Genomic DNA, 42,797 nt, shown 5'->3' with positions numbered 1-42,797 from the left:
TCGGAGGCCAACCACCCATCACCCGACTGACCAACCTCCCCGAACACCACAACTAAAACTGGGAGGGGTCCTGGTCAGGGGACTTCGTGTCGCTGGGTGCTGGCGGCCTGGTTTCGGATGGTTCCCAGGCGGTCGTAGCCGCGCTGGCCCGGGCAGGCCGTGTAGGCCGCGTCCCGGTGCCCGAAGATCGTGGGCAGCGTGACCGCCGTGCCCGCCGGGTACTTCGACCCCTTGGGCGCTTCGGAGGTCAGGCGGGTCGTGCCGTCGGCAGGGACGCCCGATGCCTTCAGCTTCCGGGCGACCACGTCGGCGACCGCGTTGACCGTCTTCGAGGACGGCGTCGCGCCGTCGTAGTTGCCCATCATCGAGATGCCGAAGGTGTTGCGGTTGAACCCGAGCACGTGACCACCGATCACGTCGCCCGCGAGACCTCCCGTGCGCCCCTCGAAGACGGTGCCGCACTTGTCGACGAGCGCGTGGTAGCCGATGTCGCCCCAGCCCAGCTCGACCGCGTGGTACTGGTAGATGCCGCGCACGATCTTGGCCGACTGTTCGCAGGTGTAGTTGTTGGTGCCGGCGGTGTGGTGCACGACGGCGGCCTTGGTGCTGGTCCGCTCGATCGGCCAGGTCATCTTCGACTCGTCGGCGCCCCACTGCGCCCGGCTGACCACCGGTGGCGTTCCCGCGCGCGGCTCGGCGGCCTGCGGCGGGGTCGTCCCCTCGCCGGGGTCGATGCCGACGAACCGCAGTCGGCCGGTGGCGTCCTGGCCCTCCGCGCTCGCGCGGACCTGCACGTCGTTGCTGCGGCCGGTCCACATCGGTTCGCTGCCGCCGCCTTCGGACTCCAACGACGTCCACGGACCCCAGCCCTCGGCCGCGCGCGTGCGCACCTCGACGCGGTCGGGGGCCGGTCCGTCCCAGGTGAACCCGATCAGCTCGAAGGCCTTGTCGCTGCGGACCTCGCGCACCCCGGACCGGTCGGCGGACACGTCGCGCAACGGGATGTGGATGCTCTGCGTCCCGGACGGTTCGGGGTTCGGCCCAGCGATGCCGGAAGGCCCTGAGATCGGGAGAAGGGACGTGGCCAGCAGTGCGGCGGCCGCCAACCGCGGTCGGTGGGACCGAGAACGCATGGGCAATACCTCGCTTCGGCTGAGGGCGGGTGTCCTTTGTCGACACCCGCTTCGCGACGAAGAACGAGTATGGGTCCAGAGCCGATCACTCGCCGTCTGGAATTCCGCTATGCCGCGAATCCGCGGAATGGAATCAGCGTCCCGGAATCAGGGAGCCGCTCGGGAAGTCCGGGGAATTCACCGGGCTCCTGCCGAATCGCGCGTAGGCAACCGCGGCGGACACCAGGAATCCGATCCCGATCAACGTGTAGGCGTTGCCCACGACCTGCTGCGAGAAGGTCCAGTCCAGTTCGCGATCCCCGGTGTTGGGCAAGTACCACTGCGGTCCGGTCAGCACCGTGATCGCGGAGATCACCACCGCGATCATCATTCCGTACCAGCGGTTGCGCAGGGCCATCATGAACATCAGCGCGATCGCCGGACCCGCCCACACCCAGTGGTGCGACCAGGAGATCGGCGAGACCAGCAGGATCCACACCGCGTTGAGCACCAGGGCGAGCGTCAGATCGGCGGTGCTCAGCGCGTAGCGGATGCCCATCACGACCAGCGCGAGCAGCAGCAGCGAGCCGACGATCCACAGCGAGTTCAGCGCGAAGCCGGTCAGCTCCTGCTTGGCCAGCAGGCTGCGCAGCGTCAGGTTGCCCGCGTAGACGGTGCCGAACGAGTCGCCGGTGGAGAGCATCTTGTCCAGCCACCAGTCAGCGGAGTCGCGCGGCGCTGCCAGCAGTCCGAGCAGCACGGTGGCGGCGAAGGTGGCCGCGGTGACGGCCATGGACCGGTAGTCCCTGCGCAGCAGGAAGAACAGCAGGAAGCCCAGCGGCGTCAGCTTGATCGCGGCGGCGATGCCGACCAGCATCCCGCGCGGCCACCGGGTGCGCGGGAGCAGGCAGTCGGCGGCGACCAGCCCCATCAGCACCAGGTTGATCTGGCCGTAGTTGATGGTGTCGCGCGCGGGCTCGATCAGCGTCATCCAGGGCAGCAGCAGCGCGGTGGCGACGGCGACCTTGCCCGCGTGCGGTGCGAAGTGGCGCGAGGAGCGGGCCAGCGAGTACGCGGTCAGCAGGATCGCCAGGTGCGAGCACAGCGCGACCACGACCACGGCGGAGGTCTCGGACATCCAGGTCAGCGGCACGAACAGCAGCGCGGCGAACGGCGGGTAGATGAACGGCAACGTCGCGGAGTCCGGGCTCTCCGGGGTCAGGTCGTCGCCGTAGACCTGGTAACCGTTGAGCCACGCGCGCGCACCAAGCCGGTAAATCTCGGTGTCCATGTAGCCGCGGGTGTCGATCCAGTGCACGAACCAGACCGCCAAGACCTCCAGCAGAATTGCCGCGACCAGTAAGTGACGCCCGTCACGGGCGCGCGTCGACCCCACAGCTCACCACCCAGCGTTGCGCGCCCGTCCCGGAGTCTCGGACCTGCGTGAAAGGGTTTCACCGGCGCGTCGGTACGGCGTGATGGTAGCCGTCGTACGACGCGCCGGGAGCGTCGCCTAACGGGTATTAACAGCCACGAATAGTCGCGGCCGGTGTCGCGGCCATCACCCCGAACGGGTGACGAACTGCCTGGACAGCGAGGAGGAGTCCGGCTTCGGCAGCGATATCGACACTCTTCGTGGTCATATGTAGCCAATAACGTCAACGCGGTTTCGGGGTGTCCTCGCGCTCCAGCTACCCTCGACGACTGTGAGCTTCGCAGGCTATGACCTGATCGTTGTTGGTTCCGGATTCTTCGGCCTCACGATCGCAGAGCGCGCCGCCACCCAGCTGGACAAGCGGGTGCTGGTGCTGGACCGACGTGACCACATCGGGGGCAACGCCTACTCGGAGGCGGAGCCTGAAACCGGTATCGAGGTGCACCGCTACGGTGCGCACCTTTTCCACACCTCGAACAAACGCGTGTGGGATTACGTAAACCAGTTCACCGAATTCACCAACTATCAGCACCGGGTGTTCACCAAACACCAGGGGCAGATTTACTCGTTCCCGATGAACTTGGGCCTGTTGTCCCAGTTCTTCGGTCGTGCGTTCACCCCGGACGAGGCGAAGGCGCTGGTTGCCGAGCACGCGTCCGAGATCGACACCGCGGACGCGCAGAACCTCGAGGAGAAGGCGATCTCGCTGATCGGCCGCCCGCTGTACGAGGCATTCGTGCGCGGTTACACGGCCAAGCAGTGGCAGACCGACCCCAAGGAACTGCCCGCGGCGATCATCAGCCGGCTGCCGGTTCGCTACAACCTCAACAACCGCTACTTCAGCGACGACTACGAGGGCCTGCCCGTCGAGGGCTACACCGCGTGGTTGGAGAAGATGGCGGAGCACCCGAACATCGAGGTTCGGCTCGCGACCGACTTCTTCGACGTGCGTGGGGAGCTGCCCACCGACGTCCCGGTCGTCTACACCGGGCCGCTGGACCAGTACTTCGAGTACGCCGAGGGCGAGCTCGGCTGGCGCACGCTGGACTTCGAGACCGAGGTCGTGGCCACCGGTGACTTCCAGGGCACGTCGGTGATGAACTACGCCGACGAAGAGGTGCCCTACACCCGGATCCACGAGTTCCGGCACTTCCACCCCGAGCGGGACTACTACCCGTCGGACAAGACCGTGGTGGTGCGGGAGTACTCGCGGTCCGCGGAGAGCGGGGACGAGCCCTACTACCCGATCAACACCTCGGAGGACCGGCGCAAGCTGGAGGCCTACCGCGAACTGGCCAAGAAGGAGGCCAAGGAGCGCAAGGTCATCTTCGGCGGTCGGTTGGGCACCTACAAGTACCTGGACATGCACATGGCCATCGGCTCGGCGCTGAGCATGTTCGACAACAAGATCGCTCCATACTTCACCGAGGGTCGTTCGCTGGACGGCTCGCTGGAGGACTGACGTGACCGACCGGACCCCCCGAGAGCCCAACGCCGCTGGTGAGAGCAAGCTCAGCGACGTCACTTCGGTGCGCGCAGGGACCTCGGACGTGGCGCCTGAGCAGGTGCTGCAGCGGATCGTGTTCCCGCGTGGCCAGGACCCGCTGGACGTGCGTCCGCTCTACATCGACGAGCCGGAAGCGCTGGCCAGCACGGCGACGGTCGTCTCCCGGCGCAACCTGCGCCTGCCCGCGCACAGCAAGATCTCGCTCGCGTCCTACTTCAACGCCTTCCCGGCCAGCTACTGGAAGCGTTGGACCAAGATCGAAGAGGTCGTGCTGCGGCTGCAGGTCAAGGGGTCCGGTCGGCTCGACGTCTACCGCTCGAAGGTCAACGGCGACAGCGTTCACCTGCAGGGCTCCCCGGTCTCCACCGACGACTGGACGTCGCTGGAGTTCAAGGTCTCGCTGCAGCCCTTCGAGGACGGCGGCTGGATCTGGTTCGACCTGTTCACCAACGACGCCGAGCTGGAGATCAGCGACGGCGCCTGGACCACCGAACAGCCGATGCCCAAGCAGCAGGTCGTCGTCGGCACCACCACCATCCGGCCCTCGGAGTGCATCGAGGCGCTGAAGACCCTCGGGGAAGACCCGCAGGTCATGGCCGTGGTGGAGCGGGTCATCGTGGCCGACCAAGGGCCGCAGAAGATCCACGAGGTCGAGGGCTTCGACGAGGCCGCCAAGGCCATCGGCGACAAGCTGCACGTCATCGAGCAGGACAACCTCGGTGGCTCCGGTGGCTTCGGCCGGGTCATGTACGAGGGCATCCACAACTCGACCGCCGCCCAGGTGATGGTCATCGACGATGACATCGCCCTGGAGCCGGACGGCGTGCTGCGGGCCAACGCCTTCGCCCGCGCCGCGACCCAGCCGGTCATCGTCGGCGGCCAGATGCTCAACCTGCAGGCCCGTTCGCGGCTGCACACCATGGGCGAGGTCGTCGACCTGGGCCAGGGCATCTGGCGCGCGGCGCCGGGCGCGGTCACCGACCACGACTTCGCCAAGAAGCCGCTGCGCAAGACCAAGAAGCTGCACCAGCGCATCCACTCGACCTACAACGGCTGGTGGATGTGCCTGTTCCCGCGCGAGATCATCGAGCGCACCGGGCTGCCGCTGCCGCTGTTCATCAAGCACGACGACTCGGAGTACTCGCTGCGCGCGGGCGGCCACGGCTACCCGACGGTGACGCTGCCGGGTGCCGCGATCTGGCACATGCCGTGGACCGACAAGAACGACGCCACGGACTGGACCGCCTACTTCCACACCCGCAACCGGCTGATCCTGGCCGCGCTGCACAGCCCGGAAGAGGTCAAGAACAACATCGTCAAGCAGGGCCTCAAGCTCACGCTGCGGCACCTGCTGTCGATGGAGTACTCCACGGTGGCGGTGCAGCAGAAGGCCATCGAGGACTTCATGAAGGGCCCGTCGGGCCTGTTCGACAGCCTGCGCTCGGCGCTGCCCGAGGTCCGCGAGCTGCGCAAGGACTACGCGGACGCCACGACGCTGCCGTCTGCGCGGGAGTTCCCGCCGCCGACCGCGGACCCGATCATGGCCGAGGGCATGCTCAACCCGCCGGTGAACCCGGCGGTGATCGCGGCGCGCGCGTCCAAGGCGCTGCTGCACAACCTCAAGGAGCCGTCGCACGAGGCGTCGGACCGCCCGCAGCTCAACGTCCCGGCCGCCGCGGCTCGCTGGTTCCTGCTGGGCAACCTGGACAGCGCCACGGTGTCCAACGCCGACGGGAGCGGTGTGGCGTTCCGCCGCCGCGACCCGGAGACGTTCCGGCGGCTGGGCCTGGAGGCGCTTGCCAACTACAAGCGGCTCGGCCAGGAGTGGGCGAGGCTCCGCGAGGAGTACCGCGCCGCGCTGCCGGAGCTGACCAGCGCGGAGTCCTGGAAGCAAGTCTTTGATCCCCGATGACACCGACTTTCCCGGAGACGAAGTGGCAGAGCTGACTACGCTGATCGCCCCCGAGGACGTGACCGACCTCAAGCACGACGAGGAGGTCACGGCCGAGACCATCGCGCTGCGCAAGGTGCAGGGCGCGTTGGCCAAGCCCGCGGTCGTCAAGACGGCGCACGCGATGTCGCTGTTCGGTGAGCACGCCGCAGGGTGGCTGGCCATCGGCGCCGTCGGTGCGCTGGTCGACCGCAAGCGCCGCGGCGAGTGGGTCACCGCCGCTGCCGGGGTCGCCGCTGCGCACGCGGCGTCGATCGCGGTCAAGCGGGTGGTCCGCCGCCCGCGTCCGAAGGACCCCGAGATCCAGGTGCTGGTCGGTACGCCGAGCCAGCTGAGCTTCCCGTCCTCGCACGCGACGTCCACGACGGCCGCCGCGGTGCTCTACGGCGGGTTGACCGGCAAGAAGCTGACCCCGGCACTGGTGCCGCCCATGATGGTCAGCCGTCTTGTCCTGGGGGTTCATTACCCGAGCGATGTGGTCGCCGGTTCGGCGCTCGGCGGTGCCGTTGCGCTGGTCACCCGGCGGTTCATGAGACGGCGGAGGAACCGTGCCTGACAACAAGCAAGCTTCGGCCGACGTGGCCGAGGCCGCCGAGGCGGTCGAGGCGAAGAAGGCCCCTGAGGACACCGACGCCTCGAAGAAGGCCGAGGTGGAGGCCGACGCGGAAGGAACCATCGGCGCCGAGTTCGGCGACGAGGTGCTGGAGGCGGAGCCGGAGAAGACCGACGACGAGAAGGACAAGTCGTCGGACGCCTACCACGCGAAGGTGACCTCGAAGGCGGGGACGCCTGCCGGTCTGATGACCGGTCTGGTCAAGGAGCTTCGCCCCAAGCAGTGGGTGAAGAACGTCCTGGTGCTGGCCGTGCCGTTCGCGGCGGGCGAGATCCTGGACCCTGCCATCCTGCTCGACGCGGTGATCGCGTTCGTGGTGTTCTCGATGGCCGCTTCGGGCATCTACTTCGTCAACGACGCGATCGACGTCGAGGCGGACCGGCAGCACCCGACCAAGCGCAACCGCCCGATCGCGGCCGGCCTGATCCCGGTGCCGATCGCCTACGTGGTGTGCGTGCTGCTGCTGGGCGGCTCACTGCTGATCTCGGGTCTGACGAGCATGCAGCTGCTGGCGGTGATGGCTCTCTACATCGCGGTGCAGCTGGGCTACTGCTTCGGCCTGAAGCACCAGCCGGTGATCGACCTGTGCATCGTGGCCTCCGGGTTCCTGCTGCGCGCCATCGCCGGTGGTGCGGCGGCGAACCTGGTGATCACCCAGTGGTTCTACCTGATCGTGGCGTTCGGTTCGCTGTTCATGGTGGCGGGTAAGCGCTACGCCGAGGTGAAGCTGGCGGCCGAGACCGGTGCGAAGATCCGCAAGTCGCTGAAGGCGTACTCGCCGTCGTACCTGCGGTTCGTGTGGGCCATCGCGGCAGCGATCACGATCATGACCTACTCGCTGTGGGCCTACGACATCCGCGAGTTCGAGATGTCGCGCTGGGGCCTGATCTCCATCGTGCCGATGGTGATCGCGATCCTGCGGTACGCCGTGGACATCGACAAGGGTGTCGCCGGTGAGCCGGAGGAAGTGGTCCTCAAGGACAAGGTCCTGATGGTGCTCGGCGTGATCCTCGCCGGCTGCCTCTTCCTGGCGTTCTACCTGTAGGAAAGCGCATTCGTCGAAGTCCCCGGTCACTGCGGTGGCCGGGGACTTCGACGTTCGGCACGCTTTGTTCACGGTCGATCACCGGCGCGTTCATCCGGGCCGGTGAGAGTGGTCGTCGTTCCCGAATCCGATGGAGGACCGACCCGATGGACAAGTCCGATTCGCTGTTCTCCCGCCGCGGCGTGCTGATCGGTGGCGCTGCCGGTGCGGCCGCGCTGACCGTCGCCGCCGCCCCTTCCGCGCTGTCGCTGCCCGGCGCGGGCGCACCCCGGCGAGGGGAGGTGTTCACCCTCGGCGTGGCCTCCGGTGATCCGCTCCCGGACGGTTTCGTGCTGTGGACGCGCCTGGCCGTCGACCCGCTCGCCGAGGATGGTGCGGGCGGTATGCCGGCCAAGACCGTCCCGGTGCAGTGGGAGGTCGCCGAGGACGAGAGGTTCACCCGCGTCGTGCGGCGCGGTGAGGCGCAGGCGGCGCCCGAGATGGGCCACAGCGTGCACGTCGAGCTGGAGGGCCTGCGTCCCGGGCGCGACTACTTCTACCGGTTCCGCGCGGAGGGCTCGGTCTCACCCGCCGGGCGCACCCGGACGGCGCCGCTGCCGGGCACGATGGGCGAGCTGTCGATGGCCTTCGCCTCCTGCGCCCAGTACGAGCACGGCTACTTCACGGCCTACCGGCACCTCGGCGACGAGCGTCCGGACCTGGTCCTGCACCTGGGCGACTACCAGTACGAGTACCAGGCGGGCGACTACGAGATCCCGGGCGGCAACGTCCGCGACCACGCCGGGCCGGAGACCGAGACGCTGGCCAACTACCGGCAGCGGCACGCCCAGTACAAGTCCGACGCCGACTTGCAGCACGCGCACGCCGCGGCACCGTGGGTGGTGGTCTGGGACGACCACGAGGTGGACAACAACTGGGCGGACGAGGTCTACGAGCACCCGGACGAGCCGCAGCCGCACTTCCGGGAGCGCCGCGCGGCCGCCTTCAAGGCCTACTACGAGAACATGCCGCTCCGCCGATCCCAGCTGCCTCGGGGCATCGATCTGCGGCTGTTCCGGCGGGTCGAGTGGGGGTCGCTGGCGACCTTCCACATGCTCGACACCCGCCAGTACCGCGACGACCAGGTCGGCAACGACGAGTTCCCGACCCAGGACCCGGCCCGGCTGGACCCGCGGCGCAGCCTCACCGGTGCCGAGCAGGAGCGCTGGCTGCTGCAGGGCCTGCGCTCCTCGCGGGCGCGCTGGGACGTGCTGGGGCAGCAGGTCATGTTCGCCGAGATCGACTACCAGAACGGGCAGGAGAGGGCCTTCAACCCGGACGCCTGGGACGGCTACGTCGGCTCGCGGCAGCGGGTCATCCAGGGCTGGAAGCAGGCGCGCACCCGCAACCCGGTCGTGCTGACCGGTGACGTGCACACGCACTGGGCGAACGAGATCCGCGACGGCGAGGACGTCGTGGCCACCGAGTTCACCGCCACGTCCATCACCAGCGGCGGCGACGGCTCGGCCGAGCTGACGGAGGAGGAGAAGGCCTACCTGGCCGAGAACCCCCACGTCCGGCTCTACAACAACCAGCGCGGCTACATCTCCACCAAGATCACCGAAACGGAGATGAAGGCGACCTACAAGGTCCTGCCCCACGTCTCCGAGCCCGGAGCCCCGGTGCACGACCTGGCCACCTTGACCATCCACGACGGCGCCCCGGGCCTCGACGAGGCCTGATCCGGGCCGCTACCTCGAAGTTCGAGTGCCGGGGTTCGGTCTCGTACGGGGTGGGGGAAGTTTTCATGAAAACTTCCCCCCACCCCCACACCACGAAAACGAGAGTCACCGGGCAGTGGACCGAGCCGCCGGGCACCGACCAGCAGCAGGGCAGACCGAGCCGCAGGGCAGGCCGAGCCGCAGGGTGGGTTGAGGTTCAGCGGAGGCCCAGGGATTCGGTGATCTGGTGGGCCATGGCGATGGCGTAGGACTGGCCGCGGTCCTGGGGGTAGATCTGGGACATCGTGGCCAGGGTGACGCCGGGCATGTGGGTCTTGTGCGGCGGGATCAGCGAGCGGTACGTCGGGGTGACGATGGGCTGCGCGAAACCGGCCTTGGAGAAGTGCCAGTTCTTGATCCAGGACTCGTCGAACTCCGGGTTGAGCCGCTTGAGCCACGGGATGTAGTTCTGCAGCAGCTCTGCCGGGTCGGTGGTGAACCGCCAGTCGTCGCGCGGGACGTAGTTGCCTACGTAGACGACGTGGTTCCCGTCGTACTCCTGCCGGTCGACCATGTTCGTGTGCTCGACGACCGCCAGGAACGGGAACTCCGGGTCGTTGATGTTGAGCCAGTAGTGCGGGATGACGCTGCGGTCCACCTCGAGGATGAAGCAGGTGGCGCCCAGGTACTGGTTGCGCCAGAGCACGTCGTCGGACTCGATGTCGGCGGCCTTGGCGAAGACGGGCTGCGGGACCGTGACGATGAGGTGGTCGAACTCGTAGCTGCTGCCGTCCGAGGCTCCCACCAGCACCGATTCCGAGGGCTGGGTGATGGACGAGACCGGCTTGCTGAACTCGATCTTCCCGCCGCGCTCGGTGACCGCCTCGGTCAGCGCGCGGTAGACCTGGTCGAAACCGCCGTGGACGTAACCGAGTTCGAAGGTGCGGCAGTGGATCCTGGCCCACAGCCACGCCATCGAGATCTCCTCGGCGTGCTCGCCGAACTTGCCCTGCAGCAGCGGTTCCCAGATCGTCGAGGTGACCTTCTCGCCCGCCCAGCGCCGCATCCAGTCCAGCGCGCGGACCCCGTTGAACCGGGAGCCGTCGCGGATCACCTTCAGCGCCGCGGCCGATGCGCCGAACCGCAACCGGTCGAGCATCGAGAACTCGGGGAACTTCAGCATCTCCAGCGGGGTGCCGAAGTCGTGCAGCTCGCCCTTGAAGTACACACCGGTGGTCGGCTTGTGGAACCGCAGCTTGTCGCTGAGCCCGAGGTCGTCGATCAGCTCGATCATCGCCTCGTCGCTGCGGAAGCTGTGGTGGTAGAAGCGCTCCAGCGGGGTGCCGCCGACCTCGATGGACGCCGCGAGCCCGCCGAGTTCGGCGGAGGCTTCCAGCACCGTCACGTCGTGTTCGGCGCGCACCGCGTCGAAGGCCGCGGTCAGCCCGGTGGCGCCGGCGCCGACGATCCCCACTCTCATCCGAAACTCCACCTCTTGTTGATCGTGTACTGGAACAGCAGGACCACCGGGAGGCTGGCGAGCTTGACCAGGTTCGCATCGATCCCGATCCACGTGGAGAACACCGCCAGCAGCAGGAACGTCAGCACGATCCCGGCGATGCCCACAGCGTAGAACCGCAGGAACCGCACCACGATCCGGTCCGTCTTGCGGAAGTTGAACAGCGAGTTGAGCACGAAGTTGTTGGTGATCCCCGCCGTCGTGCTCAGCACGTTGGCCAGCTGGTGGTGCATCCCGAAGTAGTTGAACAGCACCAGGAACAGCAGGTAGTCCAGCAGCACGCCGCTGCCGCCGATCACCGTGTAGAGCAGCAGTTCTCGGCTGATCAGCCGAGGACGCGGCTCAATCTTCGTCATGCCGGATCACATCCCGGACGATGTAGAGGGGTCGTTGTTGCACTTCGCTGTAGATGCGGCCGATGTAGCTGCCGATGACTCCCAGCGACAGCATCTGCAGACCGCCGAGGAACAGCATCACGACCATCAGCATCGTCCACCCCGAGACGGTGACTTCGGGGAAGAAGAGCCGCAGCGTTACCGAGTAGATGATCCCCAGAAACGCCAGGGCGAGGGCCGCGAACCCCATCCGGGTGATCAGCTTGAGCGGCGCGGTGGAGAACCCGGTGACGCCGTCGGCGGCCAGCCGGAGCATCTTGCGCATCGGGTACTTGGTCTCGCCCGCGACCCGCTCGTCCCGGTCGAAGAGCAGTTCCTGCTGGTTGAAGCCCATCGAGGCGACCATGCCGCGGATGAACCGGCTGCGTTCCCGGAAGCTGCGCAGCTCCTCGGCGGCACGCCGGTTGAGCAGCCGGAAATCGCCCGTGTCGACCGGGATGTCGACGTCGGAGCAGCTGCGCAGCACCCGGTAGTAGAAGTGCGCGGTGGCGCGCTTGAACGGGGTGTCGCGCCGGGTCCGCCGCCGGGCCTGCACGACCTCCGCGCCGGCCAGCCAGGCGTCGATCATCTCCAGGCTCACCCGCGGCGGGTCCTGCAGATCGGTGTCCATCACGATCACGGCTTGGCCCGCCGCGTAGTCCAGGCCCGCGGTGATGGCGATCTGGTGGCCGAAGTTGCGCGCGAAGTCGATCACCCGCACGCGCGGGTCGTTCTTCGCCATGTCGTGCAGGATGCGCAGCGAGCCGTCGGCGGAGCCGTCGTTGACGTAGATGAACTCGAAGTCGAACTCGGGCCGCTGGGCGACAGCGGAGGTCAGCTCGGTGTGGAAGTGCTTGATCCCCTCGGCCTCGTTGTAGACCGGCAGCACGTAGGAGATCAGCTGCGGTGCCTCGGCATCGGAGGTTCGTGCCTGCTGCGGTACCGGTATCCCGACCTCGTGGCGCATCGTGTCGGCCATGGTCACTCCCCTCGCCAACCCCACCGTTGAGCTTCAACGCGGTGGACGTCGAATCGGTTGCCCGGGTAGGGGTATTGCACCTCGATGAGGTGGCCCCACTCGGAATATTCGGGTGTCTTCTCGTAACCGTTGAGCCTCGTCGGGATCTCCTCCTGAGCACCGACGTCGCGCACCCCGGCGAACGCGCCGCCGATGCCGCGCTCGAACGCGGCGGTGCCGCCGAAACCCATCGAGCCGGGCGGGGTGATCAGGTAGGCGGGCGCTTCGACGAGTCCGCCGCCGACCTTCGGGAGATCCCGCAGGCACGGCATGTTCCAGGTCATCGACCAGTCGACGTAGGTCGGCGCCCGGTCCTGCATGTACTCGGTGAGCGGGATGACCTGCCGCAGCCGCGGGCCGCTGACCGCGAGCCAGCCGGCCGGGTCGGTCGTGCCGTCGGTCGCGGTGATGCGGACCTGCTCGGCGCCAGCGGGGATCTGGGCGGGGGACAGGTGCATGTCCCGCCAGCCCGGGTGGTCCTGCGGCTCGTCCTCGATGACGTGGTCGGTCGGGTAGGTCTCGCGCTCGTCGGCGTCCATCCAGGTGTCGTCGAGGACGACCTCCCGGGTGCCGCCGGGGCCGGAGAACTCCAGCGCGACCCGGTTCCCGTCGCCGCTGCGCCCGGCCACGCCGAAGGCGAGCTCCTGGTCGGGGGCGAGCGCGGGCAGCGGGAACCAGCCGGTGGTCAGCGTCCCGGTGTTGATCTGCCCACCGGTCAGGCTTCCCCACACGGGGACGTTCTCGGGTGGGGTGAAACCCGGTGCGAACCCGGTGCCTTCGGTGAACCCGGCCATCTCGGCGCCGTCGCCGCCGCGCAGCGGTGCGAGGTCCGGGGTGACCACGATCTTGTCGGCGATGCCGCAGCTCCCGCCGCGCGCTGCGGCGATGCCCTGCCCGCCGATGGAGTAGGCGTCGCCCTGCCGGATCGGAGCGACCGCGAAGGAACCCAGCACGATCGTCACCGCCACCCCCATCGCCGTGACGCAGACCAGCATCGGCGCGCGGATCAGCGCGCGTCGCACCCGGTCGTCGCCCTTCCCGACCAGCGCGGACGCGGCCACCAGAAGCCCGGCGACGAGCAGCCAGCACAGCGGGTTGTGCAGCGGCCGGACCGGGCCTTCGCCCCAGGGCACCCCGTACTGGGAGTGCAGGAACCAGTTGTTCTTGCCGGAGAACACCAGCGCCGCCGCGCCGACGGCGAGCGCGGTTCCCACCAGTCCGGCGATCAGCACCGCTCGGTCCCGGCTCGCGGTGACGGCGGCGACGCCGATCAGCACCGCGCCCGCGGTCAGGGTAGCGGCTCCCACGCCGGCGAGCGCGCCGAAGTAGTGCGTCCACTTCGACGGCGTCAACGTCATCAGGGCCATGCTGATCAGCAACGACGCCACCGGTACGTGCGCGAACCGCAGCCCCGCGCCGCCCAGCGGTCCGCGGTCCCCTGCCTTCGCGCTGCGGGTGCGCAGGAGGAGCGCGGTGCTGAAGGCCGCGACGACCAGTGTGAGCAGGATGGCGGCGCGGCGGGCGACGTCGCCCTGGAGGTCGAAGCCCAGCAGGTACTGCCAGCGCATCACCTCCTGGAACCACGGCACGTCGGGTCCGTAGTAGCCGTGCAGGTCGGTGGCCTTGGCGGCGCCGAACAGGGACTGGTCGGCGAACATCACCACCAGGCCGAACGAGGCGATCCCGGCCAGCAGCGCGGCCACCCCGACCCCGGCCATCCGCCACAGGCGGGGCGCGAGCACGACGAACGGGGCGATCGCGGTGATGCCCATCGGGTTGATCGCGATCGACAGGCCCGCGGCCAGGGCGGCGACCCCGAGCCACACCCGCCGCTCGGTGCGGGCGGCCTGCAGCACGGCAGCCAGCACGACGGTGAGCCCCAGCGCTTCGAACGCCTCCGGCCGCACGCCCATCCCGAACGGCAGCCACCAGGACAGGAACGCCAGCGCGGCCAGCGCGCGGATCAGCGGCCGGTGGTGCTGGCCGGGCATGGCCGCGCCGAGCACGCCCCGGCTGAGCACCAGCCAGGTCACCAGCGCGGCCAGGATGCTGGGAATGCGCATGGCCAGCGGGTTCTGGTTCCAGTCGGCGACGTGCATGAGCATCTGCTGGACCAGCGTGAAGGGAGCTTCGGAGGCGTTCTCCCAGCGGTAGTAGTTGCCGATGTCGCCGGTGCGCAGCCCGTTCTGCGCGGTCACCGAGGCGAACGAGTCGTCGGGACCGTTGGGGCCGACCAGCCACCAGCCGGCCAGGACCGCCACCAGGCCGAGGTCGATGCCGTAGCCGAGCAGGCGGTGCAGGGGCCGCTGGACCGGACGTTCGAGGTCCCGGCGGCGTCGTCGGTCCAGCACCGCCAGGATCGCGAAACCCGCTGCCACCAGCAGCGCCTGGACGGCGATGAGCAGGAGTTTCGCCTGAGCGGGCGAGGTTTCGAACCAGTTGGCGGTGACCACCTCGACCTGGGTTCCGGCGGCCTGGTCGGGGGAGAGGTCGGTGGTGAACGCGACGATGTCGCGGATCCCGGCCGGAACGGCGGCCGTCCGGTCGCCGATGCGCGCGGTGGCGCTGGACGGCCCGCCGTCGATCGACACGTCGCAGGCCTCGTCGATCGGCGCGCGCAGCGCTTCCCGACCCGCGACCAGGGCGATCACGTGATCCTGGGCGGTGGTGACCGCGAAGCCCTCGGTGGGCTGTCCGGAAGGCCGGGACGACACCAGGGTCGTCGACTCACCACGCTGCTGACCTGCGCGGACGACCTCGCACGGAACCCGGACGTGCACCTCGTCCGGGTGGTAGGGCACGACGAAGGCGAGCGTGCTCTCCGGCGGCTGCCCGGCCATCGGCCAGGTGACCGTGACGCGGTCGCCGACGACCGGGGCGAACGGGACGGCGATCGCGGCCAGCGCGGCGAGGACGCCGACGATCAGCGCGAGGGTGCTCGCGACGCGCCGGCGGGGGTGGGCGGCGGGCATCGGCGGTGGGGCGTCCGCGGTTCGCTCGATCCCGTCCAGCACTGTCCCCCCAGTTCAGCGATCTCAGCAGGTCATCCGCACATCGGTCCCGGGAACATCAGTTTCGGTCATCGCGCGCCGGTTCGCACAAACGATCACTCCTGCTCGAACGGGTAAGCGCCGTCCCCTTCGGCGCCGCCGATGCGTTCGCGCTGGCGAGTCGTGGTGTAGGAATCGCGTTCGCGTTCGTAGCGGACCACGAGCAGGTGACCCCAGTCGTAGCCCGGCGTTCCGCGCAGCCGGGTGGGCAGCTCCATGCGTTCCGTGAGCAGGGGAACTCCGGCGAACACACCGCCGAGGTTGGCGTCGTAGCCCATCGAGTACTCGCCCTCCGGCGGCGTGATCAGCATCCGCGGGCTCGCCGCGAGGCCGTGGCCGACCTGCGGGTAGTCGGTGCGGCAGGGAAACACGAAGCTCATCGGCCAGTCGACCAGCAGCGGTCCCCGCGAATCCAGCGCCTGCCGCAGACCGACCACGTCGCGCACGACCGGTCCGCTGAAGCTCAGCCAGCCCTGCGCGTCGGTGCTGCGGTCGGTGGCCAGCACCCGGACCCGGTCGGCGCCGGCGGGGATGTCGCCGGGTTCGACGGTCATCGAGCGCCAGGGGGTGAAGTCGCGCCAGTCCACGTCGCGGCCGTGCCGTGGGTCCTCGTAGGGCAGGTCGGCGGGCGGCGGGTCGCGGAGTTCCACGCGGCCCAGCGGACGCTTCCCGGCCGCGAACTCCAAGGTCAGCGAGTTGCCCTGCTCGGGGCGGCCGGACACCCACAGCGACAGGGTTTGCCGCGCGTCCAGCTTCGGCAGGCCGAACCACGGGGCGATCAGCGTGCCGGTGTTCTGCGGACCGCCGTCCTGGCTGGTCCAGGCGAACTCGCTGGCCTGCCGCGCGACGGGTTCGTCGGCGCGCGGTGCCTCGGGATCGACCGGTTCGGGTTGCCGCAGCGGCTCGCCGGGGTGCTCCAGCCGGAGGTCCGGTTCCTGCGGCGGAGCTCCGCCCGCGACGAATCCCTCCAGCTCCCCGGTGTCGTCGCGGTCGAGCGGTGTGAGGGACTCCGCGATCGGCAGAGCCTGGACCTCGTCCTCCAGGCCGCAGCTGGACGCCTCGTGGCCGAGCCGGTTCATCCGGGCCACCGAGAACCGGTCGCCCATCGTCTCCGGCACCGACAGGAACGAGCCCAGCAGCACCAGCGCCATCGCCAGCGCGGACCCGGTCAGCACCGAGGCGGGCGCGATCGTCCACATCAGACCGCCGAGGGCGCGGGAGCGCAGCCGCATCCGGATCAGCAGACCGATCAGCGTCACCAGCCCGGCGACCGCGCCCAGCAGCGCCCACAGCACTGGGCTGTCCAGCGGGAGGTCCGGCCGGACCGGGGTGTCCGCCCACGGCATCGCCAGGTCCGACTGCCACGGCCACGCGTTCGGGCCCAGGAACGCCAGGCCCGCCGCGACGGAGGCCGCCAGCGTCCCGAAAACGCCCAGCAGGCGGGATTCCCGCTGCCCGTCGGCGAGCCCGCCGACGCGCACCAGCAGCACCACCGTCACCGCCACCAGCGCGGGACCGAGCCCGATCAGCGCGCCGAAGTGGTGGGTCCACTTCGACGGCGTCAGCCACAAGGCCGCCAGGACGGCCGCCACCGAACCCAGCAGCACCGGCAGGTCCGTCATGGCGGTGGTCCGGTGCAGCCGTCGCATCGCGCACGCCGCGGCGATCAGGACGGCCGTGATCACCAGGAACACGACCATGCGCTTGCCCGCCGAGCCCCACATGGTGGTGCCCAGCAGCTTCGCGTAGCGGTCGATCTCCTCGTACCAGCCGAGGCTCGGCCCGAACTCGTCGTGCACCTCGGTCGCGCGGAGCACGCCGTTGAAGGACGAGTCGGCGAACATCGCCACCAGCCCCACCGAACCCAGGCTCGCCAGCAGCGCGATCCGCGTCGGGACCAGCGCCCAGCGCGGCAGCGCGCCCCGTCGCATCAGCAAGGTCCAGATCCGGGGCGCGAACACCAGCACCACCAGGGCCGCGCTGACGCCGGTCGGGGTGATCGCCGCGGTCAGCCCGCACGCGAGCGCCGCGACGCCCAGCCAGCCGAACGGCGCGCTGCTGCGCGAGGCCCGCAGCAGAGCCGCGACCAGGATCGAGGTGCCCAGCGCCAGGAACGGTTCCGGCCGGATGCCCAGGCCGAAGGGCAGCCAGCAGGCCAGGAAGAACACCGCGGTGACCAGGTGCACCGGAAGTCGTCTGCTGCCCTGGCAGACCGGCGCCACGATGCCGCGGCTGACCACCAGCCAGAGCAGCAGACCGGCCGCGGCGCTGGGCACCCGCAGCCAGAACGGTTCGAGGCCGTCGGCCGACCACCAGCGCATGAAGTGCTGCACCAGGGTGAAGGGGGCTTCGGAGGCGTTGAACCACCGGTAGTAGTTGCCGACGTCGCCGGTCTCGGCGTAGTTGCGGACGGTCATCATCGCGAAGCCGTCGTCGTCGGTGAGCGGCCCGATGAACAGCCACGTCCAGATCACCGCCGCCACACCGGCGTCCACCGGCCACAGCAGCGGGTGCGGGCGGAGGCCGCGCAGCACCGGAGGGGTGTGCGCGAACAGCAGCAGCAACGAGCACACCGCGAGCAGCAGCGCCGACTCGACCAGGCCGTCCTTGGTCTCGGTGGGCGAGGACTCGCCCCATGCGTAGGTCCGCGCGGTGACCGAGAGCCCGCGCAGCTGCTCGGGCTCCAGCGCGGTGGCGAAGGTGAACACCTCCGGTGCCGGAACACCGGGCAGCGCGATCGGCGCACGCCCGGCGGGTTCCACGACCGAGCCCGCGCCGTCGCCGCGCACGGTCAGGCCGCAGGAACCGGCGGGCAGCTGGATCTCGCGCTCTCCCAGCAGCAACCGGGGTTCGCCGTCCTGAGTGGACAGGGTCAGGCCCTCGCGGTCGCTGCCCGGCGGCAGCGTGCTCAGCACCGTCGTCGGCTCGGAGCGCGCCTGGGCGGCGCGCATCGTCGCGCACGGCGCCGTCGCGGTGAACTCGGCGGGCCGGTACGGCGTGAGGAACGCAGTGGTCGTGGGGTTCTCGTCGGTCACCGCCGGCCAGTGCACCTCGGTGCGGTCGACGAGCACCGGGGCGAGCGGCAGCGCGACCGCGCAGCACAACCCCGCGACACCCAGGCACAGCGCGATCACGTGCGCCAGCCACCTGCCCAGCGCCGAGCGTCGCGAGTCCTCCTCGACGTGGGGTTCTGCGGCCGGCTCGACCGGTGTCGTGCTCGTCAGGTACTTCACCCTGCTCGTTCTCCCGGGGGTGGTGGTGCTGATGCCGGTGCGGGAACCGCGTTGAGTCTCATGCAGTTTCACGACCGGGCCCACACCGGGGGTTGCCCGACACGCCGGAGAGATCGCCGAAGTGACGTCAGTGGGACCTGCGTGCGACCGCCATGAGATGCGGGCTCGCGCCCAGCAGCTCCGGGGCCGACTCGACGCGGCGGATCGCGCGCAGCGTCGCGTCGCGGTACTCCGGCTCGGCCAGCCTGCGGGTGTCGGCGGCCCACGCCGCGACGCTCTCCACGCCCACCAGCTCGATCGACCGGAAACCCGCGTCGGCGACCTCGTCGCGCAGGTCGGCGGGCCGGTGGAAGTAGGTGAGGGTGAACCAGCGCGGGAACTCGTCGGGCCTGGTGTTGCGGTGCAGGCCGTCGCGCAGCGCGCCTTCCACGAGCTCCTGGAAGTCGGGGTTGACGATGTCGCCCATCGCCACCCCGTCGAAGGTGGAGGCGTAGCGCGACACCGCGGCCGCCAGCAGCACGCCGCCCGGTTTGAGCACCCGGTGCGCCTCGCGCAGCGCGAGCAGCCGGTCGGCGCGTTCCAGCAGGTGGTAGAGGGGGCCGAGCAGCAGCACGGCGTCGGCGGTGCCGTCGTCGAAGGACAGGTCCCGGGCGTCGCCGACGGTGCAGCCGGCCAGCGGGGCGGCGGGCTGCGCGGCGGAGGCCTCGGCGGCGGCCGCGACGTGCGGGCCCCACGCGTCGACCAGGTGCACCTCGTAGCCGTCGCGCGCCAGCGGCAGGGCGTAGGCGCCCTCGGCACCGCCGACGTCGTAGACGACGCCCGGCGCGGGCGGCAGGTACCGGCCCAGCAGTTCAGCGGTCCGCAGTGCTTCCAGATATCCCCAGGTGCTGAGGCGATCCCGCTCCGGGCCAAGCCGGTAGTACTCGGCGATGGCCGTCTCGAAGTCGTCCACGGAAGATCAGGTTACTGGGGGTGTCCAGGCGCCCACGTGCAGTCCGCGAACAACGCGTCCTTGATAGGCCGAACGGGCGAAAATCGTTTCTCGGGGGCCGGTTCGGCGTTGGAGGGAAACCCCGGAACGGTCCGGGACGTCGGAAGGACGTCCGCTCGCGGACGTTCCGTGGGTCCCCCGGAGTTGATGGCAGGCGGAGGACCCACGGACGCGGATGCCTGGTGAACCCCACTTCTCCGGGCATCCGCGCTTCCTGATGCGCGCCGCGCTCCGGAAGCTGGGTGCGGGTGACGCAACACCCGCACAGTTACAGATCGTTTCGCGACGGTGAAACGTTGCCCGTCGCGCGGCACTTTTTGTCCCGATCGAGAAATTCTCGTCAGTGGTCTGGACAAACCGGACGGCAGAGCTCGCATTGTGGCCCTCGTCCCGAAGGCCGGTCAACCCGGGAAAAGCGAAAGGGGCCGCCGGGATTCACCCGACGGCCCCTTTCGGCCGAAGCCGGTTCGATCAGAACGGCAGCTTCTTGAAGATGAAGCGCGGAACGTGCTTGAGCACGAACATGACCCAGCGCATCTGGCCGGGCGCGTAGACCTCTTCCTTGCCCTTGCGGACGCCGTCGATGATCGACGCGGCGACCTGGTCGGGGGTCTGCGACATGGGCGGCGGCTTCATGCCCGCGGTCAGCTTCGTGTGCACGAAGTTCGGCCGGATCACGGTGACCTTCACGCCGTGCTCCTCCAGCGCGTAGGTGAGGCCCGTGTAGAAGATGTCCAGGCCGCCCTTGGAGGAGCCGTAGACGAAGTTCGAGCGGCGAGCGCGCTCACCGGCGGGGGAGGCCATCACGGCGATGCTGCCGTGGCCCTGCTTCTTGAGCTTGTTGGCCAGCAGCACGCCCAGGCCCACCGGGGCGACGTAGTTGATGTCGGCGACGGCGCGGGCGGCCTCGAAGTCCGTCCAGCCCTTCTCGTTGTCGCCCTGGATGCCGAAGGCGATCAGGGTGACGTCGACGTCTCCGTCGGCGAAGGCCTTGTCGATGACCTCCGAGTGCGTCTCCGGCTTGCGGGCGTCGAAGTGCAGGATCGACACCGTGCTGCCGGTCTTGCGCAGCTCCTCGGCGGCGGCTTCGAGGCGCTCGGACTCCTCGGGCCGGTCGGCCAGCACGACCCGCAGCGGGCGGGTCTGCGCGTACTGCTTCGCGGTGGTCAGGGCGATGTCAGACGTTCCGCCGAGCACCAGCAGGGATTGGGGGTTGCCAACAGCGTCGATCACAGCTCAAGCCTCCGGCTCATGTCTGAGGCGAATTTGCCTTCGGGGTCAATGGTCTGGCGGATCTTCTTGAACTCGTCCACCCGCGGGTACATCTGGTGGAACGCCTCCGCGGTCGTGCGCGAGTCCTTGGCGGTGTACAGCCGGCCGCCGAGGGAGAGCACGTCCTCGTCCAGCTCGGTGCAGAACTTGCCCAGACCGTCGACGATCGGGAAGTCCAGGCACACCAGCCAGCCGGGGTGCGGGTAGGACAGCGGTGCCCGGTTGCCCTCGCCCATCTTCTTGATGACGTTGAGGAACGACACGTTCCCGGACGCGGCGACCTTGCGGATGATCCGCTTGAGGTCCTCGTCCTTGCCGTAGGGCAGCGAGAACTGGTACTGCAGGAAGCCCTGCGAACCGTACGCGCGGCTCCACTCGCCGATGAGGTCCAGCGGGTGGTAGAAGGCCGTCAGGTTCTGGATCAGGTCCCGGCCGCGCTTCGGCGTCTTCCAGTAGTAGAGCTCGCCGATGGTGCCGAAGGTCAGCTTGTTGGCCAGCCGCGGCGGGAAGACATCCGGCAGCGTCAGCAGCTGCGGAGCGTCGAACTTCAGCGGGTCGGCGCGCAGCTTCGGCGGCAGCTGGTCGAGGGTCGCCAGCGAACCGCGGCCGAACGCACCGCGCCCCAGCTTCGGACCGGTGGACATCGAGTCGAACCACGCCGACGAGTAGGTGTACTTGTCGTCGGAGCCGTCGTTGAACAGCGCGATCGTCTCGTCGAGGTTCGCGGTCCGGTCGGCATCGGCGATGAAGTACGCGGTCTCGGTCCGGGTCATCCGGATCGAGGCGCGCAGGATGATGCCGGTCAGACCGATGCCCGCCACGGTCGCCCAGAACAGCTCGGCGTCCGGTCCGTTCGGCGTGATGGTGCGGATCTCGCCGTCGGCGGTCAGCAGGTCCATCGCCACCACGTGGTTGCCGAAGCTGCCCGCGCTGTGGTGGTTCTTGCCGTGGATGTCGTTGGCGATCGCGCCACCCACCGTGACCTGCCGGGTGCCCGGCAGCACCGGGACCCACAGGCCGTAGGGCAGCGCGGCCTTCATCAGCTCTTCCAGGCTCACGCCCGCGTCGACGTCGACGATGGCGGTGTCCGGGTTGATGTCGTGGACGCGGTTGAGCGCGGTCATGTCGATGACCACGCCACCGGCGTTCTGCGCGACGTCGCCGTAGCTGCGGCCCAGGCCGCGGGCGATGACGCCCCGCGCGTCGGCGGTGCGCACCGCCTCGGCGATGGCGTCGACGTCGGTCGTGCTGAGCACGCGCGCCCGGGACGGCGCGGTTCGTGCCCAACCGGTCAGCGTGCGGTTCTCCATTGCTGCGGTCACAGGCCCAGCCTTCGCGAAAGGTCGGAGACGAAGATGCCCTGCGGGTCGACCCCGGCGCGAACCTTGCGCCACTCGTCGATGCGCGGGTACATCTTCTCGATCATCTCGGCATTGGTCCGCGACTCCTTGGCCAGGTACAACCGGCCTCCGGCGTCGAGGACCATCTCGTCCAGCTCCTGGCAGAGCCGGTCCAGCCCCGGTGTGATCGGGATGTCGACGGTCAGCGTCCAGCCCTCCCGGGGGAAGGACATCGGGGCGTCGTTGCCCGGGCCGAACGTCTTGAGCACGTTCAGGAACGACACGTGGCCCGAGGCGCTGATCTTGTCGATGGACCGGCGGAACATCGTTTCCTGGCCGAACGGCACCATGAACTGGTACTGCAGGAAGCCGTTCGGGCCGTAGACGCGGTTCCACTCGCCGACCAGGTCCAGCGGGTGGAAGAACTGCGTGATGTTCTGCACCGCGCCGAACCTGGTCGGTGCCTTGCGGTACCAGACCTCGTTGAACGCGGTGATCGTGTACTTGTTGACCAGCCCGTTCGGGAAGACCGGGGGAGCGGTCATCAGCTGCGGGGCGTTGAACTTCAACGGGTCCTTGCGCAGCTTCTTCGGCAGGTCTTCGAGCGTCGCCGAGTTGCCCCGGGTCAGCAGTGCGCGGCCCAGGTTCTCCCCGCGGGCGAGCGAGTCGAACCAGGCCACCGAGTACACGTAGTTGGCGTCCGAGCCGTCGGTGAAGTGCTCGATCAGCTCGTCCAGGTTCTTCGTCCGCACGTTGTCGACCACGAAGTAGGCGGTCTCGACGCGCTTGAGCTTGACGGTGGCCCTGGTGATGATGCCGGTCAGGCCCATGCCCCCGACCGTCGCCCAGAACAGCTCCGAGGTCTTGCCCTCGGGCTTGAGGGTGCGGACCTCGCCGTCCGCGGTGAGCAGGTCCAGCGACAGCACGTGACTGCCGAAGCTGCCCTGCGAGTGGTGGTTCTTGCCGTGGATGTCGGAGCTGATGGCACCGCCGACGGTGACCTGGCGGGTGCCCGGCAGCACGGGGATCCACAGCCCGTGCGGCAGCAGCCGGCGCATCAGGGTGTCCAGCGAGACCCCGGCGTCGACGTCCACCACGGCGTCATCGACATCGATCTTGTGCACGCGGTCCAGAGCGGTCATGTCGATGACCACGCCGCCCGCGTTCTGCGATGGATCGCCGTAGCTGCGGCCCAGGCCGCGCGCGATGACGCCGCGTTCGCCCGCCTTCCGGACCGTCTCGGCGATGACCTCGACGTCCGGAGTGCTGACGACGTGTGCCCTGGTGGGCGCCGTGCGCCCCCAGCCGGTCAGCGTCTGCAACTCGTCCTTTACCGATCCCACCCAGCCGAGTCTATCCGCGCATCGGGTTCTTCTACCGCCGGGTACGAGCGGTCCCCGGGGGATCGCGAAGCGTCATCGCTACACTCGCGGGGGACGTGTGTGCCGCGATCAGGGCATCCTGAGCGCGGACGGTCCTGGGCGTTTGGTCCTGCCGTCGTTACGTGAAGGTGAACCTGTGACAGTGGCCGATACCGCAGCCGACCAGAAGAAGCTGGGTCTCGTGGCTCAGCTGACGCGCTTCATCGTGATCGGCGGCGGCTGCGCCGTCATCGACTTCGGCACGTACTCGCTGCTGCTGGGCGTGCTGGGCTGGCCGGTCTGGTTGTCCAAGTCGATCTCGTTCATCCTGGGCACCACGGCGTCCTACGTGATCAACCGGAAGTTCACCTTCCAGGGCGCGGGCCAGGGCAACACCACCGCGAAGGCCGGGGCCTTCGCCGTGCTCTACACCACGACGTTCTTCGTGAACATCGGCACCAACCAGCTGCTGTGCGTGCTGTTCAACGCGCAGGAGGCCTGGCAGTTCACGCTGTTCTGGGTCATCGCCCAGGGGCTCGGCACGATGATCAATTTCGTGATGCTCAAGCTCCTCATCTTCCGCGACTGACCAACCGCGAACACGCTTCGAAGGGCGCCCGGCCACCAGGCCAGGCGCCCTTTTCGTCGCGGCCACCCCGAACACCCGTTCACCCGCCCAACAGAACCTCCCACCAACCCGGAGACCCAGCCGGAGAGCCATCCCGATGCAGCGCCCGCCACCAGAGCAACCCAGCCCCCTCCGGGAGACCGGAGAGGGCTGGGGTTTCACCTGGGCGGCATTGCCGCTTTCTGCGCGTGGTTGGGGAGTGGGCAGTTTTGGTCTGAACCGTCCATGATCAATGTCCGGAATGTCGGGTCAATTCGGACCAAAACTGCCGGGTGGTGAGTCCGTGGCCTACTGGTCGGACTCCTCGGGGGCTTCGAAGCTCTTGACGTCGTTGCGGTCGTCGGAGCTGGGGACGTCGCCCGGCAGCTGCAGCGTCTTCGGCAGCGGCCCGGGGGACCACCGGCCCCAGTGCGTCTCCGTGTGGACGTCCATCGCCGACTGGGCGGGCACCGCGTCCGCGTCGTACGGGTCGACCGCGTACAGCGAACCCCAGTCCCGGTGGATGTTGTTCTTCATGTACGTCGGCAGCTCGCGCATGCTCGTCGCCACGTTCAGCCAGCCGAACGGTCCACCGGCGTCCGGGGACGACCAGCCCTGACCGATGTCGCGGACCTCGGCACCCGCCGACACCCGGAACTTCGGGATCTCGGCGACGCCGTGGTGCACGGGCGGGAGCTGCATGCACGGGTGCACCAGCGCGGCCGTCCACTCCACGAACGTCGGCTGATCACCGACGAAATCGGTCATGTTTACCAGCTGCGGCGCGCGTGGGGCGCTGACCGCGACCCAGCCGTTCGGGCCCAGGGCGTTGTCCACGGCGACCACGCGCATCTTCGTGGCGCCCTCGGACTTGCCGCCGATGGTGTAGCGGAAGTCCCGCCAGCCCGGACCGCCCTCGCGCTGCACCACGTACTTGCGCTCGGTGACCCGGAAGCCGTCCGGGGTGTCCTCGCCGAACTCCAGCGCCACCGAGTTCGCGCCCAGCTCGGCGCCGGCCAGCGACAGCACGACCGGCACCTCGCCGCGCTGCGCGCGCTCCGGCAGGTCGTACCACTGGGTGCGCAGCTCACCGGTGCCGATGGCCGCGGTGTCGTAGCTGCCCCACACGGGTGCGTTGTCGTTGCCGAACTGGTGCGGCGGCTTCCAGTTGGGTTCCTGCGGGTCGGTGCCGTCGCCCGGCGGCAGGCCGGGCCGGTTGAAGCCCTGCAGCTTCGCCCGCATGTACTCGTCGGCGTCTTCCTTGTCCTGCAGCCGCTTGGGCGGGACGCCGATGTCCTTGTCCTCCGACGGTGCCGCCTTCGAGGGCTGGTCGGAGGACACGCGCAGCATCCCGGACTGCGGGTTGGTCTCGACGTAGATGTAGTCGGACAGGCCGCAGCTGCTGCCCACGATCTGCTTGATGTTGTCCGCGCCGAGGCTGTAGCTGCCCCACTGCTTCTGGATGACCTTGCCGAAGTTCGCGAGTTCGAACAGCACCAGCAGCGCGCAGATGATCGACAGCGGCGCGGTGCCCATCCGCAGAGCCCGGCTGCGCCCCTCCTCGCGGGTGAACCGCTCGTCGACGACCTTCGGGTTGTGCGGGTCGATCCGCAGGTGCTCGATGAACGCCACGACCAGCGTGATGAACGCGCCGATCAGCAGCATCGTGCTCAGGTGCCGCCCCTTGAACTGCGGCGGCATGTTGAACCACGGCACGCCCCAGCCGGACACGTACCACCAGGCGTTGGGGCCGGTGGCGGCGAACGCGAGGATCACCAGCAGGCCCGCGAGGAACACCGCCCGGTTGCGCCGGGAGCGCAGCACGGTGCTGCTGGTGGCGAGCGCGGTCAGCGCTGCCAGCGCACCGCCGGTCGCGGCGAAGATGCCGAAGTGGTGCGACCACTTGGTGGGGGTCAGCACCAGCACGAGGAAGGACATGGCGGTGATCGCCAGCAACCGTCGGCTCGGAGCCAGCGCGGCACCCCGGATGCGGCCACGGCGCAGCAGCACCACCGCGCAGGTCACGAGGCACAGGATGACCAGCAGCACCGGGAACCGACGCGTCAGCGAACCGTCCGCCGTGGGGCTGAACAGCAGGTTGTAGCGGCTGAGCTCCTCGTACCAGCTCTGGCTCGGGCCGATGTCGGTGCGCAGCTCGGTCGCGTCCATGACCGACTGCCAGGTCTGGTCGGCGAACACCAGGGTCAGGATCACGAAGCCGGACGAGGCGATCGGTGCCAGCACCGGCACCCAGCCGAACTCCAGCGCCCGCTTGCGGACCAACCGGAACAGCGGCTTGAGAGCGGCCACGAACGGCAGCACGGACACCATGCCGTGCGGGTTCGCTCCCACCGACAGCGCGGCGACCACGAGGCCCAGGGCGGCGGGCATCAGCCGGTCGGTGGCCACGGCGCGCTCGACGGCGCACAGCGCCAGCAGCGAGAACAGCACCACGACGGGCTCGGGACGCAGGCCGTTGTCGTAGGGCAGCCAGAACGCCAGGAAGACGGCTGCGGCGGCCCAACCCGCAGCGTTGCTCCGCCGGACCTGCTGGCCCAGCCGCGGCAGCACCTCCCGCGAGATCAGCATCCAGCTGACGATGCCCATCAGCAGTGCGGGCAGTCGCACCCACGGCGTGGCCGTGGAGATCTGCACCCACACCGAGTACAGCTCGTAGAACCAGCCGAACGGTGCCTCCGGGACACCGAACCAGCGGTAGTAGTTGCTGATGTAGCCGAAGCTCTCGCGCGTGCGCGCGATGTTGAGGATGTAGCCGTCGTCCGAGGTCATCGCACCGATGACCCACCACACGAGCAGTGAGCCGATGACCGCGATGTCCCGGAAGGTCGGCTTCCACCAGCCCTTGGCCAGCCACTTGGGGGGACGCCGGCCGGCGCGCACGTCCAGGCGGCGCAGGCAGATCACCGAGCCGATGAAGGCCAGCACCGTGAGCCCGATGACGACCAGCTTCAGCGGCGTCGCCTGGCTCTCGTAGCGGGTGTCCACGCGCGCCTCGAACGACAGGCCGCGCACGTCGTCGACGCGGTCGTCGATGTCCGAGTAGATGCCCGTCAGCTGCGGGCGCTGGTCACCGCGCGAGTTGGCGATCGACTGGTCGCCGACGCTGGCGGTGCTGCCGAAACCGTCCGAGTGCAGCGAGATCGCGCAGTCGCCCGCGGGCAGCGCCGCGGTGCCGACCTGCTGGCCCTTGGTCAGCAGCGTCAGCAGACCGTTGTCGACCTGCAGCGTCAGACCGGTGAGCTTGCCGTAGTCCGACGACGGCGGGTTGGTGCTCAGCACGACGGCGGGGCCGGTGGTGCGCGCGTCGAGGCTGCGCGCGGAGGCGCAGGGGATCTCCGCGTTGAGCCACAGCGGCGAGTAGCCGATCAGCGGCGCCGACACCGACTTGGTGCCTTCCGAGGTCGGCCACTTCAGTGTCGTGATGTCGTGGTTGACGGGCAGGAACGGCAGCGCCAGCGCGAGCACCGTGCCCAGCAACCCCAGAACGGACGCGAAGAGCTTCAACCGTCGGGCTGACGGTCGGTCGGTCCCATTGTTCGCCGAAGGGTCGTCCGTTCGGCGGCTGTCTTCCTGGCCACTGAGCACGAAAGGGAGAATAGTAGTTGCTGGTCCCGGCGCTTTCGCGGCATTCCGGCGGTGTGCGAATCGACACCAGCGGTAACGCGTTGAGCTGCGAACTCAGTTCAGTCTCAGGCCGTTCTCAGCGTCCCGTGATCGTCCGGTTATCGAGTCCGATGTGAAGTGGGCGCAAAAAACGAGCGGTCACCGGAGAGTTCCGGTGACCGCTCGCGGAAGTCGTCATCAGCGGCGGAAGAAGCGCTCCTTGCGCCCCTGGATCACCAGGCGCAGCCATTCGCGGAACGCCTTCGGGTCCTTGCGCTGCACCACGAAGTACAGGCCGAACCGGATGACCTCCAGCGCGCCGATCTTGCGCATCCCCGGCTGCGAGAGCAGGTATCCGCGGTTGCGGTAGGTGTAGTAGCGCTTGTTGGCGTCGGAGGGGTCCTGGGCGTGGAAGCGGCCGCCCAGCATCGGCTTGAACTCCGCCGAACCGTCCGGGTGCATGAACTTCGTGCGGAACGTGGTGCCGAACGGCAGCCCGGAGCGCACCAGGCGGCGGTGGATCTCCACCTCGTCGCCGCGGAAGAACAGCCGGTAGTCCGGCACCCCCACGACGTCGAGCGTGGTGGCGCGGAACAGCGCGCCGTTGAACAGCGAAGCGATGCCCGGCAGGAAGTCCTCGGGCAGCTCGTCGACCTTGCGCTTCCAGGTCAGGCCCCGGCGCAGCGGGAACGCCAGCGTGTCGGGGGTGTCGATGTTGACGACCACCGGGGACACCGCGGCCAGCCGGCGCTTCTCGGCGACCTCCAGCAGCGTGGACAGCGCGTGCTCGTCCGCGGGGCGGCCGTCGTCGTCGCCCAGCCACACCCACTCCGCGCCCAGCGACAGCGCGGTCAGCATGCCCAGCGCGAATCCGCCGGCGCCGCCGAGGTTGCGCTGCGAGCCGATGTAGGTGGAGGGCACCGGGCAGTCGTCGACCACGTCGGAGGCCGACTGGTCGGGACCGTTGTCCACCACGACCAGGTGGTCGGGCAGGCGGGTCTGGCTCGCGATGACCTTCAGGGACTCGGCCAGCAGCTCACGGCGGTGCCTGGTGACGATGACCGCGACTACGGATCCGGCGGGCAGCTGCTGTGCGGAGTCGGTGCTCATGAGCCTTCTTTGCTCCCGATCGTGGCCCGCGTTTCCCCGATCCGGGCCAAGGTTTCGTCACTCAGGTTGTTGAAGGGGTCGTAGCCCTTGTAGTGCGTCAGGACCGAGCGCAGCGACCCCTCCTCGCGGATGCCGCCCTTGTCCATCCAGATCGCGGTGCTGCACAGCTCGACGAGGAACTCGTCGGAGTGCGACGCGAAGACAAGCATGCCGGATCGCTTCACGAGATCGTTGAGGCGGTCCCGCGCCTTCTCCAGGAACTCCGCGTCGACCGCGCCGATGCCCTCGTCCAGGATCAGGATCTCGGGGTCGATCGAGGTCACCACGCCCAGCGCGAGCCGGACCCGCATGCCTGTGGAGTAGGTGCGCAGCGGCATCGCCAGGTAGTCACCGAGCTCGGTGAACTCGGCGATGTCGTCGATCCGCTTCTCCATCTCCTTGCGGGACATGCCCAGGAAGAGACCGCGGATGATGATGTTCTCGTACCCGGAGATCTCCGGGTCCATGCCGACGCCGAGGTCGAACACCGGCGCGACCTTGCCGACCACGCGAGCGCTGCCGCGGGTGGGCTCGTAGATGCCCGACAGCAGCCGCAGCAGCGTGGACTTGCCCGCGCCGTTGTGGCCGACCAGCGCGACCCGGTCACCTTCGCCCAGCGACATGTTGATGTCGTGCAGCGCCTCGATGACCGGCACCCGGCTGTCCGTGCCGATCTTGCCACCGGCCCGTCCCAGCACGGCCTTCTTCAGCGAGCGGGACTTCGCGTCGAAGATCGGGAAGTCGACCGCCGCGTTCCATACGTCGATGCTGACCATGGTTTTTCTTCGGCCTCACTCAGACCCAGTAGGAGACACGGGAACGGTAGTTGCGCAGCACGATCAGCGCCAAAGCCCAGCCGACGACGGTGATCACACCGCAGACGAGCCAGTGGTGCCAGGCGATCGGAGTGCCGAGCATCGGCTGCCGGATGATCTCCAGGAAGTGCATGAACGGGTTGATCTCGGCGAGCTTCGCGCGCTCCGCGATCGCGGGGTTCTCGCTGGCCCGGAACTCGTCGTAGTTCCACACGATCGGCGTCATGAAGAACATGAGCTGCACGATGCTCTGGGTGACCGGCGGGATGTCGCGGAAACGGGTCGAGATGGTGCCCACGACCAGGATCACCCATGCGCCGTTGATCGCGATCAGGGCGAACGCCGGGATGGCCATCAGCGACAGCAGCGACAGCGGCTTCGGGAAGATCAGCAGCAGCACGAAGTACACGGCGAGGTTGTGCGCGAAGAACAGCACCTGCCGCCACAGCAGCCGCAGCACGTGAATGCTGACCGGTGCCGGGAGCTGCTTTATCAACCCCTCGTTGGAGATGAAGACCTCGGAGCCGTCGTTGACGCAGTTGCCGATGAAGCCCCACACGATGAAACCCACCGCGAGGTAGGGCAGGTGCTTCTCCAGCGGCTGCCCGAACAGCTGCGAGTACAGCAGCCCCAGCGCCGTGACGGTGACCGCCATGCTGATGGTGATCCACAGCGGGCCGATGACCGAGCGGCGGTAGCGCTGCTTGATGTCCTGCCAGCCGAGGTGAGCCCACAGCTGTCGCTGGTTGAAGGCATCACTGATGTCCTTGAACGCTTTTCGCCAGGACCGCGGCGAGATCTCCGAAGGTGCCGAGGGGCGATCCAGCGTGCTCGTAGCATGCACAGCGAAAGAGTACCGACCATCGGTACGCGCCCTCGGCCTGGGCATCACTCGAAGGAGTAGCGCTCGCTCGGCGTCGAGCGCTACCGACCGTTACGTCCGGATGCGCTACAGATACTGCCCGGTGCCCTTGGTGGGGCCGATGTCCGGTTCGGCGCTCCCGGCGGGCAGTCCCCGGCGCATCTGCTCCAGCTGGGCGCGAGCGGCCATCTGCTGGGCGAACAGCGCGGTCTGCAGGCCGTGGAACAGGCCTTCCAGCCAGCCGACCAGCTGCGCCTGGGCGATCCGCAGCTCGGCGTCCGAGGGCGTGCTCTCCTGCGCGAACGGCAGCGACAGCCGCTCCAGCTCCTCGATGAGCTCGGGCGCCAGGCCCTGCTCCAGCTCGCGGATCGAGGACTGGTGGATCTCCTTGAGCCGGTGGCGACTGGCCTCGTCCAGCGGCGCCTGGCGGACCTCCTCCAGCAGCTGCTTGATCATGGTGCCGATGCGCATCACCTTGGCCGGCTGCTCGACCAGGCCGTTGATGTCCTCGCCCTGCTCCTGGCCCTCTTCGCCGGTTCCAGCGGCGCCGGCACCCACGGGGTTGCCGTCCTCACCCACCAGGAACACCTGCGGACGCTCTTGCTCGTTCATCGGTCCCATCATTCCAGTTTGCCGCGCGGGAGCAGGGCCAGTGGTGCCGACTCACCCGCAGCGCTGGGGAAACGGATCGGGCTAACGATCCCGCAACGGCCACCCTGGGGCTTCACCAGGCACGGCGTTTCAGTAATGTCGCAGCATGGCGTTCGACGTCGCGGCGGTTCGCGGACTCTTCCCGGCGCTCGGCGACGGCTGGGTGCACCTCGACGCCCCGGCAGGCATGCAGGTTCCCGAGCAGGTGGCCACGGCGGCGTCGACCGCGCTGCGGGCCCCCGTTTCCGGTCCGGGCGGGAACTTCCCCGCCTCGCAGCGCGCCGAGGCGATCGTGGAGGCCGCTCGTCGCGCGATCGCGGACCTCGTGGGCGCCAAGCCCTCCGGTGTGGTGCTCGGGCCGAACTCGGCCGTGCTGCTGGGACGGCTCGCGGACGCGCTGGGCGAGGGCTGGCTGATCGGCGACGACGTCGTGGTCTCCCGGCTGGACTCGCCCGCCAACGTCGACCCGTGGCAGCGCGCCGCCCAGCGCTCCGGGTCCACCGTGCGCTGGGCGGAGATCGACATCGAGACCTGCGAGCTGCCGACCTGGCAGTACGGCGAGCTGGTCACGCCGCGCACCAAGGTCGTGGCGATCACCGCCGCCTCGGGGGCCGTCGGCACCCGGCCGGACATCCGGCCGGCCGCGGAGGCCGCCGACGAGCACGACGCGCTGCTGGTCGTCGACGCGTCGTCGTCCGCTCCCTTCGTGCCGCTGGACGTCACCGAGCTCGGCGCCGACGTGGTCGCGGTCAACGCGTCCGCCTGGGGCGGCCCGCAGGTGGGCGCGCTGGCCTTCCGCGACCCGGCGATGCTCGACCACCTGCCCTCGGTCGCGCTGGACCACAGCGCCAGGGGCCCGGAGCGGCTGGAGATGGGGCCGCACGCGTATCCGCTGCTCGCGGGCCTGGTCGCGTCGGTGGACTACCTGGCCGACCTCGACGACGCGGCCATCGGGCCGCGCCGCGAGCGGTTGCTGACCTCGATCCGCTCGGTGAAGTCCTACCAGGCGGGCTTGCTGACGAACCTGACCAACGGGCTGCGCAAGCTGCCCGAGGTGATGCTCATCGGCGACGCGATGCGCCGGATCCCGTCGGTCGCGTTCACGATCAACGGCGTCAAGGCCTCCGACGCCGTCGCGCACCTGGCCGAGCAGGGGATCTGCGCCTTCGCCGACCCGGGCACCCACGGGGTCTTCGCGGCCCTGGGCGCGGCCGAGGTGGGCGGAGCGGTCCGGGTGGGCCTGGCCCACTACACCAACACCACCGAGGTCGACCTCCTCCTCGACGCCGTGGCCCGCCTCAGCTGATCGGGCGGGATTCGAATCTCGCGCGAGATTCGAATCCCGCCACCGCGTCACCGGACCAGGAGGATCTTGCCCCGGACGTCGCCCGATTCGAGGGTGGCGTGGGCGCGGGAGGCCTCGGCCATCGGAACGCGGGTGTGCACCGGGATCCGGACGTCGCCGCTCTCGATCAGCGGCCAGAGGCGCTCGCGCACGTCGGCGACGATGGTGGCCTTGCCGTTGGGGCCGTCGACGGGACGTCCGCGCAGGCCCAGGGCCGACATGCGGAGCCGCTTCATCAGCATCTTGCCCATGTTGAGCTCGGCCTTGTTGCCGCCCTGCATCCCGATCACGGCCAGGAACCCGTCGGTGGTCAGCGCGGAGAGGTTCCGGTCCAGGTAGGACGCCCCCATGTTGTCCAGGATGACGTTCGCGCCGCCGAGTCCCTTGACGACCTCGACGAAGTCCTCGTCGCGGTAGGAGATCACCGGATCGGCGCCCAGCTCCGCGCACAGCGCGCGGCTCTCGGCCGAGCCCGCGGTGGCCGCGACCCGGGCGCCCAGCGCCTTGGCGATCTGGATGGCGCAGGTCCCGATGCCGCCGGCTCCGCCGTGCACCAGGAACAGGTGCCCTTCCCGCAGCCCGGCCTCCATGACCACGTTCGACCAGACCGTGCAGGTGACCTCTGGGATGCCGGCGGCCTCCACCAGGTCCACCCCGGCGGGCTTGGGCAGCACCTGCGCGGCCGGGACCGCCACCCGCTCGGCGTACCCGCCGCCCGCCAGCAGGGCGCACACATCGTCGCCGACGTTCCAGCCGGTCACGCCCTCGCCGAGCTGCGCGATCGTGCCGGAACACTCCAGTCCGGGGATGTCGCTTGCGCCCTTCGGCGGCGGGTAGTTGCCTTGGCGCTGAGCGAGATCGGCGCGGTTGACCGCGCTGGCGACGACGTCGATGACCACCTCACCGGGGCCGGGCTGGGGGTCCGGGTGTTCGGTCCACACCAGAACGTCGGGGTCACCGGGCTCGCGGATTGAAATCCCATGCATGCCCGTGACGGTAGTCAGCGGCGGGCGGCGCGAAAACCGAGAACGCGACCCCGGGTCGGTAAATCTGGGAAAGATTCCCGCTTCTCCAACTCGTCCCGGGTCGCTTGACTGGATCGGACATTCACCTCATCCACACGACCATCGGGGAGCATGATGAGTTCGCGAACCATCACACCCAGACGCGCGGCCACGGCACTGGCCGCCACCTGCGCGGCGGCTGCGGCCGCCATCGCCCCGGCTTCGGCCGCACCCGGCGGCCTCGGTGACCAGATCACCGGTGACGCGGTGAACCGCCACCTGATCGCGCTGCAGCGGATCGCCGACACCCACGGCGGGAACCGCGCGTCCGGGCTTCCCGGGTACGAGGCGAGCGTGGACCACGTCGCGGACAAGCTGAGCCGGGCGGGTTTCGACGTGACCACGCCGGAGTTCACCTACGACGCCTACTACCTCGACTCCTTCAGCCTCGCGGTCGCCGGTCAGCCGACCGAGGGCGACGCGCTGGAGTACTCCCCGGCCACCCCGCAGGGCGGGATCACGGCCCCGCTGTCGGTCGCGGCGGTCGACGACACCCCCGGCTGCGAGGCCACCGACTTCCCCGCTGACGTGGCCGGCTCGGTCGTGCTGATCCAGCGCGGCTCGTGCACCTTCGCCGACAAGCAGAGGGTCGCGGCGGACCTCGGTGCCGCAGGCGTGATCGTCTACAACAACGTCGACGGTCCGCTCAACGGCACGCTCGGCGACCCTGCGGACGCGCGCATTCCGAGCGCGGGCGTGACGATGCAGGTGGGACAGGCCCTGGCCGGGCAGGCGGGCGCCGAGGTGAAGCTGGACGTGCAGTCGCGGCTGGAGTCGGTGACGACCCGCAACGTCGTCGCGCAGACCCGCACCGGTCGTCCGGACAACGTCGTGATGGCGGGCGCGCACCTGGACAGCGTTCCGGAGGGGCCGGGCATCAACGACAACGGCAGCGGCAGCGCCGGACTGCTGGAGACCGCGCTGCGGATGGGCGGCAGCCCGCAGACCGAGAACGCGGTGCGGTTCGCCTGGTGGGGCGCCGAGGAATCGGGTCTGGTCGGTTCCACGAAGTACGTGCAGAGCCTGACCTTCGAGCAGCAGCTCGACATCGCGCTGTACCTGAACTTCGACATGATCGGCTCGCCGAACGCCGGCTACTTCGCCCTCGACGGCGACGACTCGGACGCCGAGGGAGCGGGTCCCGGTCCGCAGGGCTCGGGGCAGATCGAGCAGGACCTCGCGGCCGCGTTGGCCGCGCAGGGCGTGGAGCTGGAGGGCACCGACTTCGACGGGCGCTCCGACTACGGCGAGTTCATCGCCAACGGGATCCCGGCTGGCGGACTGTTCACCGGAGCGGAGGGCGTCAAGACCGAGGAGCAGGTCGCGAAGTGGGGCGGCACCGCGGGAGTCGCCTACGACGCGAACTACCACCAGGCCGGTGACCACCTCGGCAACATCGACCGCGTCGCGCTGGAGCGCAATGCGAAGGGCCTGGCCAACGTCGTCGAGGCGTACTCGCGCAGCACGGAGGCCGTCAACGGCATGACCCGCGACGAGCGGGCCCGCCTCCGGCAGGCGCAGCTGTCCACCTTCGCCGAGCACGCCGCGGGCCCGGCGGTCCCGCACGGCCACAACGCGATCTGACCACCGCGAAGGCGGGGTGCGGTGTCCACCGCACCCCGCCTCCGCTTGTGATCAGGAGATGGTCACCTCGGTCTTGTGTGTGGGGGTGGGGAAGTTTTCATGAAAACTTCCCCACCCCCACACACAAGACCGGCGCCAGAAGAAGTGGTGCTCGACTCCGCTCGACGCCCGGACGCGCTCCAGGTGGTACCGGTCGGTCAGCTCCTCCGGGCGCGTCCAGAGCCGGATGCCGTCGCCGAGCTCGAGCGGGACGACCGCGATGTGCATCTCGTCGATGAGGTCGGCGTCGATGAACTCGCGCAGCGTGCTGATGCCGCCGCCGATGCGCACGTCCCCGCCGTCCGCGGCGGCCTTGGCCCGCTCGACGGCCTCGTGCGGCGTCGCGTTGATGAAGTGGAAGGTCGTGTCGGAGAGGCTGAACGAGGGGCGTTCGTGGTGGGTGAGCACGAACACCGGCGTGTGGAAGGGCGGCTCGTCGCCCCACCAGCCCTGCCAGTCGTGATCCGGCCAGGGCCCTCGCACGGGGCCGAACTTGTTGCGCCCCATGATCTCGGCGCCGATGCCGTGGGCGAAGTCGCGCGAGATGTAGTCCTCGAAACCCCGGGTCCCGCCCTCTTCGGTGCGGTTGACCCAGCTGGCGGTGGCGCCGATCCACTCGAACAGCGCCTGCGGGGTCACGGCCCGGCCGAACGGTCGCTCGAAGGTCTGGTCGTGCCCCGCTCCGATCCCGTCCCGGGAAACGCTCATGCAGTGAACGCGAACCCGCTGCGCCATGATGCGCCCTCCACGTCGGTGGTCACTCGTCCCACCAAGCTAGGTCCGCTAGCCAGCGGTGTCCTCTCCGATCTTGCTCAGTCGCCGCGCTCTCCGGGCGCGCTTCGACCGGCGGGCGTCGGACGCCCACCTCGTTCCGGCCCGGCTCAGGCGCCGACGACCTCGGCTTCGGCCTGCTCGCCTGCCAGCAGCGCCACCCGGTAGTTGGCCAGCGACTTGTTGAGCCGGTCGCGGGCGAGCTTCGCCTGTTCGTCGTCGACCCCGATCCCGAGGTGCGCGCACACGGCGGCGCCGGTCGGCTTCGGCCGGACGGTCACGTCTTGCTTCTCATCCACGGCCCCATGCTCGCAGCCCGGGGGATCGTTCGTTCCCCGAGCCCTCCTTCCGGGGCGTGAACCCTCGATGACGAGAGGGTTCACGTCTGCACCACGACCCCCATCGCCTCCAGGAAGCGCAGCGCCAGCGGCTTGGCCGGAACGATCCGCTGCGCCTCGAAGCTCGCCACGTCGGACTCGGGGATTCCGGCCGCCGCGGCGAGCTTCGCCTGGTCCCAGCCCAGTTCTTGCCGGGTGATGGAGACCAGGCGCACCAGGTCTTCGGTGTCGTGGGGGTGTTCTTGCTCGGTTCCACTCACGCGCTGACCCTATCCGCACAAGATCGGCTCGCCGCTCACCGACGTCAGACTCACAGATCCAGCGCGGGTGCGATCTCGCGCAGCGCGGGCAGCGGATCCTCCGAGGGGCCGTCGCCCAGAACCTGGATGACCACGTGATCGGCGCCCGCGTCGAGATGCCGCTTGACCTGCGCGGCGATCGTCTCGGCGTCACCGATGGCGACCAGGTGTTCGGCGAGGCGGTCGGACCCGCCCACGACGACGTCGGATTCGTCGAAACCCTGCCGCAGCCAGGAATTCCGGTAGTTGGGCAGCTGCGAGTACATGTGCAGGTGCTCGTGGGCACGGCGCAGCCCGGTCTCGCGATCGGTCGTCAGGGCGACCGCCTGCTCGCTGACGACCCACTTGTCGGCTCCGAGCAGCTCGCGCGTGGTCGCGGTCTGCTCCGGGGTGATCAGGTACGGGTGGGCTCCGTCGCCGGCCTTGCCGGACAGCTCGATCATCTTCGGCCCGAGCGCGGCCAGCAGCCGGGTGGGACGCGGCGCTCCCGGCTCGACCTTGTCCGACAGCTCGTCCATGCGCTGGAGGTAGTCGCGCATGGTCGCCAGCGGCTTGGCGTAGGTGCCCGCGTTGCCCTCCACGAGGGGAGCGTGGCTGACGCCGAGGCCGAGCACGAACCGGCGCGGGTGCAGCGCGCTGAGCGTCCGCGCACCTGCCGCGGCGGCCTTGGCGTCGCGAGCGTGGATGTTGGCGATGCCGGTGCCGACGACCAGCCGCTCGGTGGCGCCCAGCAGAGCACCGGCCTGCGTCAACGACTCCTTGCCGAACGCTTCGCCGTAGAACAGTGACCCGTAGCCGAGCTCCTCGATCGTCCGAGCGCGTTCCTGCACGTCGCGGATGCCCCAGGCATCGCTGGTCCACCAGACACCGACACGAGACTTGAAATCGATCTCACCCATGCTTCGACGCTATACCCGCGAGCGTCCGGTCGCGCTCCGCTGAGGAGTCGTCCCGGGCCGGTTTGGCGTGGAGCCGGTTACGCGGCGCGGAGCAGGTCCCGCTCGCACTGCTGCAGGATCCGGTCGAACACCAGGCGCGTCAGGGGTTTCACGATGGTCCGGGTCGCGAGGTCGCGCGCCACGGGCGTTCCCATCTCGGCGTCGGTGACCCAGGTGACCCTGGTACCGCCGGGGGCCTCGGTGAAGGTCATGCTCCCGCCGCCGTGTCGGGACGGCGGGAAGCTCTCGGTGACCAGGTAGTGCATCGAGCGGGGGCGTTCGGGCGCGGTCACCTCCTCGAGGAACCAGCCGATCGACCAGAGGTGGGAGCGGATCGCGCCCGCGCCCCACGGATCCGGTTTTCCGGCCTGCTTGAGGCGGTTTCGCAGGACCCAGGCCGAGCTCTGCCAGTGGGTGGTTTCCGCGCACCAGTCGTACACCGACTCGACGGGGGCGGGAATGGTGCGCTCCACGGTGATCGTTTCCATCTCGACTCCTCGTTCAGAATTTGATGGAGGTGAGCTTGCGCGGGTTGCGGACGGTGTAGATCGCTCTGACCTGGTCGTCACCGACCTCGATGGAGGTGACCTGTTCGAGCTCGCCGTCGACCAGGACGACCATCGAGTGCATCCCGTTGTGGACGCCGATCCGGAAGTCCAACTGGCCCTTCTTCCGCCCCCTGGTGAGCAGGCCGGCGATGAGGTGGGCGACGTCCTCGCGTCCCCGCACGGGGTTGCGGACGGCGGTGACCTCGCCGCCGCCATCGGAGAGGTACACGACGTCGGGGGCGAGCACGTCCAGCAGCGCCTGGACGTCGCCGGTGGCCGCGGCCGCCGAGAACCGCCGCGCGACTTCCGAGGCCTCCGCCGGCGTCGCGATGGCCGTGCCGCGCCGGGCGTGCACCTGCTGCCGCGCGCGGCTGTTGAGCTGCCGCACCGCTTCCTCGGATCTGCCCAGGGAGGCGGCGATTTCGGCGTAGCTGAAGTCGAAGACCTCGCGCAGCACGAAGGTCGCGCGCTGAGCGGGTGTCAGGGTTTCGAGGACGAGCAGCATGGCGGTGGTGACGGCTTCGCCGGTGAGCACGTGGTCGAGCCCGCCCGGCTGGTCGTCGGCGGTGGCCAGCGGTTCGGGAAGCCAGGTCCCGACGTAGGTCTCGCGGGGCCGGGATGACGATCGCAGCAGTCCCAGCGCTTGTCGGGTGACGATCTGCACGAGGTAGGCGCGCGGGTGGTCGACCGAGTCGAGGTCGACGTCGCGCCAGCGCAGGTAGGCCTCCTGCAGCACGTCCTCGGTGTCGGCCACGGAGCCGGTGATCTCGTAGGCGATGGAGAACAGCAGCGGGCGGTGTTCGGTGAACGGGTCGGGGTTCTCGGTCATGCCGGGCCTGCCGTCGTCATCTCGCGCCTCCCGGTCCTTCACTCGTCCCGTGCGAACCTCCACCGGCCTCGCGCCTGGCGTGGTGTGGGCCGGGGGCAGTTTTGGTCCGAACCGCCCATGATCACTGTCCGTTTTGCCGGGACAATTCGGACCACAACTGCCCCCTGGTCCGTCACCGCCCGGGTACTCGAACACGGGATGCCTCCCGCGCTCGTCCTGTGACCTCCCGCGGCGGTGATGTGCGTCACCACTAGGGGTTTCGCCCGGTTTCTCGCGAATCGTGATCCGCGCGGAACGCGCAGCCGGAAGACTGGGCGCATGTTCAAGAAGCTACTGGCCGCGGTTGGTGTCGGCGGCGCGGATGTGGAGACGGAGCTGCACACGCCGGGCGTGCAGCCGGGCGGTCAGGTCCAGGGGGTCGTGCGGCTGCGCGGCGGCGAGGTCCCGCAGCAGCTGGACGGTGTGTCGGTCGAGTTCGTCACGCGCGTAGAGCACGAGGTCAACGACGACGAGGTCGAGTCGAAGCGCGCTTTCGGCCGGCAGCGGATCGGCGCGGGCGTCGCTCTGCAGCCCGGTCAGGTCGTGGAGCTGCCGTTCCAGGTGACGGCGCCGCTGGAAACCCCGATCACGTTCTTCGCCGGCCACCACCTCCCGGGAGGTGAGGTCGCGGTCCGCACGAGGCTGGAGATCAGCGGTGCCGTCGACGCCACCGACACCGACCCGATCGGCGTGGGTGCCCTGCAGGCCCAGCACGTCCTGCTGGAGGCGGTGCAACGCCTCGGCTTCCACCTGCACCGGGTCGACTGCGAGGCCGGGCACCTGCGCAGAACCCGACAGACGCTGCCGTTCTACCAGGAGATCGAGTTCCACCGGTCCCCGAACTACCCGCGCCTGAAGCAGCTGGAGGTCACCTTCATCGCGGGCCACGACGGGATGGACGTGATCATCGAAGGCGACAAGAAGGCGGGCCTGCTCACCAGCGGCCGCGACCTCACCAACGTCTTGAATATCGACTACGCGGCGATCCCCCAGGTCGACTGGGCCGCCGAGCTGCACAAGCACGTCGAGCGCATGGGCAGCGGCTGGCTGTGACCACCGGACGGCTGCGCCCCCAAGGCGCAGCCGACGTCCGCTCTGGCCGGAAGTGCTAGCTCGTCCTGGCCTTTCAGCTGATCCTCTTCGCGGCCTCGTTCCTTAGCGTCGTTGCTGACGGAATTCGCGGCAGCAGCAGGAGGAACGGTGGCCAAGCCTGGAAAAGCGGGACTGCTCGGGGTGATCGGGGCGTTCGCGCTCACGGCGGCCTTGGCCCCGTCGGCGTCGGCGATCATCGGCGGTCACGACTCGACCGAGCGGTTCCCGTTCATGGTGAGCGTGCAGAAGGACGGCCACCACTACTGCGGGGCGTCGCTGATCGAACCGGATTGGATCGTGACCGCCGGGCACTGCGCGGTCAACGTCGAGCCGGAGCAGCTGTCGGTGCGCATCGGCGACCAGGACCGCACGAAGGGCGAGGAGGCGGAGGTCGTCGAGTTCGCCACTCACCCGGACTTCTCCTACGAGCCCTTCCGCGATGACGTGGCCGTGATGAAGCTCGACCACCCGGTGCAGGCGCAGCCCGTCGAGATCGCGCCGGAACCCGGACCCATCGGCACCGCAACCCGCATCCTCGGCTGGGGGATGACCTGCGAGGACGGCAGCCAGTGCCCGGACCCGCCGATCCGGTTGCAGGAGTTGGGCACCGAACTCGTCCCGGACGAGCGCTGCAGCGAGAACTACGACCGCGACAACGAGCTGTGCACCGACAGCCCTACCGAGAGCGCCCAGGCGTGCATCCTCGACTCCGGCGGCCCGCAGCTCAAGGGACGCCCGGGCCACTGGCAGCTGATCGGCGCCACCAGCCGAGACGGTGACGCGGACCCCACCTGCGCCACGGGCCCCGGCATCTACACGGACCTGACAGCCCACCGCGACTGGATCGAACGAGCCACGGCGGGCTGACCAGCGGAGCCCCGGCTCGGGCGTGCCGGCCAATGGGGGTCGAGCCGGGGCTCGTCAACGTGGAGGCGTTCTTCGATCGGTTCGAAGGGGACGGCAGCGCTCGCTACCGGTTCGCGGGAACCGCTCGTGCCCGCCGTGCGAAGGCGGTGATCCCGCTGACCACTCCCGTTCCGACCACCATGCCGACGAAGACTAGCAGCGCACCGACGACCCAGAGACCGGTGTCGTCCGCCCCGGAAGCGGTCCAGGACCACGCTGCGGTGAACGCGACGGGCATGACCGGGATGACGAGCCACGTGGGAAGCCGAACGCTCGCCCCCACACCGAGCGCGACGAGGCAGACGACGCACCCGACCACCTGCCACGCCTGGTAGGGGCCGCTGGTCACGCCCGTCGCAGGATCGGTCTGGTAGCTGCGATCCCACGCCATCCACGCCCACCAGCAAGCCGCGGTCAGTACCGCCAGCCCCACTCCGAGAACCGGACGCTCAGCACGCCGTTGGTTGATCATTGCGCGATGGTGCCACCCCCACCGCGGGGCACGGATCAGTGAAAGTACTCAACCCGGCGAGAGGCCGGGATCTCCGACGGAGCGCACCAACCGGAATCGCTCGGCGAGCACCAAGGTGTCATCGGTCGCGGTGAACTCGGGATCACCCAGTTCGGCGCGCACTTCCGCGCTGTGCCAGAACTCCTCGTGCCCAGCACGCCATTGCGCCACGGACTCATCACCTTCGCCCTCGTCCAGGGCGTGCTGCAGGTCCACATCGGCGAGCCGGACGATCCGCACCTCGGTCACCTCGATCACCGCGACCCGCCGATCGAGGGAGTCCACCACCGCCAATCGCTGCCCGACCTCGGGGAGCGGCTCGTTCTCGCGCTGGTAGGCGAGCACCAAACCGGTGGTCGACGTCTTCGCGCCGGAGAGGATCGCCGCCACCAACCGATCCCGCAAAGGCCCGGGGAAAGCGAACTCAGCCCGAGGAAGGTCATCAGGATTCACGCGGAGAAAGCTACCGGGGGACTGGGGAAATCAGGCCGCGAAGGCTGACACGGATCGTGCCGGCTCCGGGCCGGCAATGGCGCAATGGTTGCGCGAAGCAACCTGAATCGGTTACGGGAGGAGCAGGCGGGAGCACCGGCTTCCGCGAGGAGAGGAGCGGTACATGCTGCGGACCACCCTGGGGGCCCTGGCTCTGGCGGGCACTGCGTTGACGGTGACGGCGTGCGGGGCTGGTGACCAAGCGGCCCAGTCGGCGGCCGGCGTGCGGACGGACGCCGGGAACGACGCGGTGCGCACCGCCGCGGTCGAGACCCCGCGCTGCGGCACAGGCGACCTGAACGCCAGGTTCGGCGGGGTCCTCGACGACGGCTCCGGCCAGCTGCACGTCCAGCTGGAGTACACCAACGTCTCCGACCACGAGTGCATCCTGCGAGGCGCGCCCGGCGTCGACCTGATCGGCCCGGACGATCCCGTGCACGGGCCCACCTACTCGCTGCCGCGGATCGACGACGGGAACCCCGGCTACCTGCTGAAGACCGGCGAGAGGGGCATCGCCGATCTGACGGTCCTCCCGGACAACAGCCCCGAAGCGTGGCGGCCGACCGAGCTGATCACCATTCCGCCGGGTCAGGAGGACCCGATGAGGATCCCGTGGTCGCACGACTTCGGCGTGGTGCGCCAGGACGGCGCCACCCACCCGGGCACCTACGTGCACAACTTCAAGCCGTTCTGATCGTCCGAGCAAACCGTCCGAGGGGGCTGCTGAAGGGATGTGTGACACCTTTGATCGCTTGTTGAAGTGCAAGCTGGAA

The 42,797-nt window shown here is 69.2% G+C and carries 36 protein-coding genes; 11 read left to right on the top strand and 25 right to left on the bottom strand.

The features are described 5' to 3' along the window. Positions 1-74: 74 nt before the first annotated feature. Complete coding sequence (locus ACYVF3_RS32490; protein WP_461158112.1) at positions 75-1,133, bottom strand: N-acetylmuramoyl-L-alanine amidase; 1,059 nt, start codon at positions 1,131-1,133, stop codon at positions 75-77. A gap of 133 nt (positions 1,134-1,266) precedes the next feature. Beyond that, a complete protein-coding gene (locus ACYVF3_RS32485) occupies positions 1,267-2,445 on the bottom strand; it encodes a glycosyltransferase 87 family protein (RefSeq protein ID WP_461158111.1) in 1,179 nt (392 codons plus the stop codon). A 373-nt stretch (positions 2,446-2,818) separates the two neighbouring features. On the opposite strand from ACYVF3_RS32485, the gene glf reads away from it, so the two are divergent. The 5 genes from glf to ACYVF3_RS32460 all read left to right on the top strand — a co-directional run bounded on the left by glf (position 2,819) and on the right by ACYVF3_RS32460 (position 9,384). Further along, on the top strand, positions 2,819-4,009 hold the full coding sequence (gene glf, locus ACYVF3_RS32480; protein ID WP_461158110.1) for a UDP-galactopyranose mutase: 1,191 nt from the start codon (positions 2,819-2,821) through the stop codon (positions 4,007-4,009). A gap of 1 nt (position 4,010) precedes the next feature. Further along, positions 4,011-5,966, top strand: a complete 1,956-nt coding sequence (locus ACYVF3_RS32475) for a glycosyltransferase (RefSeq protein WP_461158109.1) — start codon at positions 4,011-4,013, stop codon at positions 5,964-5,966. 22 nt (positions 5,967-5,988) lie between these two features. Then, positions 5,989-6,561 carry a phosphatase PAP2 family protein gene (locus tag ACYVF3_RS32470; RefSeq protein ID WP_186459454.1) on the top strand — a complete coding sequence of 191 codons (573 nt, stop codon included), beginning with the start codon at positions 5,989-5,991 and terminating at the stop codon, positions 6,559-6,561. Continuing rightward, a complete protein-coding gene (locus ACYVF3_RS32465; protein ID WP_461158108.1) occupies positions 6,554-7,663 on the top strand; it encodes a decaprenyl-phosphate phosphoribosyltransferase in 1,110 nt (369 codons plus the stop codon). The genes ACYVF3_RS32470 and ACYVF3_RS32465 overlap by 8 nt, the downstream gene beginning before the upstream one ends. Before the next feature lie 146 nt (positions 7,664-7,809). Beyond that, positions 7,810-9,384, top strand: coding sequence for an alkaline phosphatase D family protein (locus ACYVF3_RS32460; protein ID WP_461158107.1), 1,575 nt, complete (start codon positions 7,810-7,812; stop codon positions 9,382-9,384). Between the two features lie 196 nt (positions 9,385-9,580). Here ACYVF3_RS32460 and ACYVF3_RS32455 read toward each other — a convergent pair whose 3' ends face one another. The 9 genes from ACYVF3_RS32455 to ACYVF3_RS32415 form a co-directional block, all read right to left on the bottom strand. Then, complete coding sequence (locus ACYVF3_RS32455) at positions 9,581-10,843, bottom strand: NAD(P)/FAD-dependent oxidoreductase (protein WP_461158106.1); 1,263 nt, start codon at positions 10,841-10,843, stop codon at positions 9,581-9,583. Then, positions 10,840-11,238 (bottom strand): GtrA family protein, encoded by a 399-nt coding sequence (locus ACYVF3_RS32450; RefSeq protein WP_461158105.1) that lies wholly within the window; start codon positions 11,236-11,238, stop codon positions 10,840-10,842. The genes ACYVF3_RS32455 and ACYVF3_RS32450 overlap by 4 nt, the downstream gene beginning before the upstream one ends. Then, complete coding sequence (locus tag ACYVF3_RS32445) at positions 11,225-12,235, bottom strand: glycosyltransferase family 2 protein (protein ID WP_461158104.1); 1,011 nt, start codon at positions 12,233-12,235, stop codon at positions 11,225-11,227. The genes ACYVF3_RS32450 and ACYVF3_RS32445 overlap by 14 nt, the downstream gene beginning before the upstream one ends. A 2-nt stretch (positions 12,236-12,237) precedes the next feature. After that, entirely contained in the window at positions 12,238-15,288 is a 3,051-nt protein-coding gene (locus tag ACYVF3_RS32440; RefSeq protein WP_461158103.1) for an arabinosyltransferase domain-containing protein, read from the bottom strand. Positions 15,289-15,380: 92 nt separating this feature from the next. Further along, a complete protein-coding gene (locus ACYVF3_RS32435; RefSeq protein ID WP_461158102.1) occupies positions 15,381-18,557 on the bottom strand; it encodes an arabinosyltransferase domain-containing protein in 3,177 nt (1,058 codons plus the stop codon). Positions 18,558-18,684: 127 nt separating this feature from the next. Beyond that, positions 18,685-19,509: a class I SAM-dependent methyltransferase gene (locus ACYVF3_RS32430; protein ID WP_461158101.1), complete on the bottom strand. Its 825-nt coding sequence runs from the start codon at positions 19,507-19,509 to the stop codon at positions 18,685-18,687. A gap of 510 nt (positions 19,510-20,019) precedes the next feature. Beyond that, positions 20,020-20,781, bottom strand: a complete 762-nt coding sequence (locus tag ACYVF3_RS32425; RefSeq protein WP_461158100.1) for a decaprenylphospho-beta-D-erythro-pentofuranosid-2-ulose 2-reductase — start codon at positions 20,779-20,781, stop codon at positions 20,020-20,022. Next, positions 20,778-22,130, bottom strand: a complete 1,353-nt coding sequence (locus ACYVF3_RS32420) for an FAD-binding protein (protein ID WP_461158113.1) — start codon at positions 22,128-22,130, stop codon at positions 20,778-20,780. Before ACYVF3_RS32420 ends, ACYVF3_RS32425 begins: the two co-directional genes overlap by 4 nt. An 8-nt stretch (positions 22,131-22,138) precedes the next feature. Further along, on the bottom strand, positions 22,139-23,503 hold the full coding sequence (locus tag ACYVF3_RS32415; protein WP_461158099.1) for an FAD-binding protein: 1,365 nt from the start codon (positions 23,501-23,503) through the stop codon (positions 22,139-22,141). Between the two features lie 175 nt (positions 23,504-23,678). On the opposite strand from ACYVF3_RS32415, the gene ACYVF3_RS32410 reads away from it, so the two are divergent. After that, positions 23,679-24,110 carry a GtrA family protein gene (locus ACYVF3_RS32410; protein ID WP_461158098.1) on the top strand — a complete coding sequence of 144 codons (432 nt, stop codon included), beginning with the start codon at positions 23,679-23,681 and terminating at the stop codon, positions 24,108-24,110. 327 nt (positions 24,111-24,437) lie between these two features. On the opposite strand, the gene ACYVF3_RS32405 is transcribed toward ACYVF3_RS32410, so the two are convergent. From ACYVF3_RS32405 to ACYVF3_RS32385, 5 genes are all read right to left on the bottom strand, one after another. Then, positions 24,438-27,653 (bottom strand): arabinosyltransferase domain-containing protein, encoded by a 3,216-nt coding sequence (locus ACYVF3_RS32405; RefSeq protein WP_461158097.1) that lies wholly within the window; start codon positions 27,651-27,653, stop codon positions 24,438-24,440. A gap of 297 nt (positions 27,654-27,950) precedes the next feature. Then, positions 27,951-28,862 carry a galactofuranosyltransferase GlfT1 gene (glfT1, locus tag ACYVF3_RS32400; RefSeq protein ID WP_461158096.1) on the bottom strand — a complete coding sequence of 304 codons (912 nt, stop codon included), beginning with the start codon at positions 28,860-28,862 and terminating at the stop codon, positions 27,951-27,953. Next, the gene (gene wzt, locus ACYVF3_RS32395; protein ID WP_461158095.1) at positions 28,859-29,677 is read right to left on the bottom strand and encodes a galactan export ABC transporter ATP-binding subunit Wzt/RfbE; all 819 of its coding nucleotides are present in this window, start codon (positions 29,675-29,677) and stop codon (positions 28,859-28,861) included. Before wzt ends, glfT1 begins: the two co-directional genes overlap by 4 nt. Positions 29,678-29,696: 19 nt before the next feature. Then, on the bottom strand, positions 29,697-30,560 hold the full coding sequence (wzm, locus tag ACYVF3_RS32390) for a galactan export ABC transporter permease subunit Wzm/RfbD (RefSeq protein WP_461158094.1): 864 nt from the start codon (positions 30,558-30,560) through the stop codon (positions 29,697-29,699). 105 nt (positions 30,561-30,665) lie between these two features. Beyond that, positions 30,666-31,199, bottom strand: a complete 534-nt coding sequence (locus ACYVF3_RS32385) for a bacterial proteasome activator family protein (RefSeq protein WP_461158093.1) — start codon at positions 31,197-31,199, stop codon at positions 30,666-30,668. 136 nt (positions 31,200-31,335) lie between these two features. Between ACYVF3_RS32385 and ACYVF3_RS32380 the strand changes: the two genes are divergently transcribed. Beyond that, entirely contained in the window at positions 31,336-32,535 is a 1,200-nt protein-coding gene (locus ACYVF3_RS32380; protein WP_461158092.1) for a cysteine desulfurase-like protein, read from the top strand. A 47-nt stretch (positions 32,536-32,582) separates the two neighbouring features. Here the strand turns inward: ACYVF3_RS32380 and ACYVF3_RS32375 are convergent, their stop codons facing one another. Then, positions 32,583-33,560 (bottom strand): NAD(P)H-quinone oxidoreductase, encoded by a 978-nt coding sequence (locus ACYVF3_RS32375; protein WP_461158091.1) that lies wholly within the window; start codon positions 33,558-33,560, stop codon positions 32,583-32,585. 153 nt (positions 33,561-33,713) lie between these two features. Between ACYVF3_RS32375 and ACYVF3_RS32370 the strand changes: the two genes are divergently transcribed. Continuing rightward, a complete protein-coding gene (locus ACYVF3_RS32370) occupies positions 33,714-35,222 on the top strand; it encodes a M28 family metallopeptidase (RefSeq protein WP_461158090.1) in 1,509 nt (502 codons plus the stop codon). Between the two features lie 51 nt (positions 35,223-35,273). Here ACYVF3_RS32370 and ACYVF3_RS32365 read toward each other — a convergent pair whose 3' ends face one another. The 6 genes from ACYVF3_RS32365 to sigJ all read right to left on the bottom strand — a co-directional run bounded on the left by ACYVF3_RS32365 (position 35,274) and on the right by sigJ (position 39,026). Then, positions 35,274-35,996 carry a dihydrofolate reductase family protein gene (locus ACYVF3_RS32365; RefSeq protein WP_461158089.1) on the bottom strand — a complete coding sequence of 241 codons (723 nt, stop codon included), beginning with the start codon at positions 35,994-35,996 and terminating at the stop codon, positions 35,274-35,276. Between the two features lie 146 nt (positions 35,997-36,142). Beyond that, complete coding sequence (locus ACYVF3_RS32360; RefSeq protein ID WP_461158088.1) at positions 36,143-36,331, bottom strand: hypothetical protein; 189 nt, start codon at positions 36,329-36,331, stop codon at positions 36,143-36,145. An 80-nt stretch (positions 36,332-36,411) separates the two neighbouring features. Beyond that, on the bottom strand, positions 36,412-36,630 hold the full coding sequence (locus tag ACYVF3_RS32355) for a helix-turn-helix domain-containing protein (protein ID WP_461158087.1): 219 nt from the start codon (positions 36,628-36,630) through the stop codon (positions 36,412-36,414). Between the two features lie 50 nt (positions 36,631-36,680). Further along, a complete protein-coding gene (locus ACYVF3_RS32350) occupies positions 36,681-37,568 on the bottom strand; it encodes an LLM class F420-dependent oxidoreductase (protein ID WP_461158086.1) in 888 nt (295 codons plus the stop codon). A gap of 77 nt (positions 37,569-37,645) precedes the next feature. Continuing rightward, complete coding sequence (locus ACYVF3_RS32345) at positions 37,646-38,095, bottom strand: SRPBCC family protein (protein ID WP_461158085.1); 450 nt, start codon at positions 38,093-38,095, stop codon at positions 37,646-37,648. A 13-nt stretch (positions 38,096-38,108) separates the two neighbouring features. Continuing rightward, complete coding sequence (sigJ, locus tag ACYVF3_RS32340) at positions 38,109-39,026, bottom strand: RNA polymerase sigma factor SigJ (RefSeq protein WP_461158084.1); 918 nt, start codon at positions 39,024-39,026, stop codon at positions 38,109-38,111. A 276-nt stretch (positions 39,027-39,302) separates the two neighbouring features. Between sigJ and ACYVF3_RS32335 the strand changes: the two genes are divergently transcribed. Then, positions 39,303-40,076 carry a sporulation protein gene (locus ACYVF3_RS32335; RefSeq protein WP_461158083.1) on the top strand — a complete coding sequence of 258 codons (774 nt, stop codon included), beginning with the start codon at positions 39,303-39,305 and terminating at the stop codon, positions 40,074-40,076. Between the two features lie 147 nt (positions 40,077-40,223). Beyond that, positions 40,224-40,982, top strand: a complete 759-nt coding sequence (locus tag ACYVF3_RS32330) for a S1 family peptidase (protein ID WP_461158082.1) — start codon at positions 40,224-40,226, stop codon at positions 40,980-40,982. 103 nt (positions 40,983-41,085) lie between these two features. Here ACYVF3_RS32330 and ACYVF3_RS32325 read toward each other — a convergent pair whose 3' ends face one another. Both ACYVF3_RS32325 and ACYVF3_RS32320 read right to left on the bottom strand, forming a co-directional pair. Further along, positions 41,086-41,493: a hypothetical protein gene (locus ACYVF3_RS32325; RefSeq protein ID WP_461158081.1), complete on the bottom strand. Its 408-nt coding sequence runs from the start codon at positions 41,491-41,493 to the stop codon at positions 41,086-41,088. Between the two features lie 48 nt (positions 41,494-41,541). Beyond that, on the bottom strand, positions 41,542-41,922 hold the full coding sequence (locus ACYVF3_RS32320; protein WP_461158080.1) for an ASCH domain-containing protein: 381 nt from the start codon (positions 41,920-41,922) through the stop codon (positions 41,542-41,544). A 226-nt stretch (positions 41,923-42,148) separates the two neighbouring features. Between ACYVF3_RS32320 and ACYVF3_RS32315 the strand changes: the two genes are divergently transcribed. Next, complete coding sequence (locus tag ACYVF3_RS32315; RefSeq protein WP_461158079.1) at positions 42,149-42,718, top strand: DUF4232 domain-containing protein; 570 nt, start codon at positions 42,149-42,151, stop codon at positions 42,716-42,718. The last annotated feature ends 79 nt before the right edge of the window (positions 42,719-42,797 follow it).

The sequence above is a fragment of the Saccharopolyspora tripterygii genome (assembly GCF_054778355.1).
The sequence above is the reverse complement of the archived record's forward strand: the minus strand, read 5'-3'. Positions and strand labels throughout refer to the sequence as shown.

Coding starts and splice junctions, on each gene's coding strand:
- ACYVF3_RS32490 (WP_461158112.1), bottom strand. CDS start 1,133: ATGCGTTCTCGGTCCCACCGACCGCGGTTGGCGGCCGCCGCACTGCTG.
- ACYVF3_RS32460 (WP_461158107.1), top strand. CDS start 7,810: ATGGACAAGTCCGATTCGCTGTTCTCCCGCCGCGGCGTGCTGATCGGT.
- ACYVF3_RS32455 (WP_461158106.1), bottom strand. CDS start 10,843: ATGAGAGTGGGGATCGTCGGCGCCGGCGCCACCGGGCTGACCGCGGCC.
- ACYVF3_RS32450 (WP_461158105.1), bottom strand. CDS start 11,238: ATGACGAAGATTGAGCCGCGTCCTCGGCTGATCAGCCGAGAACTGCTG.
- ACYVF3_RS32445 (WP_461158104.1), bottom strand. CDS start 12,235: ATGGCCGACACGATGCGCCACGAGGTCGGGATACCGGTACCGCAGCAG.
- ACYVF3_RS32420 (WP_461158113.1), bottom strand. CDS start 22,130: ATGGAGAACCGCACGCTGACCGGTTGGGCACGAACCGCGCCGTCCCGG.
- glfT1 (WP_461158096.1), bottom strand. CDS start 28,862: ATGAGCACCGACTCCGCACAGCAGCTGCCCGCCGGATCCGTAGTCGCG.
- wzt (WP_461158095.1), bottom strand. CDS start 29,677: ATGGTCAGCATCGACGTATGGAACGCGGCGGTCGACTTCCCGATCTTC.
- ACYVF3_RS32385 (WP_461158093.1), bottom strand. CDS start 31,199: ATGGGACCGATGAACGAGCAAGAGCGTCCGCAGGTGTTCCTGGTGGGT.
- ACYVF3_RS32380 (WP_461158092.1), top strand. CDS start 31,336: ATGGCGTTCGACGTCGCGGCGGTTCGCGGACTCTTCCCGGCGCTCGGC.
- ACYVF3_RS32375 (WP_461158091.1), bottom strand. CDS start 33,560: ATGCATGGGATTTCAATCCGCGAGCCCGGTGACCCCGACGTTCTGGTG.
- ACYVF3_RS32370 (WP_461158090.1), top strand. CDS start 33,714: ATGAGTTCGCGAACCATCACACCCAGACGCGCGGCCACGGCACTGGCC.
- ACYVF3_RS32365 (WP_461158089.1), bottom strand. CDS start 35,996: ATGGCGCAGCGGGTTCGCGTTCACTGCATGAGCGTTTCCCGGGACGGG.
- ACYVF3_RS32350 (WP_461158086.1), bottom strand. CDS start 37,568: ATGGGTGAGATCGATTTCAAGTCTCGTGTCGGTGTCTGGTGGACCAGC.
- ACYVF3_RS32345 (WP_461158085.1), bottom strand. CDS start 38,095: ATGGAAACGATCACCGTGGAGCGCACCATTCCCGCCCCCGTCGAGTCG.
- ACYVF3_RS32335 (WP_461158083.1), top strand. CDS start 39,303: ATGTTCAAGAAGCTACTGGCCGCGGTTGGTGTCGGCGGCGCGGATGTG.
- ACYVF3_RS32325 (WP_461158081.1), bottom strand. CDS start 41,493: ATGATCAACCAACGGCGTGCTGAGCGTCCGGTTCTCGGAGTGGGGCTG.
- ACYVF3_RS32315 (WP_461158079.1), top strand. CDS start 42,149: ATGCTGCGGACCACCCTGGGGGCCCTGGCTCTGGCGGGCACTGCGTTG.